This window comes from Microbulbifer variabilis (assembly GCF_056232115.1).
Window position 1 is genome coordinate 4,509,954 of the sequence record NZ_CP174325.1, and the last position, 54,075, is coordinate 4,564,028.

The 54,075-nt window shown below is 47.0% G+C and carries 77 protein-coding genes (2 of these 77 running past the window's edge); all 77 read right to left on the bottom strand.

From position 1 onward, the window contains the following. Window positions 1-307: the 5' portion of a hypothetical protein gene (locus ACJJI7_RS20155; RefSeq protein ID WP_444901374.1), read on the bottom strand. Its footprint begins 38 nt before the window's first position; 307 of the gene's 345 nt are visible here — the first part of the coding sequence; its start codon is at window positions 305-307; its stop codon lies off the left edge, out of view. A gap of 66 nt (window positions 308-373) precedes the next feature. Further along, complete coding sequence (locus ACJJI7_RS20160; RefSeq protein WP_444901373.1) at window positions 374-754, bottom strand: DUF7674 family protein; 381 nt, start codon at window positions 752-754, stop codon at window positions 374-376. A gap of 190 nt (window positions 755-944) precedes the next feature. Continuing rightward, on the bottom strand, window positions 945-1,343 hold the full coding sequence (locus ACJJI7_RS20165; RefSeq protein ID WP_444901372.1) for a hypothetical protein: 399 nt from the start codon (window positions 1,341-1,343) through the stop codon (window positions 945-947). Between the two features lie 118 nt (window positions 1,344-1,461). Continuing rightward, complete coding sequence (locus tag ACJJI7_RS20170; protein ID WP_444901371.1) at window positions 1,462-1,890, bottom strand: hypothetical protein; 429 nt, start codon at window positions 1,888-1,890, stop codon at window positions 1,462-1,464. A gap of 76 nt (window positions 1,891-1,966) precedes the next feature. After that, window positions 1,967-2,710, bottom strand: coding sequence for a lysozyme inhibitor LprI family protein (locus tag ACJJI7_RS20175; protein ID WP_444901370.1), 744 nt, complete (start codon window positions 2,708-2,710; stop codon window positions 1,967-1,969). A gap of 93 nt (window positions 2,711-2,803) precedes the next feature. Continuing rightward, window positions 2,804-3,661 carry a hypothetical protein gene (locus tag ACJJI7_RS20180; protein WP_444901369.1) on the bottom strand — a complete coding sequence of 286 codons (858 nt, stop codon included), beginning with the start codon at window positions 3,659-3,661 and terminating at the stop codon, window positions 2,804-2,806. A 6-nt stretch (window positions 3,662-3,667) separates the two neighbouring features. Beyond that, complete coding sequence (locus ACJJI7_RS20185) at window positions 3,668-3,835, bottom strand: hypothetical protein (protein ID WP_282953174.1); 168 nt, start codon at window positions 3,833-3,835, stop codon at window positions 3,668-3,670. Between the two features lie 117 nt (window positions 3,836-3,952). Next, window positions 3,953-4,318, bottom strand: coding sequence for a hypothetical protein (locus ACJJI7_RS20190; RefSeq protein WP_444901368.1), 366 nt, complete (start codon window positions 4,316-4,318; stop codon window positions 3,953-3,955). 99 nt (window positions 4,319-4,417) lie between these two features. Next, window positions 4,418-4,687, bottom strand: a complete 270-nt coding sequence (locus ACJJI7_RS20195; RefSeq protein ID WP_444901367.1) for a hypothetical protein — start codon at window positions 4,685-4,687, stop codon at window positions 4,418-4,420. Window positions 4,688-4,794: 107 nt separating this feature from the next. Then, window positions 4,795-5,124 (bottom strand): hypothetical protein, encoded by a 330-nt coding sequence (locus ACJJI7_RS20200; RefSeq protein ID WP_444901366.1) that lies wholly within the window; start codon window positions 5,122-5,124, stop codon window positions 4,795-4,797. A gap of 102 nt (window positions 5,125-5,226) precedes the next feature. After that, entirely contained in the window at window positions 5,227-5,688 is a 462-nt protein-coding gene (locus ACJJI7_RS20205; protein ID WP_444901365.1) for a hypothetical protein, read from the bottom strand. Between the two features lie 95 nt (window positions 5,689-5,783). After that, a complete protein-coding gene (locus tag ACJJI7_RS20210; RefSeq protein ID WP_282953169.1) occupies window positions 5,784-6,083 on the bottom strand; it encodes a hypothetical protein in 300 nt (99 codons plus the stop codon). 81 nt (window positions 6,084-6,164) lie between these two features. Beyond that, the gene (locus tag ACJJI7_RS20215) at window positions 6,165-6,650 is read right to left on the bottom strand and encodes an SF0329 family protein (protein WP_282953168.1); all 486 of its coding nucleotides are present in this window, start codon (window positions 6,648-6,650) and stop codon (window positions 6,165-6,167) included. Window positions 6,651-6,738: 88 nt separating this feature from the next. Continuing rightward, window positions 6,739-7,233 (bottom strand): hypothetical protein, encoded by a 495-nt coding sequence (locus tag ACJJI7_RS20220; RefSeq protein WP_475717102.1) that lies wholly within the window; start codon window positions 7,231-7,233, stop codon window positions 6,739-6,741. 506 nt (window positions 7,234-7,739) lie between these two features. Beyond that, window positions 7,740-8,009, bottom strand: a complete 270-nt coding sequence (locus ACJJI7_RS20225) for a hypothetical protein (RefSeq protein ID WP_282953166.1) — start codon at window positions 8,007-8,009, stop codon at window positions 7,740-7,742. Window positions 8,010-8,114: 105 nt separating this feature from the next. Next, entirely contained in the window at window positions 8,115-8,501 is a 387-nt protein-coding gene (locus ACJJI7_RS20230; protein ID WP_020412076.1) for a DUF2057 domain-containing protein, read from the bottom strand. Window positions 8,502-8,962: 461 nt separating this feature from the next. After that, window positions 8,963-9,832, bottom strand: coding sequence for a hypothetical protein (locus ACJJI7_RS20235; protein WP_282953164.1), 870 nt, complete (start codon window positions 9,830-9,832; stop codon window positions 8,963-8,965). Window positions 9,833-10,192: 360 nt separating this feature from the next. Continuing rightward, complete coding sequence (locus ACJJI7_RS20240; protein ID WP_282953163.1) at window positions 10,193-10,576, bottom strand: hypothetical protein; 384 nt, start codon at window positions 10,574-10,576, stop codon at window positions 10,193-10,195. Window positions 10,577-10,591: 15 nt separating this feature from the next. Then, window positions 10,592-11,320: a hypothetical protein gene (locus ACJJI7_RS20245; protein ID WP_282953162.1), complete on the bottom strand. Its 729-nt coding sequence runs from the start codon at window positions 11,318-11,320 to the stop codon at window positions 10,592-10,594. A gap of 636 nt (window positions 11,321-11,956) precedes the next feature. Continuing rightward, window positions 11,957-12,253, bottom strand: a complete 297-nt coding sequence (locus ACJJI7_RS20250) for a hypothetical protein (RefSeq protein WP_282953161.1) — start codon at window positions 12,251-12,253, stop codon at window positions 11,957-11,959. A 107-nt stretch (window positions 12,254-12,360) separates the two neighbouring features. Then, entirely contained in the window at window positions 12,361-12,840 is a 480-nt protein-coding gene (locus ACJJI7_RS20255) for a hypothetical protein (protein ID WP_282953160.1), read from the bottom strand. Between the two features lie 337 nt (window positions 12,841-13,177). Further along, window positions 13,178-13,447 carry a hypothetical protein gene (locus ACJJI7_RS20260; protein WP_282953159.1) on the bottom strand — a complete coding sequence of 90 codons (270 nt, stop codon included), beginning with the start codon at window positions 13,445-13,447 and terminating at the stop codon, window positions 13,178-13,180. 106 nt (window positions 13,448-13,553) lie between these two features. Beyond that, window positions 13,554-13,928 (bottom strand): hypothetical protein, encoded by a 375-nt coding sequence (locus ACJJI7_RS20265; protein ID WP_282953158.1) that lies wholly within the window; start codon window positions 13,926-13,928, stop codon window positions 13,554-13,556. An 88-nt stretch (window positions 13,929-14,016) separates the two neighbouring features. Then, entirely contained in the window at window positions 14,017-14,424 is a 408-nt protein-coding gene (locus ACJJI7_RS20270; protein ID WP_282953157.1) for a hypothetical protein, read from the bottom strand. A 128-nt stretch (window positions 14,425-14,552) separates the two neighbouring features. Further along, on the bottom strand, window positions 14,553-14,990 hold the full coding sequence (locus ACJJI7_RS20275) for a DUF695 domain-containing protein (RefSeq protein WP_444901364.1): 438 nt from the start codon (window positions 14,988-14,990) through the stop codon (window positions 14,553-14,555). A gap of 137 nt (window positions 14,991-15,127) precedes the next feature. Continuing rightward, window positions 15,128-15,727 carry a DUF6630 family protein gene (locus tag ACJJI7_RS20280; RefSeq protein ID WP_169337086.1) on the bottom strand — a complete coding sequence of 200 codons (600 nt, stop codon included), beginning with the start codon at window positions 15,725-15,727 and terminating at the stop codon, window positions 15,128-15,130. A gap of 96 nt (window positions 15,728-15,823) precedes the next feature. Next, on the bottom strand, window positions 15,824-16,294 hold the full coding sequence (locus ACJJI7_RS20285; protein WP_020411197.1) for an SMI1/KNR4 family protein: 471 nt from the start codon (window positions 16,292-16,294) through the stop codon (window positions 15,824-15,826). A gap of 79 nt (window positions 16,295-16,373) precedes the next feature. Beyond that, window positions 16,374-16,931 (bottom strand): alpha-ketoglutarate-dependent dioxygenase AlkB, encoded by a 558-nt coding sequence (locus tag ACJJI7_RS20290; RefSeq protein ID WP_282953155.1) that lies wholly within the window; start codon window positions 16,929-16,931, stop codon window positions 16,374-16,376. A gap of 94 nt (window positions 16,932-17,025) precedes the next feature. After that, on the bottom strand, window positions 17,026-17,388 hold the full coding sequence (locus ACJJI7_RS20295) for a hypothetical protein (RefSeq protein ID WP_020411195.1): 363 nt from the start codon (window positions 17,386-17,388) through the stop codon (window positions 17,026-17,028). A 106-nt stretch (window positions 17,389-17,494) separates the two neighbouring features. Beyond that, a complete protein-coding gene (locus ACJJI7_RS20300; RefSeq protein ID WP_020411194.1) occupies window positions 17,495-17,761 on the bottom strand; it encodes a hypothetical protein in 267 nt (88 codons plus the stop codon). Window positions 17,762-17,822: 61 nt separating this feature from the next. Beyond that, entirely contained in the window at window positions 17,823-18,302 is a 480-nt protein-coding gene (locus ACJJI7_RS20305; protein WP_444901363.1) for a hypothetical protein, read from the bottom strand. Between the two features lie 156 nt (window positions 18,303-18,458). Next, window positions 18,459-18,887, bottom strand: coding sequence for a hypothetical protein (locus ACJJI7_RS20310; protein WP_282953153.1), 429 nt, complete (start codon window positions 18,885-18,887; stop codon window positions 18,459-18,461). A gap of 99 nt (window positions 18,888-18,986) precedes the next feature. After that, window positions 18,987-19,217 (bottom strand): hypothetical protein, encoded by a 231-nt coding sequence (locus ACJJI7_RS20315; protein WP_020411191.1) that lies wholly within the window; start codon window positions 19,215-19,217, stop codon window positions 18,987-18,989. Between the two features lie 20 nt (window positions 19,218-19,237). Further along, the gene (locus ACJJI7_RS20320; protein WP_282953152.1) at window positions 19,238-19,684 is read right to left on the bottom strand and encodes a hypothetical protein; all 447 of its coding nucleotides are present in this window, start codon (window positions 19,682-19,684) and stop codon (window positions 19,238-19,240) included. A gap of 94 nt (window positions 19,685-19,778) precedes the next feature. After that, on the bottom strand, window positions 19,779-20,084 hold the full coding sequence (locus ACJJI7_RS20325) for a hypothetical protein (RefSeq protein ID WP_020411189.1): 306 nt from the start codon (window positions 20,082-20,084) through the stop codon (window positions 19,779-19,781). Window positions 20,085-20,545: 461 nt separating this feature from the next. Beyond that, window positions 20,546-20,734, bottom strand: a complete 189-nt coding sequence (locus ACJJI7_RS20330) for a hypothetical protein (RefSeq protein WP_444901362.1) — start codon at window positions 20,732-20,734, stop codon at window positions 20,546-20,548. Window positions 20,735-20,870: 136 nt separating this feature from the next. Then, entirely contained in the window at window positions 20,871-21,371 is a 501-nt protein-coding gene (locus ACJJI7_RS20335) for a hypothetical protein (RefSeq protein ID WP_353376749.1), read from the bottom strand. A gap of 1,132 nt (window positions 21,372-22,503) precedes the next feature. Then, window positions 22,504-23,061 (bottom strand): hypothetical protein, encoded by a 558-nt coding sequence (locus ACJJI7_RS20340; protein WP_444901361.1) that lies wholly within the window; start codon window positions 23,059-23,061, stop codon window positions 22,504-22,506. Window positions 23,062-23,093: 32 nt separating this feature from the next. After that, on the bottom strand, window positions 23,094-23,378 hold the full coding sequence (locus tag ACJJI7_RS20345) for a hypothetical protein (protein WP_444901360.1): 285 nt from the start codon (window positions 23,376-23,378) through the stop codon (window positions 23,094-23,096). Between the two features lie 105 nt (window positions 23,379-23,483). Further along, window positions 23,484-23,933 (bottom strand): hypothetical protein, encoded by a 450-nt coding sequence (locus ACJJI7_RS20350; protein WP_444901359.1) that lies wholly within the window; start codon window positions 23,931-23,933, stop codon window positions 23,484-23,486. Window positions 23,934-24,024: 91 nt separating this feature from the next. Further along, window positions 24,025-24,324, bottom strand: a complete 300-nt coding sequence (locus ACJJI7_RS20355; protein WP_444901358.1) for a hypothetical protein — start codon at window positions 24,322-24,324, stop codon at window positions 24,025-24,027. Window positions 24,325-24,479: 155 nt separating this feature from the next. Continuing rightward, a complete protein-coding gene (locus tag ACJJI7_RS20360) occupies window positions 24,480-24,662 on the bottom strand; it encodes a hypothetical protein (protein WP_444901357.1) in 183 nt (60 codons plus the stop codon). Window positions 24,663-24,744: 82 nt separating this feature from the next. Further along, the gene (locus tag ACJJI7_RS20365; protein ID WP_444901356.1) at window positions 24,745-25,338 is read right to left on the bottom strand and encodes a Rap1a/Tai family immunity protein; all 594 of its coding nucleotides are present in this window, start codon (window positions 25,336-25,338) and stop codon (window positions 24,745-24,747) included. Next, window positions 25,298-25,663 carry a hypothetical protein gene (locus ACJJI7_RS20370; RefSeq protein WP_282953173.1) on the bottom strand — a complete coding sequence of 122 codons (366 nt, stop codon included), beginning with the start codon at window positions 25,661-25,663 and terminating at the stop codon, window positions 25,298-25,300. The genes ACJJI7_RS20365 and ACJJI7_RS20370 overlap by 41 nt, the downstream gene beginning before the upstream one ends. A gap of 115 nt (window positions 25,664-25,778) precedes the next feature. Further along, window positions 25,779-26,069 carry a hypothetical protein gene (locus ACJJI7_RS20375; RefSeq protein ID WP_444901355.1) on the bottom strand — a complete coding sequence of 97 codons (291 nt, stop codon included), beginning with the start codon at window positions 26,067-26,069 and terminating at the stop codon, window positions 25,779-25,781. A gap of 165 nt (window positions 26,070-26,234) precedes the next feature. Beyond that, window positions 26,235-26,618 (bottom strand): hypothetical protein, encoded by a 384-nt coding sequence (locus ACJJI7_RS20380; RefSeq protein WP_444901354.1) that lies wholly within the window; start codon window positions 26,616-26,618, stop codon window positions 26,235-26,237. A 92-nt stretch (window positions 26,619-26,710) separates the two neighbouring features. Next, entirely contained in the window at window positions 26,711-26,980 is a 270-nt protein-coding gene (locus ACJJI7_RS20385; protein WP_444901353.1) for a hypothetical protein, read from the bottom strand. A 74-nt stretch (window positions 26,981-27,054) separates the two neighbouring features. Beyond that, window positions 27,055-27,726 (bottom strand): DUF6368 family protein, encoded by a 672-nt coding sequence (locus ACJJI7_RS20390; protein WP_444901352.1) that lies wholly within the window; start codon window positions 27,724-27,726, stop codon window positions 27,055-27,057. An 896-nt stretch (window positions 27,727-28,622) separates the two neighbouring features. Further along, window positions 28,623-29,006, bottom strand: a complete 384-nt coding sequence (locus tag ACJJI7_RS20395; protein ID WP_353377257.1) for a hypothetical protein — start codon at window positions 29,004-29,006, stop codon at window positions 28,623-28,625. Window positions 29,007-29,021: 15 nt separating this feature from the next. Next, the gene (locus tag ACJJI7_RS20400; protein ID WP_444901351.1) at window positions 29,022-34,553 is read right to left on the bottom strand and encodes a hypothetical protein; all 5,532 of its coding nucleotides are present in this window, start codon (window positions 34,551-34,553) and stop codon (window positions 29,022-29,024) included. A gap of 2 nt (window positions 34,554-34,555) precedes the next feature. After that, window positions 34,556-34,951 (bottom strand): hypothetical protein, encoded by a 396-nt coding sequence (locus ACJJI7_RS20405; protein ID WP_444901350.1) that lies wholly within the window; start codon window positions 34,949-34,951, stop codon window positions 34,556-34,558. A gap of 4 nt (window positions 34,952-34,955) precedes the next feature. Next, window positions 34,956-37,163, bottom strand: coding sequence for a phage tail length tape measure family protein (locus tag ACJJI7_RS20410; RefSeq protein WP_444901349.1), 2,208 nt, complete (start codon window positions 37,161-37,163; stop codon window positions 34,956-34,958). Between the two features lie 3 nt (window positions 37,164-37,166). Next, complete coding sequence (locus tag ACJJI7_RS20415; protein WP_444901348.1) at window positions 37,167-37,433, bottom strand: hypothetical protein; 267 nt, start codon at window positions 37,431-37,433, stop codon at window positions 37,167-37,169. Then, window positions 37,433-37,858, bottom strand: a complete 426-nt coding sequence (locus ACJJI7_RS20420) for a phage minor tail protein domain-containing protein (RefSeq protein ID WP_444901347.1) — start codon at window positions 37,856-37,858, stop codon at window positions 37,433-37,435. The genes ACJJI7_RS20415 and ACJJI7_RS20420 overlap by 1 nt, the downstream gene beginning before the upstream one ends. Then, entirely contained in the window at window positions 37,855-38,274 is a 420-nt protein-coding gene (locus ACJJI7_RS20425) for a phage tail tube protein (protein WP_444901346.1), read from the bottom strand. The genes ACJJI7_RS20420 and ACJJI7_RS20425 overlap by 4 nt, the downstream gene beginning before the upstream one ends. Before the next feature lie 26 nt (window positions 38,275-38,300). After that, entirely contained in the window at window positions 38,301-38,708 is a 408-nt protein-coding gene (locus ACJJI7_RS20430; RefSeq protein WP_444901345.1) for a hypothetical protein, read from the bottom strand. Between the two features lie 171 nt (window positions 38,709-38,879). After that, a complete protein-coding gene (locus ACJJI7_RS20435) occupies window positions 38,880-39,557 on the bottom strand; it encodes a hypothetical protein (RefSeq protein ID WP_444901344.1) in 678 nt (225 codons plus the stop codon). 344 nt (window positions 39,558-39,901) lie between these two features. Then, entirely contained in the window at window positions 39,902-40,732 is an 831-nt protein-coding gene (locus tag ACJJI7_RS20440) for a BRO-N domain-containing protein (RefSeq protein ID WP_444901343.1), read from the bottom strand. A 16-nt stretch (window positions 40,733-40,748) separates the two neighbouring features. Next, on the bottom strand, window positions 40,749-40,991 hold the full coding sequence (locus tag ACJJI7_RS20445; RefSeq protein WP_444901342.1) for a hypothetical protein: 243 nt from the start codon (window positions 40,989-40,991) through the stop codon (window positions 40,749-40,751). Between the two features lie 442 nt (window positions 40,992-41,433). Next, on the bottom strand, window positions 41,434-42,051 hold the full coding sequence (locus tag ACJJI7_RS20450; protein WP_444901341.1) for a hypothetical protein: 618 nt from the start codon (window positions 42,049-42,051) through the stop codon (window positions 41,434-41,436). 101 nt (window positions 42,052-42,152) lie between these two features. Next, complete coding sequence (locus tag ACJJI7_RS20455) at window positions 42,153-42,440, bottom strand: hypothetical protein (protein ID WP_444901340.1); 288 nt, start codon at window positions 42,438-42,440, stop codon at window positions 42,153-42,155. A gap of 212 nt (window positions 42,441-42,652) precedes the next feature. Next, entirely contained in the window at window positions 42,653-42,781 is a 129-nt protein-coding gene (locus tag ACJJI7_RS20460) for a hypothetical protein (RefSeq protein ID WP_444901339.1), read from the bottom strand. Between the two features lie 155 nt (window positions 42,782-42,936). Then, on the bottom strand, window positions 42,937-43,368 hold the full coding sequence (locus tag ACJJI7_RS20465) for a hypothetical protein (protein WP_444901338.1): 432 nt from the start codon (window positions 43,366-43,368) through the stop codon (window positions 42,937-42,939). A gap of 113 nt (window positions 43,369-43,481) precedes the next feature. Continuing rightward, a complete protein-coding gene (locus ACJJI7_RS20470; RefSeq protein ID WP_444901337.1) occupies window positions 43,482-43,973 on the bottom strand; it encodes a hypothetical protein in 492 nt (163 codons plus the stop codon). Window positions 43,974-44,122: 149 nt separating this feature from the next. Then, window positions 44,123-44,419 (bottom strand): head-tail joining protein, encoded by a 297-nt coding sequence (locus ACJJI7_RS20475; RefSeq protein ID WP_444901336.1) that lies wholly within the window; start codon window positions 44,417-44,419, stop codon window positions 44,123-44,125. Window positions 44,420-44,426: 7 nt separating this feature from the next. Continuing rightward, window positions 44,427-44,798 (bottom strand): capsid cement protein, encoded by a 372-nt coding sequence (locus ACJJI7_RS20480; protein ID WP_444901335.1) that lies wholly within the window; start codon window positions 44,796-44,798, stop codon window positions 44,427-44,429. Between the two features lie 100 nt (window positions 44,799-44,898). After that, window positions 44,899-46,941, bottom strand: a complete 2,043-nt coding sequence (locus ACJJI7_RS20485; RefSeq protein ID WP_444901334.1) for a ClpP-like prohead protease/major capsid protein fusion protein — start codon at window positions 46,939-46,941, stop codon at window positions 44,899-44,901. A gap of 9 nt (window positions 46,942-46,950) precedes the next feature. Next, a complete protein-coding gene (locus tag ACJJI7_RS20490) occupies window positions 46,951-48,432 on the bottom strand; it encodes a phage portal protein (RefSeq protein ID WP_444901333.1) in 1,482 nt (493 codons plus the stop codon). Beyond that, window positions 48,432-48,647 carry a DUF6148 family protein gene (locus ACJJI7_RS20495; protein WP_444901332.1) on the bottom strand — a complete coding sequence of 72 codons (216 nt, stop codon included), beginning with the start codon at window positions 48,645-48,647 and terminating at the stop codon, window positions 48,432-48,434. The genes ACJJI7_RS20490 and ACJJI7_RS20495 overlap by 1 nt, the downstream gene beginning before the upstream one ends. Further along, the gene (locus ACJJI7_RS20500; protein ID WP_444901331.1) at window positions 48,648-50,651 is read right to left on the bottom strand and encodes a terminase gpA endonuclease subunit; all 2,004 of its coding nucleotides are present in this window, start codon (window positions 50,649-50,651) and stop codon (window positions 48,648-48,650) included. Continuing rightward, window positions 50,614-51,135, bottom strand: coding sequence for a hypothetical protein (locus tag ACJJI7_RS20505; protein WP_444901330.1), 522 nt, complete (start codon window positions 51,133-51,135; stop codon window positions 50,614-50,616). The genes ACJJI7_RS20500 and ACJJI7_RS20505 overlap by 38 nt, the downstream gene beginning before the upstream one ends. Window positions 51,136-51,221: 86 nt before the next feature. Then, on the bottom strand, window positions 51,222-51,923 hold the full coding sequence (locus tag ACJJI7_RS20510) for a hypothetical protein (protein ID WP_444901329.1): 702 nt from the start codon (window positions 51,921-51,923) through the stop codon (window positions 51,222-51,224). Next, complete coding sequence (locus ACJJI7_RS20515) at window positions 51,913-52,122, bottom strand: holin (RefSeq protein ID WP_444901328.1); 210 nt, start codon at window positions 52,120-52,122, stop codon at window positions 51,913-51,915. Before ACJJI7_RS20515 ends, ACJJI7_RS20510 begins: the two co-directional genes overlap by 11 nt. After that, window positions 52,119-52,487, bottom strand: coding sequence for a 3TM-type holin (locus ACJJI7_RS20520; RefSeq protein ID WP_444901327.1), 369 nt, complete (start codon window positions 52,485-52,487; stop codon window positions 52,119-52,121). Before ACJJI7_RS20520 ends, ACJJI7_RS20515 begins: the two co-directional genes overlap by 4 nt. Window positions 52,488-52,796: 309 nt before the next feature. Then, window positions 52,797-53,006 (bottom strand): D-Ala-D-Ala carboxypeptidase family metallohydrolase, encoded by a 210-nt coding sequence (locus tag ACJJI7_RS20525; RefSeq protein ID WP_425411207.1) that lies wholly within the window; start codon window positions 53,004-53,006, stop codon window positions 52,797-52,799. A 148-nt stretch (window positions 53,007-53,154) separates the two neighbouring features. Next, window positions 53,155-53,487 (bottom strand): response regulator receiver protein, encoded by a 333-nt coding sequence (locus ACJJI7_RS20530; RefSeq protein ID WP_444901326.1) that lies wholly within the window; start codon window positions 53,485-53,487, stop codon window positions 53,155-53,157. Between the two features lie 578 nt (window positions 53,488-54,065). After that, a protein-coding gene (locus ACJJI7_RS20535) for a D-Ala-D-Ala carboxypeptidase family metallohydrolase (RefSeq protein WP_444901325.1) crosses the window boundary here: on the bottom strand, window positions 54,066-54,075 show its 3' end. It continues 368 nt past the right edge of the window; only the last 10 of its 378 coding nucleotides appear in the window; the start codon falls outside the window, past its right edge — the gene reads right to left on this strand; the stop codon is at window positions 54,066-54,068.

A 54,075-nucleotide genomic window follows, 5' to 3' on the forward strand; every position in this document is an offset into this window, starting at 1 on the left:
GCATAAATACAGTGAGTGCTCGCCTGGAACTCTGAGAAAGCGCGGCCCATTGTTCAGATCTTATGCCAGAGTTTAAATCTACATGCTCCCAAGCAGCATCTATCTTTCTAATTTCTTCTACTTCTTCAGGACTAAAAACAGGTGGGCCAAAATTTGAGATGCTATGAGAGCCCACCCAGTCTGCCCAAAATTCTAAATTACTTATTGCCATATCGTATACTTTTTCATCAGAGAAAAGCTCTAAAACTTCGATAATCCTATTTCGAATTCTTTGTAGAATTACCTTTTCTGATGGAGAATCATTCATACTCGTTTTTTGCATAACGCCCACAGCACGGGCGGCCGGAGGGCCGTAGCAACGTTCCTGTGATTGTTAGAGCGGTGCTTGCCCGTGAAACCCGACATAGAACCCCTTTAGATTCTTAGGCATTACTTCCCAGTACGGTCGAGCATTATCGCTATTTACTTGCCAAAACAGATTCTCTACGAATGCGACGTCAATTGCTTTCATTATTCCACTTTCACCGTGCTCGTACACTGAACTAATAGTTTTAAGGAGTGCTTGATAATTATCAGCTGTCACTTTCTTTTTCATTTCACTGTTCAGGGCATTCGCTAGTGATTCAAACCAAGAATATGAAGAGAATTCCGTTTGGACCAACCTGTTCCAATAGTCATCATATAACTTGTCAGCATGTGCTGATATTTCAGGATAGGCTTCCCTAATTCGCCTACAAAAGGTATCTAAATCCATCTCGTTTCTCAGTCTAAAGCTCTAACGCCGTGCGCAGCGGCGGCTTACTTTGTGCATTTTTTGCGCGAAAATAGGAGCGTAGCGACTGGGCAAAAAATACACAAAGTAAGACGTCGGTCTGCCGCACCTTGTTAAGGCGACAAGGACCCTGGCCCCGGCTTCAGTATCCCTTATACTTTGCCATAAGAAACTAGGCATCTGGCGCTTCATCATAAGTAGTAATTATCGTTGCTTCAGAAGCAATACTACACTTTGGGGAGTCGTGTTTTTCAGTTTTTATAATTTTAGTAATACGGAGATTTATGTCTCTCGGCGGTGAGGATAGTCCAAAAGTATAGATCCCAATATTCGTGACTTCTGCTATTAGCTCGACATATAGAAGCTTCCTAAAACCTGACTTCTCTTTTTGGTACATAGAGTAAATATCGAGATCGCTACTGTCATCTAAGCCGTATACATCACTTCCACAGTGATAAAACCCGACCCACTCTTCATCGTAAACTAAATAGCCTTTGAAACTACTCTGATCTGTTGCCTTTGCAATTATAGACCAACTAAGTATCAGCATACATAGGAAGACTTTATTCATTATTTGCCTTAATGCTCACAACAGGAGCGGACAATGCAATGCATTTTTTGTACAAAACTGGGAGCATAGCGACCGTACAAAATGTGCATAGTGTTGACCATCCCTTTGCTTGTGTTTGTTATGAGCATACCTGCTCACCGGTAATCATATGTGACGTATACCCCGTACTGCTAATTGAGATACTTCCACGACGAACGCAATCTGGGTAACCATAATTGAACCTTGCAGTGAAAATGACATCAGTAACGGTAAAACCCTCATCAATATGACTAGTTGACAGTGAAAAGCTAGAGGGATTGATACCTTTGAAGCTCTCTAAAACGTTGGATGGTACCTGAATTTTCTCACTATTAAGGACGAATACCATCTCTTGAATATTGTCTTCACCCTCCGAAAATTCAGACTTTAGATGAATGTCAAGCTTTAGTATACCAAGATTCATCGGAAGTGATTTTTCATAACTCATTTTACCCCACCACCAATAATCATCTTGCGTAGCAAATACTGATGTCGAGATAAAAAGAAAAATTAAAGTAAGTGCTTTCATTGGTAATTTCAGCTCATAACGCCCGTGTCATTTGCCGCAGCGAAGTGGAGGTCAAATGCACGTGCTTGTTACGTTTTTATTCAGAACTAGCATAGATTTTTTCTAGTTCGATCACTCTCATTTCACTTAATCGGCGTTTACAGAATGCCATATGTAATCGGTAACTACTGAAGTTTTCAAGTCCGTCCATTTCATTTATAAGTGCGCAGTGTGAATCCCTATATGAGCGCCACACAGCTGAGGTTGATTTAAAGCGTTCTATTAATTCGTTTCCATCGGCAGCTTTACTTAGTTTCTCAATAATCTCTGCGTCTAGAGCATCGATTCTTCTTTCAGCTATAATATTATGAGCCCAACCACATTGTGCCGCCCCCCATTTACCACCAGCATCGTCGCATGGATCGTAAATATTCAACTTAATGCACTTTATTAGAATCTCCTGATCTTTAGTTGCCCTACATGACTGCCGATCAATCGAAAACGATTCTAAGTCACTCCCGCTCCATAAAAGTTTTCTGAGCTCTGCTGTGCGTTGCTTGTATGCCGAGATGCAACTCTTTTCATCTTTACATGCATCATCCCGCTTTTTAATCCAGCGAATCTGCTCTTTCTTAATCTCCAACGACTTTTGCCCTGAAAATGTCGACATGACAGACTTATAGACAGCTGATAGATTTTCATCATAAGATCCAAGTCGCCTATTAGAACAGATCAATAATTCAGAACTGGTAGAAGCCTTCTCACAATCAAAGCTTGTGGCAAAAATATCAGGTGAGCTAACAATCAAAAAAGCAATTAATGTAAAGAAACTAATTTTCATTAAATATCCTTATCGCACGTAACGCCAAGCTCAGCGGCGTGTGTTGCACGTCCGGTGGAGGGCTGAAAGCCCGTAACGAACTACAGCGCCATGTTAAATGTTTTCGTGAACCTTATTTTTAGCTAGACTACTTTTGTAAATAGCAAACATTTCTTCTGGACTTTTACCGTAAACTGACTTGAATGCATCGTTGAATGTCTCCCCATTTTCCAGTGCACGAATAAGCTCAATCCCGCCATTTGGATGCAAAAACTCATAGAATAGGGAAGCCTGCCGGTAGTTCATATGTTGCTGGTACCAAGGTTTAGGCCAATCATCATTTGCCACAACATAGTTTAAAGGCCAAGGGTCGCTGAAAAGAGAGCTTTCGTCCACCACGACTATGTGCTTGCCGTTATGAATGTACTCTAAGGCTTTTTTTCGGCTAACCTTATTAGCTCCACCGCCATTCGATGCAAACGTAGCCAAACCTTCCTGATACCACTGAGGTATAAAACTGGCTCTGAAGGTCGATATTTGTTGACGAAGGTGCAAATGTGATAACTCATGTGCCAGCCATCGTGAATAATCTTCATGAGTAACTACATAAGACTTTAAAAATAAGCCATTCGAACTCACCGCAGCTAAAATACCACTATCAATTCCTGTATATTTAGCAAAGCACTCCCTTGTATCGCAAAGATGAACGACTGGCGGATTGATGAATGGTTTTCCATGTACTATTTCGATATCTTTGACTTTTTCATCTAGCACATTCCGAATCAGTAAAGCTTGGTCTTTCATCCCTTCCTTGTACAGAATCCGATCATCTTCGGTCAAAGTTAAAAAGTCTTCTTTTGCTGGAGATTGTCTCTCCACAGGGAAAAAGTCTGAGCAGCCAACTAAAGCTGAAAAAGCGATAGCAAGGGCACCATAAATAGACCGTGACGACCGACTTCTAGAAAAAAGCATCCTTACCTAAACTCCATCATTTTTTTGTTTTGCGACCAAGGCAAATGGAATGGCGATTGGCCCTAGAAGTCCCCCCATAAAAGCCCAGAATACTCCATTTAAATGACGTTTTCGCGCGATCGAAGCACAAATAACCATGCTGGTAAGGACCAAAATAAATATAAGACTCATCATGTCATATTTCCTCTATAAGTAACGGTTCCCCGCTCGGACATTTAACGCCTGGCGCACAGGCAAAGCTCTCAGTGCTTTGTCCAGCCACACGAAGTGTGGAGATTGTGCCGCCACTTGTTAAGTGTTGATGTACTGCCTGTACTCTTCATGGACATCATTGTCTATTTCCACACCACTGTTACCGCCATACAGATGGTCATTTTTATCTTTACGGGGCCCGGATATCCAATAGTGGTCACCAGACTCGACCTCGAAGTAATTTGCTTTAAAGCCACTACCTTTAAGGCTTTGAAATTTCATTCCTCGATAGTAAAGCGTTTTTCCTGACTTTGATAAGTAAACACGACCAATACGAGCCTCACCTTCTAGGCCGCCCGACTTATCTTCGATATACATTATTTTAGAGCGAGACAGCTTGAATTCTGAGGGAAGTTTCTCTCCCTCAAATTCTCGCTCTTCTTGCTTTCCTTGATGTCTACTCATGGATTTTACACTTAACGCCTCGGTAATGGGCAACTGGAACAGAGCGAAGCGGCGTGTAAGCTGTCCCAGTGAGCGGAGCGAACGAAATTAACCGCCTTGTTAGGTTTTTGGTAGTTCATTTATGGCTACTTCCAGCTCTTCGTCGTATAGCTCTGTGCCATCTACATAACCACGTCTAAGACGGTCTTCTGCCTCCGGAAGCACAATGGCTAGTGCAAATTTTTGGCGGATGAATGTTGCAAGAACATGATTCGAAACTTGAGAAACTGGCTTCGACCAATTATCTCTACATCGCTGGATTAACCCAGAGTTTAACTCTGGCTCTACCCACGACCCTTCTATATCAGCAACACTTTTAACATTCATCATCTAAACCTAACGCCTTACTCAGCCGCCACCGGAATGGAGCCGCTTTGTGCTAGCGTAGCGTACAGTACAAGGCGAGCGGAGTGTAGGTTGTCGGATGCAGTAACTTGTTAACCGTGTTGCTTGATAATGGCTATACAAGTCTCAAGTATACGCGGACGAAATTTAAATTCTATTTTGGCTAAAACTGGGTCTAGCTCAAGAAGAAGGTCCGGGTTCCACTCAAGACGCTCTACACCCACTGGAATATCTAGTGGCAAAGCTGAATGAAACTCCTTAAATATTGGATATCTTTCTTCCCATTCCGGTCCTAGCCAGTAAAGTTTGTTCGACACTGATTTAGAACCGATAGTAATTCCTACCTGCCCAGACACTACTGACTTCGCGGCAGATACCAACTTTTTCGTTCGTGCTATTTCTTGATCAATGGTAAGGCTCATATACGGTTAACGCTTTGCTAAGGGGCGTTTTTAGTTGTTTTGATTTGTGCTATTTAAGCACAAATTGAAGCAACTAAAAATACATCCCACTTGCGCAACTTGTTATGCGTTCGGACATTTAACACCGCTACAAAACTCTTGCACACCGGATGCAAGACTGCTTACGCCACATTGTTCTTGAAGCCGATTTTCCATTTCAATAATAAATGGATAAATTGTGTCTATTGCTTCCTGCGGTGGGTAGCAGTTTAAACAACCGTATCCATGCCTGAATTCCACCTCACCGTTGTACGATTCGACGAAATAAAAGTCATTTTCAATGCCTTTGTAAGTGTACCAGTAGCGATGAATTACATTCGTCTTCTCAATGCCATGGAGAGTCAATGGTCTTCCTCCGCTCTCTGTGACGTACTCTATTTCTGTGAGGCCTTCAATGGACTTGGCTGAAGTGATGACGCACTCATTGGCAGGCACAGGTTCGAAGTAGGCGACCCTGGTGACACCTCGTATAGTCTCACATCCTATGGCAAAGACAGCCAAAATTAAGATCACTACAAGCTTCATTGCAATAGCTCGCATAACGCCGCGCACAGGAGCAGACAAATAAGCGCAGCGTTTTGGCTGTCCCAGCGACCAACGGGAGCGATTGCTGCGGCTTGTTAACTGCGATCATCCTCAGATGCAACCGCATTGAATATTTTGGCTAGCTCAGAACAGACGGACATAGGTACTCCCGTAGTTAGCAATGCTCCTTCTTGGAAACAGATATTGCCAACGTTCTCACCACCCTCGCAGTAGAATGCCACCCCTACACCAGAAAATATTACTTCTTCATGAGTAAATGGATTGACTCCCTTTCTATCTGGGGCTTGCTCAAGAAGTTCATGTTTAGAAATAACCTCGCTCCACAGATCAAGATCGATTCCTTCAGTACCTTTGACAATCTTGCCGAAGTCCATCAACTCTCCTTAGCAGTTAACGCCTCAATAACCGGCGCGCGCTTTTTGCGCGTCCGGCGCCGAAGGCGCGAAGTTGATTGACTAGTTAGCTGCCTCTGCCTGCATGCGAAATTTAGCAAAATAGGCAACCATTGGGTGAGAGTCTTTTTGCATTTCCTTAACTTTGGCTTTTCCTAGCTTTCTATGGAGAACGCCAATGACCCTTAGCAAAGGATGCTCTGACTTGATGCAATCTTGCGCTGAGATGTTTAATGACTCAAAGCACATAATTTTAAAATCATAACTGCTGAATTCACCCGCTTCATATAGATTACCTTCAGTTCTTTCGGAGTCGTTTACAGCTTTATGAGTTAGGCAATCAGTAGGCGTGAGTTCATGAAAATATGCTCCTTGCTCCCACCAAGAATTACAATCAGTAAGACTTACTTCTTGCTTTCCATCAATTACAACCCAACTTCTAGCCGTCTCATCTTGTCGCCTGTATGCGGTTGTAAAAACCTCGATTCTACCTTTGATTGAGTCAGCGAAATTTTCTTCTATTCGTTTCTTCAATTTTGACCATTGCATGAGATTTACTCTTTGCAGCTAACGCCCGGTACACGAGGCGCTTTGGAGCAGCGCAGCTGCGGAAAAGCGCTCGCCGTGCTGCCGTTTGTTAGGAGCCAACGCGGATCCCGACAAATCTACCGAGCTTTTCTCCACCAAACATGTGTACCGTCTGGCGAGTACCAGATATACCAAGCTCCGTGATTTCCCCTCGTAATTCATTGCCTGCATCACATATGTTTGCGTTTAAATCGATTACCAAGTAGCTACCCGTCAATGTATACGCCGGCTCAGGGATGAAGCCAGAATTAGCTATTGCTTGAACCTCAGAGTTTGCCTCTATGACACGTAGCCGTCTCCAGTCGCCGGAGGTACAAGTTTTCGCAGCCAATGAAGTAAATTCAACTTGCATCGTCTCAACTATCTTGGACGATTCATCCAGCAGTACAAGCGACCAAGGTGTGTCAAGCTTCCAAGTGCTTGGAGCTGGATTAGCGATTATACGGTTATACTCGCGAATATAAGCTTGATATTCCCTCTCTTCATGCGATAGGCATCCTGAAATAACAAACAAAAAAAGCAATCCTATGAAGCTTCGGTACATAATGCTCCTAACGCCCATAGCAGGGGCGGCCGAAGCCTAGCGTAGGCCGTCCCGCGCAGGCCTGAAGGGCCGGAGCAACCTGCCTGTGATTGTTATGCGGTTTCACACAAACCCCCAATACACGCCCCATGCTAACCCAAGGGCTGCAACAAGCTGGAACCAAGCGCTATACCTTTTATACAGAGCTACTCCACCAACTAGAAGCCCGAAGCTTGTTGGACCTAGTACATAGCCACCCCAAATAGCCCATCCCTCACAATCCGGTGTGCCCTCTGGGCAAGTATATATACCCGCTAAAGACCACAAGGCGCCACCCAATAATATTGATCCAGAGACAACAAGAACTAACGCAACAAAATTTCTAATATTCATTTCCGCTTTGATCTGATAGCCACATAACGCCGTGATAAGCGGCTTATTTTTTGTTGGTTTGAATGTGTGCTATTAAAGCACACATTTGAAGCGACGAAAAATAGGTCCGTCTTGATCGCCTTGTTATGTGTGCGTTAAATAGGTAGTAGATCGTTCAATTGCTCCCGCAACTTATTAGTAATAGCAAGGGCTTCGTTGCGTTTAGCTTCTTCAGACTCCTCACTTTTTATTAGCTTGTTTAGCTTTTCTAAGTATGGATTTAAGTCTATAGGTGGGTTCAGCCCTAATCTTGATTGTGTGGCCTGTAATTCTGACGTCAAGTCAAAGACCGTACACTTTCTATCGAACAGCTTGTCTAAAGAATCAAATAAATTCTCTAATAGCTCTATTTCTATCTCAGTCATATATTCCGAGGTGAGTTCACATGATGGCTACAACAGGGGCGGCTGGAGCGCAGCGTAGGCCGTCCCGCGAAGGGCCAAAGGCCCGTAGCAACCTGATTGTAATTGTTATGTACGTTGCTCAATATCAACTTCACATTCTGCGCCCTTACCGAGCTTACCCGCAAAAACGTACACTATGCCTTTCTTGAAAGTTTGGATGAACTCGTGCTCCGCTTTTTGATGAAGTCCTCCCCTTCGTAGATAGCAAGAAACCACTACCTTATGTTCTCCAGGATCAATGGAAATATTTTTTGTACTATTGAAGAAATCCGATACCTTCTCACCATCAATTGCTTCAATCCGTGTATTGGCTTGGGTTTCTAGTGGAATAAATGACTTTCCCCACGCATCATTTTGGGCAACCAAGACCGCTTTATTTAAATTCGGTTGATACATCTCTGGAGTCGTAGCACATGCCGCTAGAAATACTGTTAACAATATTACTCTTCTCATTACTAGGGCCTCACCACCTTATCGATTACACATAACAGTTTATTAAAGAGCCAGTGGCTCACTATCCATTTGGCCACTATTTCTGGGAGGGAGCCTCCAAGCTCCGCAAAAAAGCCTTTATTTACAGCAGGTTGTAAACCATTGTCTAAATAACAACCAGAAATAGTGAGCCATCGGCTCAAGTCGCCTGGCTCGACCTCCCACTCTTGAACACATTTTACCCATAATTAAATCAATAAGTTAGGGGGGGGAATTTCTGTAGATGTCAGCCATGGCTCTATAATTCGGGCTTTCGCACCGGCGATACGTCCACTCCACTACTGAAAACCACAGCCAGTATCACCCACTCGGTATCGCCATCGCCGCAATAGAGCTATGCACAGCTAGGCAATTCTCTACTTATACAACCTAAATAGGGCAACTGGGACACAAGAGCATCCCAGCCTGTAAAAATCTATACTTTAGTCAGCACTTTTTGTGAAAGACAGGCTGTCTTTCACCCGAACCCCGGTATTTGGGTCAGTCACATACCAAGTCAGCTCGTAATCTCCAGCCTCAAACCAAGCAGGTATGTTTAGATAATTTCGAGTGTAATCCTTCGCTTCAGAATAATTTAATACCACATCCCTTGATTTATGGATGGGATAGTTATCACCGTTGGGAAATTTAAGTACACTCCATTGTTCGAGTGTCACCAAAGATTGTGTAGAGTCTAAATTACGAATACTTGCGTCATAATTGACTCTTCCCCCATAGGTAGGAACTGAGAACTCGGCAGGTTCGTCAATCTCAATCGCCAACCGAATGTCGGAAACATCACCCTCAACAACCAGCTCAATGTCCCAGAAGTCTATATAACCACCGGACACATTGTATGTAAATCCACCTTCTCCATCGAGAAAGCTCTTTGCCAAGATACTATCTTCTCCCTGACAAATATTGATGCTTTTTTGCAACTGTGGAACAGGGTTAGGATTTTCAGATGTTGGAAGTTCGAAGGTCTTATACAACCCCAACAATTGCGGAGTAATAACCAAAAATGGATCTGCAGATTCATCTTTCGCTAAATAAGATAGTGCGGTAGCAGTTCCATTATCAACCTCGGCATTGATACAAATTTTACTAATGGTATCAAATTGATAGCCAACATCTACATTTATCTTATATTCAACCTCATTTTCCATCCTAAAGGGGAACGGCTCACCCAGGTCTATTTTTTTACTGATCGTATCAGCCTGAGCTAATGTCGATGTGCAGATTAGAGTGAAGCCAGCGATAGAATTTTTCAACACAGCCCTTTGCAGAGAACTGTTTTTATTTAGTTTTTTCAAAATTACAATCCATTACATATAGTATGAGATACGACAATATTTCAGACAGTTTTTTAGGACCAAATGCTGATAAAGCGAGACCTGTTCCTTGACAACCTATATTTTCCATATGTCTTGATAGCTCCAATCCACGAAAATACCTTTATAGATTTACTGGGCTAAAACTGTCGGAAGCATTGTATTTCACCCTGTCATACCTATCCAAAATTTTTTCCTCTTTAACCGTACCAGATAAAAAACTAAAGACAACACTGCTAATTAATCTGGTTATCCCAATAAAAATTTTTTAACGCGAGTTAAAATTGCGTAACCACCTCGGCCAAATTGCTACCCGTATCCCTAGTAAAACAATACTTTTAATCATCCGCTCGGAATCGCCATCGCCGCAATAGAGCTATGCACAGCCAGACGGTTGGCCACTTCGACAATACAACTCGCTACTAAATCAGCAGCGTGATCAGCAACGTTTACCGGCTGACCTGCATCGGTCTGCAGTGTCTTGGTGGTGACATAAACACTGGACATTAGATCGCCGGCACCATCTGTTTGTACTGTGTTTTGGTTGTCGATTACGGCAATAGAGCATTTAAGTACTGCAGCAGCCTGAGCTTCGTTGTTGGTAGGCTCCGTGGTCTGGGTTACCGTTGCGCGTACAATAGTTCCGGCACTGTGGCCGTCGTCGATGGTGTAGGCGAACTGCCAGGCCTCCAGGCCTGGCACTGTTATCGGGGAAAAGCTGGGCATTATCTACTCCTTTGCTTAATCAGATTTATGTACGCCGTTATGGGTGATGATGCGGTGCTGGGGATCGATACCGGCAGCATAGCTCTTGCCACCAACAGAGACCTTGTACACGGTACGCAGGCCGGCGCATTCGACCCGCTCGACACGCTCCCAGGTGAGCGGCTCTTCTTCATGCAGTACACCCAGCTCAACGTCCTGACAGTGCTGCGCCTCGTATACTTGGCCTGCACTGTCGGTGACAGGGGTTTCACGGCTGCAAATTACTTGGGCACCGCTTGTTGTGGTGAGCAATACACAGGGTATTTCTGACTCTGTATCTACTGCGCCAGTAATGAGGCTTAGATGGGTTTCCTCGTCGCCGGTATCCCAGCAGTCGATCAGGTCTCCGCTTTCGCAGTTGTCCGCTAGCAAACCTTCGCGCAGCCAACTGCCTGCGGCAACGCACCAGGGATCTCTAGGGACTGTGGTTCCACCTCCATTGCTCGGGGTTGTAATGGTGCCTATACCTCGGCGCCAGGTGCTGGCAGCCAGCTGGTAAATGTTCGTGGTCGCGTAATAGGTAACAGCGCCGCCCTGAGTGCCTGGATCATCACAGTACACATAATATTTAGTGCTGAAGGACAAACCAGTGATACTGCCACTGTTGTAATTAACAATGCCGAAACCAAACTGCACCGAATGCGCGGCAATTGTGATTTTTGCGGTACTGCCATCATCTAAAGAATTATTTAAAAGCCAGCACACCCTGATTCCAAGGCTCGTCGTCTTCGCTCAACAACAAAGCTGGTGATGCTCCGGAGGGGGCCGGCGCACCACCCAGCAAAGCGACCTGCGTAAAACGTGCATAAGGTAAGCCGTCCCGCGGAGGCCTGAAGGGCCGGAGCATCACTGCCCGTGATTGTTATGTGCGCCCAACGCTCGAAAGAGGACCAAGAGCTGAAGGACTGCAATTCCCACAAACACGAAACTCCAGAAATAGTAACTTGACTGAATCAACTCAGCTCCAATTGATATTTTCTTCTCAGCTTCTGCAAGCGATTTAAATTTCTCTGCAATCTGCACGTTTGTGTATTTCCCCGACTGAATTTCGGATGCCCAAGTAACGTACGAGTTCTGAATCTCACCATTAGCTGAAAATGTATTTCAATTTTCAAAGCTTTTGATACATAGAAAAAGAACTAAGATTAGCGGTAGAAGTACCACTGCTACAATTATCGATTTTTCTCTCTTCATGGCTCTATCACATAACGCCGCCAGCAGGGGCAGCTTACCTTGTGCGCGGTTTGCGCGAAAATAGGAGCGAAGCGACCCGCGCAAAACGTGCACAAGGTAAGATGTCCCGCGGAGGGCCGAAGGCCCGGAGTAAATTGCCCGGCCTTGTTATGTTTCAACCTCGCGCTCGCCTATACATTTTTGAATAGCGACCTCTTCAATGTATTTTTCAACCCTCTCTTGATCTATAAGCTCTCTAGGTGAATGGTTATCAATCAAATCATCTGCTAGACATGAGCATACTCGTCCCTTTTCGTCGGTATTTTCAGGCTTTACACAAGCCTCAACAAAAGACTCCTTGTAAGATGCATTGAACGTATCTGAGCTCTTGTCCAAGAATTTGTCGATAGCACCGTCGCATCCTGACAAGAATACTATGCAAACAAATAGTGGTTTATATTTCATAGCTTAATTATTACCAATTTAGAACATAACGCCCCAAGCAGAGGCTTATTTTGCGATTTGGAGCGAAGCGACAGCAAAATAAGTCCTGCTGGCTTGGCTTGTTATATTTAACTTTCAGGGTAGCCAATTTCCGCTAACTCCTCTGCAATATCTTGGATGGTAATATCAGGGTTTAAATATTCAAGGGTTTTGGCAGTAATGGGTGCATGTGCGTAGATATCGCGGATAGGTGCCAAAGGAATATCTTCTTCATAGTACTTTTCAGCGAAGTCTTGGTAAGTTCTAGGCTTTCTATCAAGTATTTCCAATAAGTATTCGGAACCATCAGGATCTTCGGATTTGGGTAGATCGAAATCCCCTCGACTCCAGCTCGGATCACTATTCAAGCGCCAAAAAGCAAATGAGACATTTTCAGTTGAAAAAGCGGGCTCTTTTAGCGCAGCGCTTAACTGACTTGGAACTCCCTTATATATATTCGGCCATGGTGATTGATCTTCTGTAGACCATGAAGACATTTCACTTTCATGATCGAACCCTTTAATGAAGCATCCAGCCTTGTTGAACCAAACAAAAAATTCGTCACCCATCCCATTTCTCATGGAACCCATTTGCTCGTGTTCATCCCATTTGGAGTTAAACGAGTAATATCTAGATTCCCATTCAGGAGACATAATTAGATCTAGCGTCGCTAGCGATTTTAGTAACCTTCTTAAATCATCTATATCACTTAATCTACTTAAATCTTTACTCGATATCATGATGGTTCACTTTAAATATAACGCCGCCGGCAGGGGCAGCTTACTCTGCGTACGATTTGTGCAAAAATGAGAGTGAGGCGACCTGCGCAAAACGTGCACAGGATAAGCTGTCCCACGGAGGGCCGAAGGCCCGGAGTAAATTGCCCGGCATTGTTATGCATGGCCGCTACACCACCAGCTTCCGTCCCGCCAAAATTATGGCAACAAAAAGCCCAAGGTAGTACGCACTCCACAAATTGAACTGCCTATCGCGTAACTTCTGGATAATACCAAACAATAGGAAAATGGAAGGTATAAGAGTGAAGTTCATTACAAGGCCAAATATTGCAGGTAAAACTGCTTGCTCATTTTGAACAATGGCAATTGGTGTAAGTGAAACTAGTACACCGACTATAGCCAACGCAATTGCGATTTCCTTAGGAAATTTCTTCTTCACTTGTATCTCTGATGTATTCACTTGAATTCTCTAAGATGCACAACGCTTCAAGCTGGGGCGCGCGGTAGCGCGTCCCGGCGCGAAGCGCCCTTGCAGCCTTGACTTGTTAACTGCCTGACCATTGCTTAATGGCACGGCCTATTTGCTCCTTGTCCTCTAGTGGTAAATTGGCAAGACTCCATTTGAGAAAGCCAATCACGGTCTGTTTTTGCTCGTGACTGCAACGAAACTTGAAAGCTAAATGTGGCAATTCAGGGCTCTTGCAGCGCCCGAACTCCGCGAGCGCATTGATGGTGTACATACATATGAGGTTACCATCTATGTCTCTATTCTGGACACACCAGGCCATGTAAGAGGGCATGTATTGGAGCGGCTCTAAGTCTGATATATCACTCATCGGGTCGGGGTGGGAGCAGATATAGTCTTCCGAGATGGCGCTGTTCTCAGATAACTGAAATGCTTCTGCGATTTCCGAGTACATGGGCAGTTAACGCCCCGCACAGGGGCAGACAAATAAGCGCAGCACTTTGGCTGTCCCAGCGACCAGCGGGAGCGATTGCTGCGGCTTGTTACACACGCCTTAGCTCTCTTAGTGAAAATCCCAAACCAAATATTGCTAGCGTATAAATAGCTAAAAGTGAAAGCCCTAACTTTAGATTGGTTTCTTCCACAGATTCTGTCCATTCACCTTCATATGACCTGCGAATTGTAACAATTTTACTGGCGCTAGAAACACTTATAAATTGTTTCTGATCATAGGTATTACTGTAATCACATTCTCCATTGATACAGGAGTAGCTGCCAGAACCAAATCCGATCTGAAACAGTTTAGAGTTTGGAAGGTAATTTCTTGCTCTCTCTACGTGCTCTAAACTTGGATTCAAGTACCCACTCACAACAGAGTATATCGGCAAAAAAACAAGCACTAGGCATGGCATTAATACAAAAAATACTACAACTAACTTTCGATTAAGCACTAATTCTCCTTACCGTGTAACGCTTTGCTCACCGGCACATACTGCTGGGAACGTTTTTGTGTAAAAATGGAGCGCAGCGACAGACACAAAAACGAACGTAGCAGTATGTGTCCGCGTACAGCAACTTGTTATTTTACTTTAACGTCAGAAACAAAGTTATGGTAGGTAGACCATTCAGGATCATTTTCTATTTCAATTTGTATCGGATATACGTCGTGTCCCACTAAAAGTTCGTTAAGTTTTTCCATCCATTCATCGGAGTCTCTAACGTACCAAATCCATTCTTTGCGTCCATTGCCAGTAACAACCATCATTAAATGTGACACACCATTTACGTCTAAGGGTGCTATTGCATCTTCAAAGACGATTTGTTTTTTGTTCGTATTTCGATCAGGCATGCCATTATTTTCTTTCTTTTCAAATGGCCAATATATGTTTATCAAAGTAGGGAAATCTGTTTCCTTTTCCCCCTTAGGGACACTTTGCATATTCCTGTAAATAACAGGCTTCCCTTCTTGCTCACCGGTTGCAGTGAAATATATATTTTCAGCAACTGCACTAGACATAAATATCAACCATATTAAAAATGTGCTAAAGATTTTCAACTTCTGCGACCCTCTCTAGGGAATATAACACCGCCAGCAGCGGCCGAGCGTAGCGAGGTCCAGCCCCGGAGGGGCGATGCTGCTTGGCCTTGTTACATTTATTTACTTGAAAAATAGGTTTTAAGCTTTGCCTCTTTAAACACATTCAGAAGTTCTTCGGATTTCTCAATTGGCACAAGGATTAATGGCAAGGAATCAGAATCTTCATCAATAGCAAGAAGCTTAAAACCTGCTTCGTTAGCACATTTAAACAAAGAGGGCCATTCACCATCCTGTAAGAAAGTTGCAATACCATAGTTACTTGATCTATAGAAATCCATGATTTCATTGTATGAGTCTGCTGTCTGTAGCTTTTCCTTAGAAAGGGTGTTTAATTGTAACAATGCATCATCTGGTTCATGAGCGCCATCTACGTATATAAGAAATTTATTTTTCATTAAAATTTCTACCACAATGACGGAATCAGACATGTCATCTACTGATTCGATGTCTCTTTCTCTGAGTTCGAACTCATATTCCTCAAGGAAAGATTCAGGTGAATTTAAATACAGATTTATATCGTTACTTGCCTTCTCACTAGACTTAGAAACTAATGATACCAACCTACTTAATGGGTGTGTTGGTTTGTCAGTCTTCTTCATGCTGGCATAGACAGCAAAAGATGCTAAGCATAAGCAAATGATTAGGAGTAGTTTCAAGGTTGTACCTCTTTGTAAATGTAACGTTCGTTTTTGCGGCGGCTGGAGCGTAGCGTAAGCCGTCCGGCCGCGATAGCGGCGTACAACATGCGCTTGTTATGATCTTGATGCCTCTAATGCTGCTGTGAGCCATTCTTGAAGCCCACGATACTCTATTTTACGACTGTCATCGTCGTGCCAGTAAGCAATTACCATTCCGGCATTTTCGCCTTCTGATTCATAGACCAAGTAGTCTCCACCACCATTGTAAGCAATTGGAATCCAGGATTTTGACATTGGCCCCTGTATATCTGTCATAGAACCATTTAAAAATTCCCATGCATCAATAACTTCGTCAATCGGTAGAAATGTCCGATTATCATTTTGATTCAGTGAGCCATATCCAGTTTGGCCATTGTGCCATTTGTAAAGAAGTTCCAAATCAGGTGGCAAATCTTTACCTTTGAAGCATTTCTCTTGAAGCTCTTTTAGATCTTCTTCGGATGCTCCCGGCTGAAGAGAATCAAAAACATCCTTGAAATTTTCTTTAAAGGAAGAATCTAGTTGCTCGAAAATTTTCTTAATCATTGTTCATTTCTTTTAAAATCATAACGCCGCACTAAGTTGTGCTAAAAGCGGATCTTTTGGCATCAACTTGAGTGCCTTGTTATACATTTTTTTTGATTACTTGTCTAAACGTCAAAGAAACTCTGCGCGACCTTTGAACTCTCTGCCCGTTTATTAAGTCACTTTTTCTATTTGGAATACTGTGCGTCCATTTATACCGAGCATCTTTTTGGAGTATTACTACCGATCTTGGATTTAACAAAATGGTTTGCTTCTCGACCTGTTTATTGCCAAATACCATTTCTGCTTGTGATCCAATACTTAGAGAAACAATTGTTTCCTTGAAACATGGCACACAATCAATATGTGCTGATATTCCTTGACCTGGCTCGTATTCATTGACGATAAGCTGGTCAAAGGTTTCTGAAATAAACTCTTTGGCATGTAAGCGAGATAGAATTTTGGCAGACCACTCAGGGAGTGCCCCGAGATAAAGAGAGCTATCAACGAACCTAGCCTTATAGTCGTATCGATATCCATAGTGCTGCACTCGTCGCTTTAAACTCGTAAGCCATACTTCATTATCCAAAGAATCTAGTAGAAATTGCTCTTCTTCTTTGGAGATAAACTCTTCTATGTGTGTTAAACCGTGAATCATATTATTTTCGTAAAATGTATAACGCTTAGCACACAGGCAGACAAACCGTAGGCTTGACTGTCCAGCCACGAAGTGGCGATTGTGCTGCGATTTGTTATGTTTTTGACCACTTTACTGCTTGACCCGAACAAAGCTTTGCAGCCCAGCAGTTATTAACGAATGGGGCCGCAGAACAACTTGTGTTTATGATCGCATCAGCATCTAACGATGCAGCTTTTGCCTTTAGAGTTTCAATTGCTTTTTCTGCGTCACCCCAAACTCGACCTCCATAAGGAGCACCTGAACAGTCAGCAGCGCTAATATCATCTATGGTGGTATATTCTTTATCAGGAACTTGGCCTTCCTTAAGAATCTCTATTTGATCCACTCTTGCTGCTTGATCTGGAGTCAGCTTGGGTGCCCCCATTACACAACCTGTAAGAGCAAAAACAATAGAGACAATAATCAATAACTTCATTAGTACTCCTTAAACATAACGCTTTGCTAAGGGGCAGACAAACCAAAGGTTTGGCTGTCTCGCGGAAGCCGCGCCTTTTGCGGCTGGAGTGCACTTCAGCAACTTGTTAAGTGTTGCTTTCAAGCCAATAAACCCCGTCATGTTGCCCAACTAAAATTTTATTGATTGATGGAATAAATATTTCAATATCACCACCAGGTTGATGCTCCTCTTCAATAGCCTCAGCGATAAACTCTTTAAGCTCTCTTCTATCCATTGAGGCTGATTTTCTAATTTCACCTTTATTATGTGGACGCACTCTATCAAAGCTAACAACATCACTACTCAAGGAGTCTATTAGTTCGAAAATATCATCTTTATTCAAGTATTCCATATGATTTGACACTTAACGCCGCAATCAGCGAGACTGCGCAGCAGTCCGCTGCATTGCCTTGTTATGAGTACCTCGCTTCATAAGCCTGTAAAAACTCATTGAGCGCTCTCGCTGGATATTGTTCGTTTCGATCTATTTTGTAAGTCTTCATTTTCATGAGTTCACGAAGCTTAATAGCCTCTCCGTAGATGCAGGCCATAAGCTGTTGCTGCTTCACGGTAAACTCGATTTCAGATATTACCCTATCTGATTCCTTCCATTCGCTCATCGATGCTGTTTCGGTGATGCTAATATCAAGGATGTGATGCTGTTCTTCGTCACGAGTTATTTCCCAGCGATAGGCACCTGGCTCATCGAGCCACATTATATATGTAGATTTAATACCCTTAAGTAGTTCTGTAAAAGCAGAGAACATTTCTTCGAGAGGATTGTTAAAGATGTGCGTCATTCCAATCTCTATATGTTCTTCTTTGGTCCAGATACGGAAATCGCTCCATCCATACTCACCTAAACTAAATGTAAGTTCAATTTCTTGTATCATTACTTTCCAGTGGAAAACTCATAACGCCCACAGCAAGGGCGGCTTACTTTATACACGTTTTACGCGAAACTGGGAGCGAAGCGACCGCGCAAAACGTGTATAAAGTAAGACGTCCCGCGTAGGCCCGAAGGGCCGGAGCTTCACTGCCTGTGATTGTTAAGTGCATTGAATCACCCCACTTTCCGTAAGCCACTTGAACTTCCTCAGATTGAACGAGGCGGCATAAGTGTGGGTGGACTTTGGCACTTCGGTGAGCTCTTTAAGATTTTCTAACTCTGTTTTTTCCCATGTGACATCACCCGAACGAAGGTAAATCCTTAGTGAGGCCACTTGCTTTAGACATTTATTGTATTTTTCAAATCCTATACCCGGAACTCTTCTACCGCCATCGCCAAAGCCATAAGCTTCAGCCAGAAAATCAAACTGCCCTAACTCCATCTCTTTTTGAGCATCCATTTCAGCAGAAGCAGATACTTCCATTAGAATCTGATCAAGATTTCTGCCGCCTTGCTGAATGTTGACAACACTGAATGCCAAAACTAGAAATACCGTCACGGCACCAAGTATTACTATTGATTTGCTCATATCTCTATAGGCACTTAACGCCCGCCGCACAGGTGAGCAACTTGTTGCGAGTCCACAGCGCGAAGCACGCATTTGTGCCGGCGCTTGTTATAAATAATTTCAATCATTCAGACCGGTACCCATATTATCTTCTAGCGCCTCTCCGACTTGGTGGAGTCCAACCACAGTAGTATTCTCGGCCGCCCAATGGAGATTGCCAATTATTTCCCGAATCGCCGTTCGGTCCATATTCAGACTTAACTGTGCATCGATAGACTGCAACTCCCTAGATAGCTGCATGCAAGTCGCTGCAACAACATCTAACCTCCTTTTCAGTTCTTCAGGTTCCATTTTTCTATTACTTATAACGCCTAAAGCACAGGCGCAGTTTTGCTGCGTCCAGTGCCTTTACTTGTTATGAGCCAGTCGCTGGTTGATTGCACGGTGTAACGCACACTCTTTAAAACCTTTTCGCCTTTACAGAGATAGTCGATAAAGACACCCATTGTGTGCTTGCTATCTGTAAAGTAACCAATTGCTTCTGGCTCTGATTTTGATGCAGGTAGCTCTGTTATATGAAGCAGCAACTCCTCACTATTTTTACCAAGTAGAAAGGTGCCACTTCTAGATGCTGGACAACCAGAAGGACTTTCTTTTGGGCCTTTAAGCTCAAACATTATTGCTGGGTCTTCTGGCTTCACGCTTATATGAAAACCTAGTTTCGCGGCTAGCTCTGGTGTCAGAGAAACCTCTTTAGGCCCTCCACTTGCAGCAGCCAAGGATGACATTAAAGCTAGAATTATAAGAATGTGCTTCATAGTTTAAAGCTCATAACGCCCCGCACAGGGGCAGACAAATAAGCACAGCGTTTTAGTTGTCCCAGCGACCAACGGGAGCGATTGCTGCGGCTTGTTATGTGTTTGGGTAGAATACAAGGCAGCTACCATCGTGAAGAGCACTTTCGTAAAAACCCCTAAACCCTCTATGAAGATCAGAATTTAAAGCCTCGACTTTTAGGCTGTTACCTTTTAGATCGCTGACACCCACAAAGCCGAAGTTAGCAATTTCGAGTGTGGCGGCCTCGAAATTAACTGCGTCTTCGGTTTGCCGAAGAAAAAGAAGACAGTCGTGACTATCTCCTTTCTCGGGAGGACTCCAGTTGTATTTCGATTCTCCCGAGTAAGTACCGTTAAAACCGTAGAGATATACTTTCTTCATCGTTTACACATAACAGTTTATTAAAGAGCCTGTGGCTCACTATCCATTTGGCCACTATTACCAGGATGGGACCTCCAAGCTCCGAAAAAAAGCCTTTATTTACAGCGGGTTATAAATTTTTGTTTAAATAGTAACCATAGATAGTGAGCCATTGGCTCATGTCGCCTTGTTCAACCTCCCGCCCTTGAACACATTTTACCTCCAATTAAATCAGTAAGTTAGAGGGGATCTTTCTGCGGATGTAAGCCATGGCTCTATAATTCGGGCCTTCGCACCAGCGATATGCCCTCTCCGCTACTGAAAACACTAGCTAGTAATACCCACTAGGTACGGCCATCGCCGTAATCGAACTTTGCACAGGTAGAAGGTTTACCACTTCAACTATATAGCTTGCCACTAAATCGGCCGCGTGATTGGCGACGCTCACCGACTGGCCTGCATCAGTCCGTACGTTGTTTTGATCATCGATTAAGGCAATCGAGTATTTTAAGTACTGCAGCTGCTTGGGCATTGCTAATGGTGAGCTCGGTGGCCTGCGTTATCGCTGTATGCACAATAGTGTCGGTGCTGTGGCCGTTGTCGATTACCTCATCCGTGGCAGAGCCGGGCAATGCGTCTCCTGCGATGGTTTCAATAGCACTTGGAGTCATGAATAAAAAACCACCGCCACAGCTGACATCCTTTGAACCGATTTCGATTTCACGATTTAAAGATAAAACGCATCTCAGATTTCGAAGGCGATAAGCAGAAATTCAGCGGATATAAAACTCACTACATGATATGGCGCTACAACCACACCGTAGATAAAGTTATTTCACTCAACAAGGCGATAATTAAGAGTAAAAGGGACACGCCAACGGGTAGCAGATAAAAAATCTTACTGGGAGCGGATAATTTCCAATGACACTTTTGGTGAATTCTTGAAGCCCTATCGAGCCTTCTTGCATAGTCCGAGAAATCTATCTCATCATTCTCCAGCTCTTTGCAGTAGTCAAATTCAAGATCATATTTGCCTGAAGAAGGTATCAAAACATAATGCATAACGTTCCAATCCCCCATTTCATTTTCCAGGTAGAACGCCTTTAAATCTTTTACAAGCCCGGCGAGTTTCAAAGGCGTGCCGGGAGAAAATGTGAAGCCTTTCCCCTTTCTAAACCTTCCGGTCCATGCAGAAATCAAAAAAGTATCTACAAATCTCCCAAACAGAACATGAACCTCCCCGAAAACATCAGGAGCCTCATTAAATAGTAACTGCCCTATTTCAGCATATATTTCTTTGTCTTTCATTCAGAAACCCATCGCAGAAAATTTGAACAGCGGCCTAGGCTTCCACATCAAACATTGGCGGCATTTTTCTCTCTACAGAAAACTCATCGTAACTAAGAATATTGACGCCTGAAAGAACCACTTCTGAGTACCAAAAGCACTGGATAAATATCCAATCCGGGAAGCGGGAAAAATCGATTGTGGTAAAAATTACCCCCTCGAATTACCCCTCAAAGGCCCAAAACGAAAAAACCCCGCACTAGGCGAGGTTTTAAGTCCTTGATAAACAAGGAAAAATCTGGGGTGGCCGACGGGGATCGAACCCGCGACCTCAGGAGCCACAATCACATCAAAAAACTTAATAAAATTATACAGTTATCGAATTTCTTGTGTAAATCGCTATCTATATTAACAGTAAGTTTTTCCCCTATAATTGATAGACCAGTCAGATTTTCGCACATGAAGAAACTGTATATTTGACCAGGCACCCACTGCGGCCGCCAGATCAATCCACAAAAGCGAGGGCAATTGATGAAAGTGCCCCATATCCGCGAACTGCTGAGTATGCTAGAAAGCTTTGCCTCTATCTAAATCGCAACTTTGAAAGTCGATTTAAAAGCTTGGTGGGATCCGCAGAAGCTGTGCGGAAAGCCTGCTCTCAGCTCGATAAACGCTGGGTACACGGCATAAGCGACTGCCGGCTCTACCTTCCTGCAACACCCTGCTAATTCAGCACCCTCGCTACCATCATTCCTCCCAGTTTGTACCTAAAGCCACAGTTTTCAAATCCTAGGCTGAATTCTTAATGCTTTTATTCCGCCTCAGTATCGAGTCAAGAAAAATAGCCGACAGTGAGAACACCTGTATTACCGCTAGCACTTCTTTATAATCTTTAGGTGTCCTAGATTTTCTTTTACGTTTCCCGGACCCTTTCTTACAATTACGGAAGAACAGCCCAAATTCCGAACAGCAAAAAACCAACCTGAATAAAAATAATAACCCAGTACGCTACAGGATCACCTTTCCTGCTTGGGCTAAACGCATCGCCGTAGTAAGACTCCACCTTTCCAAGCGAAAATTGCCTATAAATAGCGCATGCAAAAAGCACTAGGAAAAATGCAAAAAAAACTCTCAATGCATCCATAAGATCACTTCAATTCGAATTCATTTTTTCATTAATTAAAGCGGTAGCTGTTCCGCCTGCGGAATCTTGTAAAATTTGCTGAGCGCCAGGACTTGGAACATCGATTGCAGGGGCCGCTCCCGTTTGAAAGGTTTTCCCCGATAAACTGTTAACCGAGAAACCCTCTTTAGCAGGGAGCGTTACCGTAGTTGTCGCTTTCGCAAATGGCTGTACAACTTGCCCCCCTACCATACCGGCTGCATTTGCAACCCCAGCTAGTAAAGCTTTGCCACTATCAATCTCGCCCCCCGCCATATACTGGTTGGCAGCATCGCCAGCCGCACCAGCGGCTGTGGCAGTCCCAACGCTTGCACTAAAGTTTCCAACCCGTCCTCCAAAACTCAGAGCATTGGTAGCAATATAACCCGGCACTGCTGCGGTCAATCCGCCAACTACTGCGCCGGTTGCAACATTACCGGCTAACTCTCCCCAGGAAAAGTTATCAGAAGTAGCCGCATAGGCTATCCCACCAATTAAACCTCCGACCGCAGCACGAGTCGGAGCTGCAAAGCGGCGGAGGTCCAGCAAATACGCAGTATTTGCGATCGTGCCCGCACTTATTATGTGTGATTACGATTAGCCTTAACTTTATACATGACAACATGAGTTAAGCTACGTACGAATACTACGATAGCAAAGACCAAGATTGAAATACCTAACGCAGCACTATCACCTACTATACCTGAATCATAAGCCGGATTACTTTCGCGCTCCGCTTGCAAGAAAAACATAAGCCACAATAAAAACCATACGGCAGCTGAATAAATCAGTAGTTTTTTACCCCAAGGCAATACTAACGGGGAAAATACTATCACCGATAGAATGCCCAATACGAAAAGTGCCATAAAATCCTCTTACACATAACGTCGTGCCAACCGGCGAATTGTAGTTGCTTTTGATTTTTACCATTTAAGTACAAATTAAAAGCAACGGAAATGGAGCAACCATAGTCACTTGTTAGATGACGCTTTCTGGAGAAGAACTTCATTGACTTTACACTCAGTTGCTGGCTGTATTTTGTTACAAGTTATTTGATATTTTTGCATAGGACCACTATCAACAAGTGCGTATGACTCCCCTTTTGCTAAAAGAAACCATGTATCATCCTTTTTTGCACAAACAGACCATGGAAAGAAACTATGAGCCATAATCACAGAAGTGAAATTAAATTGCTGAAGCGGCGCTAGGTAAAATTCTCCTTGAGCATTTGTAGTTGTTTCGGCACTTTTACCCTCACAGTGATCCGAATCATTCCCTGATATGACATGAATTGGCAGATTATTTGCTGGTACTCCATTCTCCTTTACCTCTCCTGTCATTTCAGGGGTCAGATTACTGTAATGGGGCATTGTTACACATCCAGTCATGATTAATGCTAGAACTATGATTACATTCCGCACTTTAGTCACCTAACGCCCCGCGTAGGGGCAGACAAATAAGCACAGCGTTTTGGCTGTCCCAGCGACCAACGGGAGCGATTGCTGCGGCTTGTTAACTGCGATCATCCTCAGATGCAACCGCATTGAATATTTTGGCTAGCTCAGAACAGACGGACATAGGTACTCCCGTAGTTAGCAATGCTCCTTCTTGAAAACAGATATTGCCAACTTTCTCACCACCCTCGCAGTAGAATGCCACCCCTACACCAGAAAATATTACTTCTTCATGAGTAAATGGATTGACTCCCTTTCTATCCGGGGCTTGCTCAAGAAGTTCATGTTTAGAAATAACCTCGCTCCACAGATCAAGATCGATTCCTTCAGTATCTTTGACGATCTTGCCGAAGTCCATCAACTCTCCTTAGCAGTTAACGCTGCCCACAAAGGCGGGCGCTTTTCAGCGCGTCCTTTTGCTGGGCCTGGTTATGTGCTTGGCTTTCCATTGGAGCTACCTATTTTCAGTTTATAGTGTTGACGCTAAAGATCTTTGCATCGGTCTGGCGTTATCTATTTTGATTCCGGGTTTGATACTTTCTTCTTTTTTCCAAATATTCCTGCCCAGAATAGGCCCTCGAAAGTTACCCCGAGAATGACAAAGAATATGCCTCCTACGGGAACACCGAAGACATAGCAAGCTATTGCTGCAAAGAAGCAAGCGACAATGAGTACTACCCTAAATATCACGTTCATTGAATATTTCCCTCTCTAATTTTTTAGGAGCACATAACGCTCGCAATAACCGGCCGGAGCTGCACAGCAGCGGAGGTCTGAGTTAATTGCCTTGTTCTGTGCTACTTGCACATGGGTACTTAGTGTAAAAAGCTTTTCGGACTAAATCAGCAACACCTGCGACACCACTTTCACGATACCTAGTAACAGTTTCAGGATTATTGTTGATGTATTCGACAACCACACTAACCATCTCTTTATTTGAAATATCTTGCTCAGGAAGACAGGTCAGAGGATTGTCAGAGTTACCATCAAAAAAATCTACTCCTTCCACGATGCCTGAGATAAAGCCGAAACAAAATCCTACACCAATCAAATCTGCCTCATTTGGAACCCTAGACTTCAATAAATAAATCGAGCTGTAAGCCTTACATCCGTTGACTAAAGTATCGAAGTTACCAGCAGCAATTGAGCTATGAGACGTTAAAACAAGTACCAAAGCTAAAAATACATTCTTAAATCTCATATCAGAACTCTCAATCGCACAGAACGCCGTGCGCAGCGGCGGCTTACTTTGTGCATTTTTTGCGCGAAAATAGGAGCGTAGCGACTGGGCAAAAAATACACAAAGTAAGACGCCGGTCTGCCGCACCTTGTTAAGTGTTGATGTACTGCCTGTACTCTTCATGGACATCATTGTCTATTTCCACACCACTGTTACCGCCATACAGACGGTCATTTTTATCTTTACGGGGCCCGGATATCCAATAGTGGTCACCAGACTCGACCTCGAAGTAATTTGCTTTAAAGCCACTACCTTTAAGGCTTTGAAATTTCATTCCTCGATAGTAAAGCGTTTTTCCTGACTTTGATAAGTAAACACGACCAATACGAGCCTCACCTTCTAGGCCGCCCGACTTATCTTCGATATACATTATTTTAGAGCGAGACAGCTTGAATTCTGAGGGAAGTTTCTCTCCCTCAAATTCTCGCTCTTCTTGCTTTCCTTGATGTCTACTCATGGATTTTACACTTAACGCCCACAGCAGGGGCGGCCGAAGCGTAGCGTAGACCGTCCCGCGGAGGCCCCGTCAGGGGCCGGCGCAAACTGCCTGTGATTGTTAGAAGTTGGGTACACTACCACCCCTCCAAATATGTACCCAGCTCTTGGCCGCGTTCTTTATCTCCTTTTGAAAGAAAAGAATCTTTGAACGCCGAATCTCGCATTCTACGGCGATGAAATAGTATGCATGCACCAAAGAACAATAACCAAGCTAATACTTGAAATCCGAGCAGGAAGACTGATTTTTCAAATAGTGACATTTCACTCACAGCAAAGAGCGAGAGCACACCAATCACCACAACCGGCCACGCGATGCTTAAAAACGCAGCTTTTGCCGCTAATAGAATCACTTTTTTCGAATACATTTTTAGCTCTACGTGTTTAAGACTTCTAACGCCGCCAGCAGGGGCAGCTTACCTTGTGCGAATTTTGCGCAAAAATGGGAGCGTAGCGACCTGCGTAAAAGGTAAGCTGTCCCGCGGAGGGCCGCTGGCCCGGAGCTTCATTGCCTGGCTTTGTTAGGAGCCTGCTCAATCTTGGCAAAATGCCTCGCTAACAACACCGTTTTCGATGGTGCTGATACAACCAAAGGAATCATGCTCACTCGACTGACACAACCCCAGAATCGCAGTTCCGATTTCATGGGTGTTGGGTGTGAAACATAGCCCTTGGCATTGAGAATTATCCGTGCAGCTTTTACCACCATCGATGTAATAAGCGACACAAGAAGGTATACCAAAAATTCCTATACCTTCAACTTTTCCACCAGAGGATACGCAAGCTTCGCTATCTATTTTCGCCCTGGCCTCGCTCCTCATTTTTTCTATAGAGCGCTCCATGCGCCAATCATTCCAAGCACTACATGCACTCAATTGAAAAATGATAATTAAATAAAGTGCTATTCGGATGATCAAGCTCCTAACGCCTCGGTAATGGGCAACTGGAACAGAGCGAAGCGGCGTGTAAGCTGTCCCAGTGAGCGGAGCGAACGAAATTAACCGCCTCGTTAGGTTTTTGGTAGTTCATTTATGGCTACTTCCAGCTCTTCGTCGTATAGCTCTGTGCCATCTACATAACCACGTCTAAGACGGTTTTCTGCCTCCGGAAGCACAATAGCTAGTGCAAATTTTTGGCGGATGAATGTTGCAAGAACATGATTCGAAACTTGAGAAACTGGCTTCGACCAATTATCTCTACATCGCTGGATTAACCCAGAGTTTAACTCTGGCTCTACCCACGGCCCTTCTATATCAGCAACACTTTTAACATTCATCATCTAAACCTAACGCCATGCTCTGGGGCAAACCGGAGCGCAGCGTAGGTTTGTCCCTAGCAGCATTTTGTTATGCATTACTTCACCATACGAAAATCTGGATGTTTTAACCATTGTTCAAACAGCTCAGGGCTAATTATTGACTCATGCTCATATTCAACAACCCCAGGATGTTCCAATATTTCTGGATCAGATGTGTATCTGCTAAGTACATGACAGAATGCAATACTACCATTTACAATCTCGGCAAGACCAAGCGTCACCTCTCCGAGAGATTGATGGTCTCTATCTCCATTACACATCGCATATAGACCAATTATATCTTTAGGAAGCCAACCCAATAAATTGCTTACCCCGGCATATTCCTCGATCTCTTCGGGATAATCTGGGCCAAACTCATACCCAAACGAACTGCCATAAACCCAAAAATCGTTTCCTCGAATTTCACTAGAAACAGATTGAATGAAAGCCAAGATCTCTCTCTTGGCGTCATCGCCCAACTTTTCTTTTAATAGTATTCCTACAGTTGGTCCGGCCATAGTCCTTTTTTCATAACGCCCGCCGCACAGGCGATCAACTTGTTGCGAGTCCAGCGCATACAGTGCGCGATTATGCCGGCGCTCGTTAAGCTCGGCGCTAGCCAAGAACACCGGAACTGTATGCCCAATAGTAGATTGGCCCGCATACAATCCAGCCAACGAGAACAAACTTGAAAAAGCTATCCTTTTCTTGGACTCCAATACTTGCAAGCCCAGAGAGTTCCTGCTTAGGGAAAGGTCGAAATACCCTATAGACTTTCACTAGAACCCAGCCCACTAAAATTGGAATGACGGTAAGTAATATTATCGTAGTAATAGCTAATAATGCTTCAGGTGATGACTTTCTCATGCTTTTCTATTTCTTTGCTTAACGACTACAGCAGGGGCGGCTGGAGCGTAGAGTAGGCCGTCCCGCGAAGGGCCAAAGGCCCATAGCAACCTGCTTGTATTTGTTATACGTAGTTACGACCACACTACCCACCCGATTATGAAACCCAAAACTAGGCACGTAAAACCTACTTTTACTACCGTGTTCCTCTCTGCGTTACTTTCCATGATAGAGCCTTGTATATAGAGCTCTAGAGCTGCTTTAGATGCAGAAAGCTTTGGCCTTGAACTAAAACATGCTAATAGAGCCGCTTGAACATTTGGAACCCAGCATGACGGATGATCATCTAAACGTTCGTAATCGAGAGCCTGCTGAACTTCCCTCGCCTCACCAGTGTCGTGCAGCTCGGGACTCTCAGCTATCTCTTTAGCTTTTCGATAATACTCGCTTACTTCCATAACTCGATATGCGTATAACAGTTTATTAATGGGCCAGTGGCTCACTATCCATTTGGCCACTTTTTCTGGGAGGGAGCTTCCAAGCTCCACAGAAAAGCCTTTATTTACAGCAGGTTATAAACTATTGTCTAAATAACAACCAGAGATAGTGAGCCATTGGCTCAAGTCGTCTGGTTCAACTTCCCGCTCTTGAACACATTTTACCCATAATTAAATCAATAAGTTAGGGGGGACTTTTTGTAGATGTCAGCCATGGCTCTATAATTCGAGCTTTCGCACCGGCGGCACGCCCTCTCCACTACTGAAAACCACAGCCAGTATCACCCACTCGGTATCGCCATAGCCGCAATAGAACTATGCACAGCTAAGCGGTTGGCCACCTCAACAATACAATTCGCTACTAAATCAGCAGCGTGATCAGCAACGTTTACCGGCTGGCCTGCATCGGTCTGCAGAGTTTTGGTGGTGACATAAACACTGGACATTAGATCGCCGGCACCATCAGTTTGTACTGTGTTTTGGTTGTCGATTACGGCAATCGTACATTTAAGTACTGCAGCAGCCTGAGCATCGCTATTAGTGGGCTCTGTGGTCTGGGTTACCGTTGCGCGTACAATAGTTCCGGCACTGTGGCCGTCATCGATGGTATAGGCGAACTGCCAGGCTTCCAGGTTCGGTACGGTTATTGGGGAAAAGCTGGGCATTGAGGGTTCCTTTGCTTAATCAGATTTATGTACGCCGTTGTGGGTGATGATGCGGTGTAATGGATTTTCGCCGGCAGCGTAGCTCTTACCACCTGCAGATATTTTGTACACGGTGTGCAAGCCGGCACATTCGACCCGCTCGACAGCTTCCCAGGTGAGCGGCTGTTCTTTATGCAGTACACCCAGCTCAACCCCCTGGCAGTGCTGCGCCTCATAGACACGGCTTACACGGTCGGTTACTGGGGTTTCACGGCTGCAAATTACCTGGGCACCGCTTGTTGTGGTGAGCAATACGCAGGGTATTTCTGGCTCTGCACCTACCCCGCCAATAATGGGGCTTAGATGGGTTTCCTCGTCGCCGGTATCCCAGCAGTCGATCAGGTCTCCGCTTTCGCAGTTTTCCGCAAGTAAACCTTCGCGCAGCCAAGTGCCTGCAGCAACGCACCAGGGATCTCTAGGGAACGTAGTACCGCCGCCATTGCTCGGAGTTGTAATGGTGCCAACACCTCGGCGCCAGGTATTAGCAGCCAGTTGGGAAATGTTCGTGGTTGCGTAATAGGTAACCGCACCGCCCTGAGTGCCGGGATCATCGCAATAGACGTAGTACCTAGTGTTGAAAGACAGCCCAGTAATGCTGCCACTGTTGTAATTAACAATGCCGAAACCAAACTGCACCGAGTGCGCGGCAATTGTGATTTTTGCGGTACTGCCATCATCTGAGCCGGACAGCGCGGAACTGGTAGGCAGGCTGGCAATACCAGATTGAATCATCGGCAGATTGCGCTGGTCCTGCACTTCCACCACATCGATTTTTATATAATCGATTAAGGCATCCCCCGTTTTACCCGGATAATTACAATAAAAAATCGGAGTGATAAAACGGACGTTCGCATGCATTTTGGCCGGGTTGCCAATATGGTTTGCCCCTCTAGCGCCATTGTACTCAGCGTTACCACTAGCATTGCCTTTGACATAGGCCACCAGCGTCTGCCAACTCTGCCCCACTATGTTTAAGCTGGAAGCAAGAATGTAATGCTGACCACTAAAAGTTTCAGCACCGCTAGCATTGCAGAGCTTGCCAGTACCATCATAACCAGCCAAACCCGCAAACATGGCGCGATCCGCATCACCTGCGGTATTCACATAAACCCGCGTCTCTATCCGGTACAGCTTACTGGGATCAAAGGGTATTTTTTCTGCGTGGTACATCGATACATGATTAGTCAGGCGAGCCGCGCCACCACCAACTTTTAGGTAACCGCTGGTATAGAAATTCTGGTATCCGCCGGAAAAGTTGGTCCAGTACTGGGAATAATTACTATCAGAAAAATCCTCCAAAAAGGTATTCCGCATGGAACGGATCTGCGCGCGCTCCTGTACGGTAGCGCCGACTGTGGCGCCGTCCTCAGGTTTATTGGTCCCATAAATTTCTTCCCAGTCTGCGCGGGATCCAGCAATCTGATCAATCTTAATCAGCACTTTTTGTCGTGTGCTGTAGACCGCCTGCCATTTGGCTTTCCAGGTGCTGCGATCGATGCTGGTGACTGTTGAGGTATTGCCCAGACCTGCGCCGTTGAGATAACTGGTGAGTGCTGTTATCGCACCGCTGTAGTTGGTTTTCTCAGTGGTGATCCCGTAGCTATTGGCCTGCCCTTCGATATCGCCCTGCTCTGCCAGGATCTGGTTGTATTCACGTACCGCGGTTAATTTCTCGGTGGGGTGCAGTTTGCCATCTGCGGCTATGTTGCTGAGGTCCAGCAGAGCAGCCGCGGCATCGGCCTGTGCATCTTGAGCGGCATTTGCAGCGGCTTGTGCCTTGGCATCCGCTGCAGAAACACCAAGCAATGCTTCAGGGTCACCACTACCGCCGAGGGTAACCACGACACCGCCGTAACTACCGCCATCTGCGGCGTTGGACCAGATAGAGATTTCATTGGCACCGGCCTGCAGGGTGACCGGGAAGGAATACCATTGGGTCCCCTCATTCGGCCCACTCATAATTCCAACTTGCGCACCATTCAAACCAACGCGCGGACCACCCTCGGCATCGTATGCCAATACATGGATAAAGCCTCGGCCAGCAGTGGCATTAAACGAATACTTAGTACCCCCGGCATAGTTGGTATTGGTGGGCCAGAGCAGCCCGGCGGGGCGGCCATCCCACTGAAACTGCAGCGTGGCCCCGACCATCCCCGCCTCGCGCGCTTGTTGGGCGATAGCGTTAAGTAAAACCTGGCGTGCGCTATACACCGCTTCCCAGTTGGCATTCCAAATAGTGCGGCTTATCGAAGTGCTGGCTGCAGTATCGTTCCAGGTTGGAGACAGCCCACCCAGGTAACTAGTGAGGGCTGCCAGGTTGCCGGAGTAGTTTCCTTTTTCTATTACGAGTCCGGCACCATCAGCCTGCGCTTCGATACCCACCTGTTCTGCCAACAGTTGTGCGTACTCGCGAATCACAATGAGCTTTTCGTTCTGATGTAAAACACCATCTGCGGCGATGTTATCCAGGTCTGTCAGTGCGGCATCAGCATCCGCCTGAGCGGCTTCGGCCTTGTCGATTGCCTCCTGTACTTCTGGATCCAGCGCCGGGTCTTCGTAATCGGTATAGGGTATGCGTGACTTGGGCACAAACATCAGGCGCGCGGCATTGGTGCCCAAACAGGTGTTCCCGTGCCCGGCATTACCGGGGCTATCCGGGCTTTCCCCATAACATGCGATTATTTTGCTGTTACTGAGTATTGGCATGGGGTTCTGTGTACCGTCTATCAACAGCACTATGCCGCCAGGCGCACCACCGCCGCCACTCCCTCCAGGCACCTGAATTACATTGCTATCGCCAGTAGTACCGGGGCTGCCATCTTCGCCAGAGTTTTCTATTTTGCCGCTGACACCAATGGCGATACCCCGCGCGATTACAACAATACCAGCACCACCCTTGCCACCTAAGCCACCGCGCCCGCTGGGTTCATAACTGCCATCAAAGGCATAGAAAGACGAGTGACCACCGCGAGCGCCACCAGAACCGGCTAGATCATCGGGAATCCCTTGTAGATCTCCGCCGTTATTCTCGATATTGAGGGGCGGCATGACTTCATTGCGGCCTTTGACAGTTTTCCCCCAAGCCCCTCGGGCTGTTCCTCGGTTGACAATCTCTTGAGCATTTTTTAACTGGCCAGCACCGCCATAGCAGGAGCCCAGAAAACCAGCTGAGGAATTGCTGGGTACACCGCGCAGACTGCCGTCTATCTGCAGAACTCCACGCACACGCAGTTCAATATTGCCACTCACAGAAAGGGTACGGCCTGCAGGTATCGTAAGATCACCGGGGTAATAATAAATTGCGCGGCTATCGCCATTGCCAGCCAAAGTACCGTCAGCAGTTAAAAAGCCGCTGGCATCGATACTCAAGCCACTGGCCGTCATGGCCGCACCTTCAGCGCTGTACCAGGCATCCGGTAATTCTGCGCTAGTACTATCGGCCTGATCGGCAATCATGCCCGCGGGCTGGTAGCTGCCGAATAGATCTACGGATACTGCACCGCTCACCTGATCGATACTGATGCGCTGTACTTCCATAGCGCGGTCTAGGCTGTACTCATCGAGGCCCAGCGCTGGCAGCAGGCGAATATAGTCCACGTCATAGCTATAATCTGCGCTGTGGTCGTGACCAATATCGAAACGAATTAAAGAAACTTGGTTGCCGGCCCAGTCGCTATTATTCGAGAGGCTCAGAACTAATTCCTGCCACTCTCCTTTGGCCCCATTTAGGCGATCGATCAGGTCCAGCATTTCCGCAGTGCCAGCCGAAAAATAACTGCTGCTTTCGGTATGTTTAAAAAACAACTTGCTACCGCTGCCCGCTGCTATGGGTTCTTCGCTGGTACGGCGCACACGCAATTTAATAAAAGGCAGATCCGCCCCTAAAAAAGTGGGCGCAAAACTGCGAGTGATCCAGGGGTTTTCACCTTTTACTGTTACCGAAAAGACGCCATTGCTCACGCTGGAACTGGTGATGCCATCGCGGGGGATCCAGCCTTCGCTGTCACTACCAAAATTAAAATCATAGGGCCTGTCTCCGCGGATAGAGTGATCGCGCAATTGCGGCAGACTCACCCGTACAATATCCCCCACTTCCAGGTCGTTATTGCTGGGCAGTAATCCCAGGCGCAGACTGAGGGGTGGGCCGGCGAAACGATCGCGCAGGGCATCGAAAGTGTTTTTAATCGTGGTATAGGTGTGACGGGAATTGTGCAGACCGCGAAACTTTAAACTGTGCTGTTTTGCTTCGCCATGCACGGCAACAGAATCCGCATCGATCAAATTATTAGAGCGCAAGAATTTGCCGTCGAATCCGGGCTGCTCAAACCAACTCCACTGCACTGAGAAGATATTGCGCACCCCGGCCAGGTTGTATTTGAGTTCACCCAGGCTCTTTACGTCATCGGGGCCAATGGTGGCCACAGTGCCGGATTCAGCCAGTACCCCAGCCATGCGACGAAAGCCCAGCTGGCCAGCTGCATTAACCGGCATAAAAGCACCGAGCAATAAATTGATCTCGGTCTCGATAAACTTCTTGCCATCGGTTTTCTCCAGGCCATCAAAGCGCAGGATCTTGCCTTTGCTGTTGTCACTGGGCTTGTACCAGTCGGCGCCGATGTTTTGGAATTCATCCAGCACCACAAAGGCAGGATCTATGCCCAAGTGCCAATTACTCGGCAATACGTTATTGGTGCCCAATACAATGCCGGTCAACAGTGCATAGGCCAGCTGCGGGCCTGGGCCTTCTAAGTAGATAAATTCCTCAACTTCTACGCCGCTTTCGTCGTCGCTGTCTTCGGGTAACTCATGGTCGCGAGCAAAGGTGCCGAACAAACCCCTGGCGCAGTTGGTAAAGCTGCTACCGGTTTTGCCACTTGCGCGCACAATTTCAAAGCCATCCTGATATTTAATTTTCAGGTAATACACGTTCTGGCCAGAGGCATCGCCATAGGCGATAGTGTGCGGATTCGCTTCAAAGCTGCTGGTATCGAATACCTGCAGGGTGGTATCCGCTTTGGCAAAATTGGCGGCCAGGCGCGTGCTGTTGGGCACAAAAATATCGCGGCGCATCTCTCGCTGGATATCCCGGCAGCGCACCCGGTAAACGCCCTCAGCGTAGGAAATAGACTCCTCGGCAATCTGGGTTTGCTCCAGGCGAAAATCCGCCCAGTCGAGCCCGGCAAAACCCTGATACAGCCGCACCGTACGGCCTTTGATGCCGTTGCCCTGCTCCAGCTCATCGCGCAGCACATAGGACAGCTGGCCACCGATATCTACCACCTCAAACGAGATAGCGCCGATCTGCGCTAGGCCCTGCTCAGGAATGAGTTTCTGGCTGGTTGCACTGCACTTTTTTAAGGTGCCCAGAATCGCATTTAAAGGCAGGCCGGGAATATCGTTGTGGCTGGTAATGTAAAGCGGCAGGTCGTAGCCGATTTCTATTACCAAACGCAGCTCACGCTGAGCCCCCCGGTTGTACAGGTCAAAAGTTTCTGAGTTGTTGCGCATGATTAAGCTATGACTTGGACGGTAGTGAAAGAGAAAATAAAGCGGCCATCTTTCTGGCGCTGCTCTTTGAAGGATTTATATTTGAGTTGCACTTGTTGCGGAAAATCGGCAGCAGCAGCCGTGCCATAGGCATCGAAGGTGAAAAACTCACCGAAAGCACAGCTTCTTTTAAACTCTCGCCAACGGGCCAAATCTGTATAGGTCAGTATTAGCGGTACCGTCTGACAAAGGTACTCTTCCTCAAGGCGGTAAACTGTGTATTCCGTTTTGCCACTGAGCGCTTTGTGCTCTTTACCTTCGGGGCGGTCACTGCAGTCATAGCGTTTTAGCTTGGCTTCAATCTGAAAATCACTGCCGTCACCGACAATAGAACGTGTTGGAGTGTATTGAATTAACATGGCCCTACCCCCTTAGTTCCTGACCCTGGCGGCTATTCTTATCAAATAGCACCAAATCCCCTTCCTCAATTTGAGTTTTAATATCCTCGATAAACTGATCAGCGCGATCACCAACCGGACCATGGAATTCAAAAATATACTGGCTTGCCGGCTGTTTGGTTTCACCTTCTACAAAACCATCATTACCAGAACTGGCAAAACTCTCTGATGGTGTGGCTGCTACTGCACCCCCGGTACTCATACTGGGTGCGCTGGCATCACCGGAAACCCCGCCGGGTGCTTTCAGCGATGACAACATGCCGGCAATCTGCACCCCTTGAGTGATAGCCCCGGCGATCATTGGAATATTTTGCGGATAACCGATCTCTGATGCCTTGGCAATATTCTTTACCAGCGAAACCCCTGTAGAGAAAACAGCCACAGCCATCTCTGCCTTTGCCGCTTTTTGATTGTAAGCAGCCGCGGCAGACAAGATCTGCCCGGCACCGGCAGTAAACATTTTCAGCTTGCTTTTGTTAGAAGCCTGTTCGAGCTTTTCGCGCTGCTTTCGATGTTTGTTTTCTAAAAGGGTTAGCCTGCGTTCATATTCATCATGGGCAAATAGCTTGCTGGCATAACCCTGATCCAGCAGGGCCATTTCTTCATCTTGCTGTACCTGTAGTTGTTCCATCTCGGTAAGCCAGGAAAGCTGTAATGTTTCCAGGCGGGCCACCATGCGCTGACGTTCTGCATCTGTAAGGCCATCGGCACCGGCTTGGTTACCATCGCCCTCACCACTCTCCGAGCGCGCCTGCTCTTCGGCCAGAGCCATTTGATAGCGTGCTTTCTCGCGCTCGGCATACTCAGCCCGCAACGCCTCGGTGGATTCGAAACCTCGCTTTCTAAGTTCCTGTTCAGAGATTTGTAACGCGGCTATCTGCTGTAGTCGCTGCTCATGGTCGAGTTGAATCTTGCCACTCTGGTCGGCGAGAAATTGATCCAGCTGACTCAACTGCAGAGAGCCCGCATCTTGCTGGCGCTTCAACTCTTCCGCCGCGCGGTCCCGCTCTGCCTGCTCCCTGGCCGCCGCTGCCGCTTCTGCCGCTTTTTTCTGCTCCTCCCGCCGCGCCATTGCCGCTGTTAGATCGGCATCTTTCATTTCCTGCAGCTGTGCTCGGTATTTTTCTACCCAGTAACTTTGCTGCTCAATCTGTACCGTTACACCTTGAGCGGTCGCTTTCTCCAGTAGCTTCTGATGCGCGACATACTTATCTTGCAGCTCGAAATATTTATCTGCGCTCTTTTCGGCTTCCGTTGGCATCAACACAGTGCGCCACCAGCTCACCGCATCGGCGACAAAACCCACACTCTTGGAGGCCTCCTCGGTCCTGCCCATTGCCTCCAGAAACTCTTGCCAGTTCTGGCTTAGAGTATCGACCTGGCCAGCAAGCCCACCCGCCTCACCGGAGCCAGCCCCGCCTACCTGTTGTGCCAGCTTGGCCAGGATGAAGCGCTGCGCTTCGGCGACTTGGCCACTCTCCTGCATGGTCCTGATCTGTTCTTTTTCTGTCTCGGTAAACGAGACACCAGAACGTTTCAGTGCTGTCAGGCCGCTTGCTGGATCTTCCAGCGCCTTACCAAGTTGTAACGCTGCACTTTTGGCATCGCCACCCATTACCGCCGCCAGATCTTGCGACAGCACTATGGCCTGATCGAACACGTCGGTTTGCACTGACTTGAAGGTGAGCAGTACGCCCTGTGCATCGCGCATTCCTGAAACACTGGCCAGGGTATTGCGAGCCACCGAGCGCGCCTGCTCATCCAACTCTTGCGCAGTACGACCGCTGGCATTACCTGTGGCTCTCAACAGTGCCTCAATCTTGAGCTGGCCCCGTTCCATTTCTTCTGCGGCGCGAATGCTTTTGTACATCACCGCAGTGGCACCCGCGATAGCAACACCTAGCCCAGCCCATGCCAAACCGCCTCCAGTCACAAGGCCGTTAACCGCACTGAGACGCCCGGCCACACCACCCAGGGGACCGTCAATCGCAGCAACACCTTGGGCGGCACCGCGCATTGAGCGACCGAACATATCACCAGCGGCGCTGGTGGACTTTATCTCGCGGGTGAGCTGTTTATTGCGTGCGGCAGCCTGGGCCATCTCCCGCTTATATTGAGTGGAGCGCAGCTCCAGGTTTGCCACCATGGTGGCCATGGAAGTTTGTTTTGCCATTGCTCAGCTCATGGAGTTCCAGATTGCGATTTGTTGCTGCACGGTTTTTGGCTTGTGCGGCTGAGGTAGGAAGTTAGAGACTTTGCCACCCAGTGTGCCGGCGGCAATGTGGGCTAGCTGCCACTGCTGGACTTCGGTATTTAGGGGGCGCTCAGAGTGATATTCATACCAGTGATCCAACTCGGTAGAACTCATGGAGCGCAACATATTGAAATAATCGGGACGATTAAAATCCCGCGCGAGCTGCCGGGCAAAGTGAAAACCCGGCACTAGCCTTTTTTTTCGTTGTCCTCGCTTTCTGGTTCGCCGCTCTCTCTTTCAGTGGATGCTTCTACATAGAGACCAGATAACTTGGCCGCAGGCACATAAAGCACATCAATCAACTTAGGAGTCACACTGCGTATTAAGCTCTGATGAATCTGCTCCAGTGATTCCTGACAATCCGGCTTCATCCAGATGGCATAGGCAACCAGTAGCAATTTCTTGCTCACCTCTCCCAGCCGGAAAGCCCAAAGCTGACCGAAGTTTTCCAGTTCAGTTTCGGGTACCTCTTCATTCTGCGGCAGCGGAATATCCTCAGTGGTCTTTTGCAGGTATTCACAGCGGTGGTAGGCACTCAGTTCAAACAGCTCTACTTTCTGCTGGCCAAATAAAACAGTTTCGGATTCTAAAATAGGCGCAGGAATAGAATTCATGATTGACCACCTGCCGTTACCGAAGGCTTTCCGGAAATTTTCAACTTCACGGTACGGGTGATCTTGTCATCCTTGGGCACCGCCTTACCCCAGCCGGTAATATGGGCGATTAATTCCACCGTAGTACCTTCGGGATACTCGATTTTGTAATGTTTATTGGTATCGGAATCGTAATCAGCACGCAGGGCCTGCTGGCCACTGTCGCTCTCATTCCAAATCAAGGTAATGGAGACCTCACCGGCATCACGTAAGCCTGACGGATCGTAATCCATATAGCCGCTGGTGCCATCAATCGGCGTCATCTCAACAGAACCGCGCGACTCCTCACCGGGATCGATATCTAGCATACCCGCCACTGGCGTATAGGAGCTGCCATCATCGCTGCGGGAAAATTTTGTTTTGTAACCTTGTGCCATCGTTGTGCCCTCTGCGGGTTGCTCAATTAAAGTTCTGTGGGTTCAGTGGAATACTGGGCGCTGTAAGTCAGGCGCACCTCGCCCAGCGGGTGATCCTGATCCAAGGCAAACTGGGTTTGGCTGAGTAGGAATAAGTCACAGCTGCCACCCAGAGAGGCATTCTGCAATGTGCTCTCAATATCCGCAGCTGCCTGATCCAGTGCGGCATATATATCGCCATCGCTCTTTACTACCGCAGTAATAGTCAGATCCAGCTGCCGATTGGTGCCGCCATACATTTCGTGGTCAGTATTTTCGGTTGCAAATCCCAGCACAATGGCTGGTAGCTTTTTTGAATCTATTTCTTCTGTGGTGCCAGGAGGTGGAAATGTGTAGCCAGACAGAGTTTTCAGTTTGTTTAAAACGACATCGCGGATGATGATGCGCTGGGTCATTGGGGATCGCTCCAGGAATTTTAGGCATAAAAAAACCCGCGTGAGCGGGTTTGTAAAGCTACAAAATAAAGAGGTTCTACACTAGCTACTAGTTTAGCAAGGCCATCAGGATCTCAAAGTGTCCACAAGTAAAAATTCAACTTTCTAAAAACCAAGGTTTTATTTATGCACTTATATACACTCAAATTTTTCTGCTTTTCTTAGTAAAAACTCAGCGCTCATAAATTGCGTGGAAATATGCATATTATTCTGCGAAACTTTTTTATACCCATTTTTTGATGAAGCCAAATTCCAGTCCGAGATCCATATCCCAAAAATTGACGTCTTGACATAAGGGCAAACCTTCATTTTCTCTGTCCAAAATATATCTCCCTCATCATCAAGACAGTAGTAAGCGTAAACTATATCACTATACTTGGAGTCAGCTTTTAACTTTTTCCTACACTTTAATCCTCTCAGAAACCCTTTATTCCCGCGCCTATTCTCTTCATATTGAAGGCTAACAGTGTATTTAGACAATCTCGACTCGGATGCATGATATGTATAAAAGGAGCCTAACCCCAATATCCCCACATATGAAACAAAGGGTACTACTAATAAATACACAACATGAGCAATATCATAAAGAGTATTTTGATCACCTTTCTTTCGGCTCCGCCTCGAAAAGTCTTTGCCAACTTCCTCATTAATGAAAATTATTCCTGCGACCACTACAAGCACAACAGAAACCGACATCGCGACGCTTATAGCAAGCTCAGATGGTATATACCTTCTATCAAGAGCAGTAGCAAAAACAATGGCCAGTAAAGCAACTATTATAATGTTAAACCATAAAGAAAGTCTTTTCATATCCACACTAAAATCTAAAATCGATTAAATTTACCGTCGACAACAAAACGCGCTAATTTCTATTTACCTACAATTTTAATACCCAACAAACAATTGATCGAAATGTAACGACGCGCAATGTAGGCCATCCTGTCCGAAACTTTCAAGCCACTGCTATTTGTTAGTATTTTTGTGATTTCTACATGTCCAAGGTACACCAACAGTTAAAACTAAAGAGACTTATTTATATCACCTTGGAACGCCTTTCAAAAGGCGGCGGCCACTGAACACCCAAAGGAGAATGAAAAGTGGGCGAGCGCTATTTCCTTGCGGTATTGTATTCACACTCATGGCCGCCGTAAATCTTAAACTACTTTAAGGAAGGAACCCCCTGGCAACTTATCGCGGAGCTGTTCCGCGTACCGGGCAACCTCTTCCAATACCGCTTTACGCCATTTGAGCTGCTGCACTGGGGCGCCGCCGGAGTGATTCTTGCCGGTATCGCAGTAACGGCCAAACTCTTCACCTTTGGGGGTTAGCTCCCAGCGTTTCTTGCGCGGTTTGTATTCCACATGCTTCTGCAGCCCCATCCGCTGTAGGATGGCGTTGAACTCTCGGGCACTCATTTCGTACGCTTTACCCAATTCCGAGGGGGTATAGAGAGGTTCGTTGTTCTCGGCCTCCAGGTGGGTTACCCCCATTAGCTTCATTGGGCTGATGCCGGTGGTTTCTTCCACTACCCGATTGGCCAGTAAGATTGCCTGATTACCCTTCATGCCCATTCGCTTGGCTAAACCGTGGGCTGCTCCAAATGAGCGATTGGCCACTATCAGCAGCTTGTCACCTGATAACTCTTCTTTAGGTTCACCGTATTGACCCGTCTTGCGAATGCTGGGCAGAACCTCATGAGTTACCCAGCGTTTGAACGCTTTGGCTTCAGACTTCTGGCTTGTCAGGATTACCGAGTACAAACCGGATTCGTTAATAACTGTTGTACCGCGTCCCCCTGTAGGAGATCCCAAACCGACAATCTGTCGGTTTGACTTTTCGTCATCATCAAGCTTTCTAGTCATTGCTTGAGCATCAGAGTAACCGAGTACACCGGCCACATCCTTAGCCACAAACCACGGCTCACCATTCTGCTCAACAACACGTACTTGGCGGCTTTTGAAATCAAATGGAATCACGTTACTCATAATCACTCTCCTGTGGTTAATGTTCAGTACTCTGCCTTGCAGCCATACATTCGGCGGCGTAGGCCAATCCAACCAGGACCGCGCCCTCTTCGCCACAGAGGGCATTGAGTGCGACGGTTTTTACTGGGGAGTCGGGCCATTCCAGAATGTACTGGCGGGCCAAGTTTAAATACTGTAATTCGCGCAACTGCTGGACATGAGCCGGCTGTAGCGCTGGCTGGGAGTGATTAACTGTGGAGATTGCGTGGGCACTGGCCATGGCGGCCTCCTATGACTATGTTTTAGAGGTGCCGCTTTGCTGAGGCGGCGGGACTCACTAAGGCTCATAGTCAAGCCTGGGCGCTATTTCCCCAAAGGGGTGTTGTATTCACGCCTATCTCATCCCGCCATTACAAGCATTTCACGCACGGATTTCGGGCGCAAAAAAACCGCTGCTAACGGGTGCGGGGGCCGGACTATGAGTTTTAGGCCTCCAACACTACACGCCAACTGCGGTTTAAACAATACCTTGTCGCCAATCTCCAGTTAATCACTCCAAATATATGGTTTTCTATACAGCCCGCTTCCGCAGGCAATAAAAAACCCCACCAGCGGTGACTGGTAGGGTTTTTTATTGCTACTCAGGGGTTAGTAGCGGTTAACGCTCAGCTAAAGGGCGCAAATGGAGCGTATCGGAATCGGCATCCATCTTGAGCGCCGTGTTATGCGCTTTCATTAATTTCCTGCATTGACGCTTTGTGTCTTGTATTACGTTCTTCTTGTAATTTCTCAATCTTATCGGCCGCTTCCTTCATGAATTGCACTGGGTTCCATTCCTCTGGTGCCAGAGCGACTTGATGAGGTAACTTCCCAATGGAACGTAATTTTGAAGCCAAGTCATGAGCCTTTAATCCCAGCGTGGCGTACTGCATTTTACGCTCTTCAAATCCTTCTTCGTAGTCTGGCGGCGAGGCAGCATACTCAAATGCCCCGAATATTTTATGATTTGCGGCTTCTATTTGATTTGGGAGACTAAGTACCTCATACATTAAGTTCGCTGGGAGAGCCTTCCACTCTACTTCGAAAGAAAGAGGATCGAAGTTTGGTGTTTTTGTCTGTATTGACCGATACCCGTTTTGATCCGGCTGGCCATAACAGAGGCCATCATCCGCTACGACACCAGCACATCCGTTCACGAAGGTGTCGAGAACACAAGAGATGCGAATGGTAAGATATTCAAGATCTTTTTTGCTCTTGCTATTCTGGAACCACCATTCCTTGAAGGCATTTAGTAGAACACCTAAAACCACACCGATTAATACATACGCTGTTTTATCCATACAGACACACTTCTTGTAACGTATAACGCCGTGCTTAGGGGCCGTAGTGAAGCGCAGCGGAACGGAGGTCCCAGCGCAGCGACTACAGTACCTCGTTAGAATTATGGATTTAGTTCAGGGAGCCCAGCCGCTTTATTAGCAGCCCTGATAAACGCAATTAAATGATCTTTCTCGATCCAGGTTTTTTCACTTAGGTGCAAAACCCAACTCAGGACCTGGGTATGTGACTGCAATTCGCTGAGAGGTATTGTGTACTCATAACTAAAATTCAAAACTAGATGATCATCATCGATTTTTATTTTTTCATAGATCTCAGCTTCTTTAGATGAGTCTTCCATCATGGCGTCAAAGAGAGCTTTGCCGCCAAGGATTTTATTTTTCTCTGTCATACTCAAACCTCTAATTCTTGGAAAATTCTAACATTTATATAGTGGTCATCATGACCACTATTTCTGATACAAATTTACGCCAACACGCCATCATTTTCTACTAATTCAATAGATTACTGCGATCATAAACCCTGTTCTGACCCACCCACACAGGCTACCCATCCACCTGCACCCGTCAAACAATCCCATCATCCGCCAGCTGCTTACGCACCTTATAAGGCCACACCACCCAGCGTAACCACCGCCCCTGAGTTGTAAGAACCCACCTCACTCACCAGCAGGCTCAGCACCACTACCATCGGTATAGGTAGCGGGCTTTGCCCCATTTGGGCGGCAGCCATTGAACACCCAAAGGAGAGTGAATATTGGGCGAGCGCTATTTCCTTGCAGTATTGTATTCACGCTCATGGCCGCCGTAAAAAGGAAAACTCAGTCCTCTATACGGGGAGTATACAGCAGGCCGTCCCAGCCGCGTAGCGGCGACAACAGCAACTTGTTATGAGCCATTTGAGCACCAAACTTTAAAAAGAGTAACCAGAGCACCGAGAACTGCTACCCAAATAGGTATCAAAACTGTCCACCTCTGCGACCTCTTTAATTGCCGATCATGTAGTTCTATTGCTGTACTGAGCAAAGACTGTGCTTGCTCTGGAGATAAGGGTGGACGTGTGTTTTTATCAGGGTCTGAAATGTGCCTCAAAACCAAGGAGACTGGAAATTTCTTAGATTTCACGACACGAAAGAATTCTTGATGCTCCTGTGCCAAGGTAAGCCATGTTTCTGCTGATTTGGGCTTATCTGAGAGTTCATCTTTTAGTCCGGATTCACTGCGGTGCGATTTCTGGTCCAAAGCAAGAACTTGTAAAAGGGCCAGAACATCTTCGAGTCGACCATCTTTCAGATATTTAGAGTCTTTGCTAAAACACATTCTCTATCCTTGGCTCATAACGCCCGGCTTGGGGGCTGTTTATGGAGCGCAGCGGAATAAACAGCCCCAGCTGCGCGCCTTTTACGCGGCGATTACAGCCGCTTGTTAGGTGATTAGACATACCCAGCCACGTATTTAACTAATGCAGTCAAAGCTAAAACATTAGGAAGCACAAACTCCCATAAAATTTGCCTCACGCTCCATTTATAAACGATTGCACCAGACTCATTTTTTATAAGCTGCTCCATATCACCAGGCCGGTGCCGGTACTTTTCGGCCTCCCAAGCTGGATCAAAATCTAATAAGGCTTTTCTCGTAGCCCTACTTTCATCTGTGCCACTTTCCAATAGCACCGAAACCCAAAATGCTACCAGCCTATATAGAAGTAGAATCAGAAGAAAAATACCTATATGAATTGTTTGAGGTGGATCAACCGAGATACCTAAGCCAGCGACAGAAGCCTTACCTAAAGTAACTTGCATGGTAGGGTCAACTAAAAACATCAAAACAGACAGCAGCAAAACTGAGCTTCGGTGCTTCAGTGACACATCACCAAGCTTTCCAATGTGTAGATGTAACTTATATTTCAAATCCCTCGGCAGCATAGATTCACCTAACATTTATATAGTGGTCATCGTGACCACTATTTCCGTGACTACTTTTTCTGATACAAATTTACGCCAACACGCCATCATTTTCTACTAACTCAATAGATTAGGTAATCATAAATCCTGTACTAACTTACCCACTCAGGCTACCCATCCACCTGCACCCGCCAAACCACCCCATCATCCGCCAACCGCTTGCGCACCGTATAGGCCACTCCACCCAACGTAATCACCGCATCAGAGTTGTAAGCCCCCACTTCACTCACCAGCAGACTCAGCTCAATACGCGTTACCCGCAGGCGCTCCTCCTCAGCGAACTCGTCAATCTCCTGATCCTTTATCACCCGGCAGTCAATAGGCTCAGCACCGCTACCATCGGTATAGATAGCGGGCTTGCTCCATTTGCGGAACGCGCGTTCTGCGGCTCTCTGGTCCAGGTCCATAGATCACCTAGGCCTTCACCGTGCCTGGTACGCCGGTAAATTTCACCGCGAGGCTGGTGGCACCATTACCGGCTGCCTCTGCAGCGAAGGCGGTTGGACCGGTGATATCGCCGGTTGCGGCTGTAGCAGCGGCATCATCAAAGGCCCCTGCGGAAACATCCCAGGTGAGGGAGTTGCCCTGAGCAATCACTGCACCGGATACCTTGGGCACAGTGAATACGCCTTCAATAGCGATCACACCAGATGCGCCCACGACGATATCATCCATCGCTACACCCAGCACTGCGCCTACTGCTAACACTTGGCCAGAGGTAATAGCGGCGCTGGTGTTGTTGGTGTAATTCAGTAGGCGCCCATCTTGTACAAAATTAGTAGCCATTTCATTTTCTCCGCTTGGGTCAGATCTGTTGCAATAAAAAAGGCCGCGTTATGCGGCCCTTTTCGGATTATTTAAGATTCTGCTTGGTTTGAACTGGGTATTAGGTCTTGGGTGTTTTCACCATGCCTTTAGCATCCCAGGCTTTGGCAGCTGCATCGAGGCGGACTTTGAATTCCACCCCGTCGATATTCCAGCCGTTTTGCTGCTCCAGCACTGGGGCTTGCTGGCCGTCTAGGTAAAGCACTTCGATAGTGTCGTGCGCTACCGGATCGGCATTGAGGTACCAACCATTGTGTCCGCTGAGACGAGCATCGGAGATCACGCTGGCAATATTGCGCACACTGTTGGGTACAGTGTTGGATTTCTCAGAAACACCTACTTCAAATTCAGATTCCAGCGCAACTTTTGCGGCACCCTCGTCGGCGATATCACACAGCAGGAATTTGGGGCGGATATTCAGGAAGGCGGTGCCATCCTTTTGCTTGCCCATCAGTACCCGTGCGGCGTCGATGCTGGCAGTATTGATACCAGACTTGGTGGCGAGGTTGCCATGGTCGGCATGGAACAGGGCTTTGCCATCGGCCATTTCTGGGTTGTTGAGCAGGATACTAAACACCAGGTCTCCAACGGTACGCACGGCGGCGAGGCCCATTTTTTGTGGGATGCGGGTGAAGGCTCCGAGGTCGTCATTAATAATCGCCTGGCGGTTAATAGAGAACATTTCCCCATAGGTGGCCAGGGCAGCGGTTTCGGCGCGCTCTCCAATACTCACGTATTTAAATTCTGCCCCCGGTGCCACTTGGCGCAGTGAGGGGAAGGTGCCTAGATCCGTGCGGGTGGCGATCTTAAAATCGCTCAAGTTACCGGTGGCGGTAAACTGCGGAAATACTTCTGCTGCTTCCGAATAACCTTTCAGCATGGATTTATTCGCAATATTGCCGAGGACCGTGGCGAAGTCCCCGGAGCTGTGGGTAAAGGCGGCGGCGACGATACCCATCTTATCCAAGCCAGCCAAATTCTGGCTGTGGGCCTGCATCAGAATGCGGGCAATCTCCATCATGGTATAGCCGGTGAGGCTGTTACCTTCAGTGCGCTTTTCACCGAGGGCGCGCATGGCGATGGCATTTTCGGCATCGGCTTTCATGCGTTTAATCCCTTCGCCTTCCTGCACCACCAGGCTGTAGCTTTGCACGGGGGTTGGGGTTTGGCTGCCGAGGGCTGTGAGCAGTTGGTCTTTGGCTTTTTCAGCGTCACAGTCCATATCATCCAGACAGGATTGCATTACGGTGCTGTGTGCATCGAAGCCCTTAAAAACCGCTTTAATAGCGTCTTTGCGTTGCTTTTCATCGGCTGCAAATTGCGCTTTGGCATCGGCGGCAATCTGCGCTTTCATTTCTGGTGTAACCCCGTTGTCGGTGGTTGCACCCGGCTGTCCGGGGTTGGATTTAGGCATGGTCTGCGCTTCCTTGGTTTGGGTTGGGTTGCCTGCAACTGCAGACGGGAATCGAACGGGATCTGTCCCTTGCGCAACTATTGCGCTGATGGCTTGCGGGGTATGTTTGAATTGGTTTAAGTGATCAGCACTGAAGCTTGCAGCCATTTCCACTGCTGCTGTGGTATCGGTAGCAAAGCCGGCTTCCACGGCTTCGGCGCCGGTATACCAAGTCTCGTCATCCATCACTTGACTAATTTCCTCATCGGACATTCCGGTGCGGGAGGAATACAGGCTTTTCATGGTGGTTTTGACTTTGGCCAGCAGGCTCTTGGTTTTTTCCAGAGCGCGCTCATCACCGCGAACACCGGCACTGGGGTTGTGCACCATGTAATAGGCATTCTCGGCGATATGAACAGTATCCCCAGCAAGGGCAATCACACTGCCCATACTGGCTGCGATGCCTTCAATCCACGTTTCCACCTCGGCTTTGTGATCTTTCAGCAGGTTGTAAATAGCGGTGCCGTCGAACACATCACCACCGGGGCAGTTAATGTGTAGATTGATCTTGCTGATATCCCCAAGCGCTTTAAGATCTCGAGCAAAGTCCTTTGCAGTTACGCCCCAGTAACCGATGGTGTCGTACAGATAGATATCGGCTTCAGTGCTATTTGCGGCAGCGGTAATGCTGTACCAGGATTTATTGGGCATTGCGGTCTCCTACTCGGGTTCAGTATTTTCTGCGGGGACCGCAGTGCGTTTAGTTGGGGTGGTGATTTTGTTTTTTCGCAGCTTTTGCTGCCAGGCAGCGGTCTGCTTAATCACATCGTCCGGCTTCTTGCCACGGCGGCGGATGGTCTGCTGCGGGCTGGCTAGCACATTTTCCAGCAGCTTCTCATCAGCGCTGGCTTCATGGGCTGGATTAATCCAGGGCATGACCGGGGTAATAAAATCAACATGCATCAGGGTTGCCGGATCCACATCAGCGGGCACTTGAAAAGCTTCAGCCAGTAAACCCATTTGCACCCAGCGACGAGTAACCGGTTCTACGATTTCCTCACAGAATTCCAGGCTGAGGGTTTCGTAGTTTGCCCACTGCTCTACCAGTTCCTGACGCTGCGAACTATAAGTACCGTTGTAGTTTTTGCTGATACTGCTAAAACTGGCCATGGTGCCGGCAGCAGCCATGCGGTGCATGGTTTCTAAAAATGGCGTTAACAGACCACTTGGGCGATTACTTTGGATGGTGCCGACAGATTCCCCAGGACGTAGATCGTCGTAGATAGCACCAGCACGAATATCCAGGGTGCGATTGCCTTCATCATCAACTTCGTTCTGCGAGTAATCGTCGGGACCGCCTTTTTGAATAAAACCCACCATGGCCGAGGCAATCTTGGCGGCAACGCGCTCGTTTTCTTCATAGTCTTTAATATCGTTGAGGCGATTCATGACCGCGGCAAAAATGGAAACCCCACGGGTTTGATGCAGCCTGCGCACAAATTTCAGGTGTTCGATATTTTCGGCAGTGTGAAGCCTGCGTTTCATACGCCAGTTCAATGCGGCACCGGGATGTTCGTCGTATAACCAAAAGCCTGATGGCTCGCCCCAGGCCGTTTTTTGAACCCCTTGAACAATGCGCTTGCTGGGATCGTTGTAATCCACCGGCAGGAAATCCGGTTCCAGGCATTCGATGGTGTAAGGCACCTGGGTGCGATGCTTTAAGCCGGGCACCGAGCCCTGCAGGTGCCTAAGTAGGGTTTCCCCGTCCCTCAGCCAGGTATTACATAAAAGCCGTTGAGATTTGCCCCAGCTGAACTGACGGGTACATTCCGGGCGCCGCGCCCATTCTTTATGGGCATCATTCATTTGGCTGGCTAGAGCGTCATGGATATCGCCATCCCAAGTTTTGGGTTGGAATTCCACATCAATACCGCGCGGGCCGACGATGTTGTTGGTCAGAGTGGTGAGAATGCCAAAGGCAAAATCATGGTTTTGTTCAAGGTGCCTGGCTTGACCTCTTAGGGCTTCCAGACCCCCCTCTACCACTAGATCCCCGCTGCGATTATCACTGGGGTTTTTTCTTGTACGACTGGGCCGCGTGGCCTCGTAGGCTGCAACCACTTCTAATGCCCGGCGCGCCTGCACACGGCGCAAGGCAGCCTCGGGTGCAAAAAACCCGATAACAGAATCCAGTTTGTTCATTAGTAGAAATTCGCGTAGGCAGGCCCGCAGCGTTTACCTGCAGCCTTGAGTTTTTCTTGATATGCGCGGCGCTCCCACTCCTGACGGCCTGCGCGGATTTCCTGCAGGTTCTCTGCAGTAAATTGCCGACCATTGATCACCGTGGTTTTACCGGCGAGCACGTCTATCTCGGCCTCAATATAGAGGTCGATCATCTCTTGCGGGGTTTTAGACATTTAACTATCCAGTAAAGAGCCAACGGGCTGCGCTGGCCGGGGTGGTTTTCTAGCAGATTGCTTGGATGCTGGGGGTTGGTCAGGTTCGCTAAACAAGGTGCGCTGGCCTAGACGTGCCTCAAGAATTGACCATTTTTTCTCAGTCTTTTTTTGCACTTCCATGGCATAGGCCGCGTGTAGGGCATAGACCTCGGTATCTAGCCCTTCATTACTCTTTCCTGGTCTTTTCTGCCAAACTTCCCTTCCTGAATATTTTTTGCTTGGGGCTTTTACTTCAGCGGTGACCTGCTCCCAGTAATCCTGACGCACATGCTTGCAGCTATGCATATAGGCGCTGGTGCCTAACAATCGCCTGGCAATAAGATCCTTGGCCTTGTGGGTGCCCACCATGTACAACTTCACTTGATGGCGATCTGCTTTAGTAGTGCGCGTTGGGTTACTAACCTCTGCTTTCCTTGGATGTGAAAATATTTCTTTGCTGCCAAAGTCTCTACTATCGCCCTTAATTGCCATCACTAGGACGCGGCGATATTTTTTTTCTCTAGTTCTTACCCATTCATACACCGCGCCGCTGGTAGTACCATCAGAGGAATCGATACTGACTGCAGATGCGTAAATCTCACCAAAGCGCTCATGCTTGAAGCCCTGGAAAACTAACTTGTCCAAGGCATCCCAGCAGCTATCGCGCTTATCTACCGTGTCGCCATCGATTTCGCCCCAGTACATTTGCCAGCTTTCTTCATTGCGACCAAATGCGCGGATGGTGATGGCAAGCCGGTCATGCTGAACATCAATACCGACAGTAACCAGCAACCCACCAGCCGGACAAAATAGCTCTGGATAGTCTTCCGCAGTTTCATGTAGTTTTTCATGATCCAGCAACCGGTTGGCCGCATATTTATAGGGCCTGCCTAACTTGTTGTTTTGGAATACGATGCGCGCAGATTCATCGCCGCTTTTGGCTTCGTGTTCGGCTTCCAAGAAATCCCTGACGACCTCCGCCAAGCCAGTACCAGGGATACACACATAAAGCTCTGATAGCTCCATAAAGGTTTCTATCGGTTCGATTTCATCTTCTGCAAAGTCCTCGCCGCATTGGGTTTTGACCCAGCCGGCAAAGTCATCGCCGTTTTCCCGCGCGGTTTTACAGGTCTGCAGAATATTGGCCTGGCGGCGGTAGTCATCCCAGGCACTACCACATTTAGGACAGGTATAAACGGCGGTTTCTGGCTGATTCAGGTCGAATACCGGGTGCGGTGTGCCGCCCTCATTCTCCAACCAACTAACGTTTTCCCAGTCCAGCACATGGGACTCACCGCAGTCGTGACAGGTAACCGGTAGCACTCGCATGGTGCCGAGCTTGGTGTAGTGCTCCACTTGGGAAAGATCAGCAACCGCCGGCGTGCCGCCAATAATCAATTTCTTATTGCGCATCCGTTTTAGACGTTCACGCAGATGGCGAATGGAGTCGCCCTGATCACCCACGTCTTTGTTGGTATCGTCCGGCTCCTCCACATAGCCACGCTTGGCAGTGGTGGATTTAACATTAGAGACGGAATTAGAACCGACAGTCCGCACTTCCCCGCCAGGGAATACTTTTCTGGTAGATCTGTTGCCCAGCTTGCGACTGGTGGAGACATCAATCACACGCGCTACATTTGGCGAGCCCTCAACAATCTTCACGAACTTTTCGTCCATGAAGTTCTGGCCTTTTGAATCCTTTGGAAAGAGCATCAATACCCGCGCGGGATCGGTCACCGCCACCTTACAGATATCTGCCGCTAGCAATACCGTCCAGCCAATCTGTGCCGCTTTTTGCATTACGACCATCCAAGAAGCCTGGCTATCAAGCGCGTGCATTACACCCCAGAAATAGGGCACAAAATCTACCCGGTAGTACCCCGCATTATCGCTATCTTCGGATGGCAACTTGATATTTTCTGGCAGCCACTCAATCAGAGGAATCTTAGGCTGCGGTATCCAGGTCTGGCGTACCTCCTTCACCAGCCTCTGTAAATTCAATCTCGTAACCGCCAATAGTTCTGAGGGCAGCGTCAATGTTTGGCTGTAGGGGTTCTCTGTCGACGGTAATGGCATACTGACTTTCGATAGCAATAATGATGCTCTCTACCGCTCCTATAAATTCATTCTTTCCAACGGTGGACCACTCCACCATCGCCTTGCGTACAGACTCAATATCCAGAATTAATTGATCCTGCTTGTACAGCTCGCGCATTTTTAATTGGGCATTCGCCTCAGATTCAACCGCCTGCGCCATATCGCGACGGTTTCGGGCCTCATTCGCCTGGCGGCCTGCGGCCTCGGTTCGCAGTCGCTCGCAGTATTCATGAAGCCAAACCTTGTAACTGGCACCTACGGTAAAAACCTCTGCCTTGTAGTGTTTGGCAATAGCAGGTTGAGTAGCACCAACCAGGCGAGCAAAACCAGACTGAGTGGCCTGATCATCAAGTGATAGGTTGTCAGCCAAGGTATAACCCCCTAGGAAATTTCAGATAGCTGTTAAAAAAACACGGTTCGAATTACCCGTGTGCTGGCCCCGTCAGGAGGACCCGTTCAAGGTCTTTTTGCAGTCGCAATCGCATGATCCATGGCCTTATTAAGTTCAATCGGCAGGTGGCGCCGCGCTATGCCCTCGGCAATACGGAGAAAGGGAAAGCGCTTTTTATAGTCTGGCTTCCCCTTGAGGAATATCAGAATGGGCTTAACCGTTGGCCGGCGCTTACCCCCTGCCCTATTCCAAACGCCTAAGACACCATTAACTTTGCCAACGAAATACTTACCCTTCTTATCCTGCGTACTACCAGATCCGGCCCGAAGCTCAGCCAGAATTTTTTTATAGGTTGCTGCTGAGATATTCCCGTGCTTGTTTAATCTCGCCGCCTCGCCATGCACCACATACATACCAGCAGGCAGGACACCCATATATCGAAGTGCACGCTCAAAGCGCTTGTCGTTTCGGTTCACATCCATGACCGACGGGGCAAGATATTTACTCGGTGCAGTTCCGTTGGAAACCTGATCACGGATAAAGACTTTGGCAATGCCAGAACGCTTCGTGGCTTTCTTTACCAATACAGAGTTCAGCGTTAATTTTGCTGGGTTTGTAAATACACGCCCCATCGCTGAGCGCTCTTCTCCCCGTATACGAAAGGCTACATTATTTAGGGCAACCGAGCTGGCATAAGGCAACTGCTTTTTTAATTCAGCCGAGGCTTGATCAAACTTTGAAGTATCCAGCTTTACACTAACGTCCATCGTCCCCGCCTTGCTGCTCCTGCAGCTTCAAGCGCTTATGGTTGTAATACCAATTCACCATCAGACCAACCGCGGCGATAAGCACACCCGCAAGGCCAAGCCAGTTGTTAGCAAGCCAACCCGCAAAAGTTCCCGCACCAATAGCAGTCATATAGCCAGCCTTATCCGCTAATTCTCTTAGGGTATCCTGAAGTGTCATGACTGCTTCCAGGCAATGGTTGCCTTCTCAACGCTGCGCCCCACGACATAACCACCGAGGCCGATTTTTACGATTTCCAGAAGGGCGAGAGTCTGGTCCTCGCTGAGGTTTGGTGCCGTCCACCCCAGCCAATGAAAGACAATCAGCCCCACGAACGTAAGCATTGTTACTGGCCGCCAGTTTCTTTGTAGCCATGATTCTCCCCCTGCTTCAGCAGTGATTATCTGGGTTGCCGCTTTCAGCTCCTCCAGGTCCATTGAGATTAACTTTGAATCCACCTGTGCCTTTAAGCGATTAGCTTCTGTCTTATCCGGGAATGCCTTGTCTATGACCTTGCCGATTAATTCGGAAATAGCAGAAATCATTAGTAGCTCCAAAGTGAGATATTTAGTGCGCAAAACACAAGGCTATATAGGAGTATAAAACTCTATGGCAAGTACCCGAACCTCGCTACTGATTAGATTGGACACTGGGGTCCCAGCTAATTGCGCCAGTACAGCTCACAACTTGATGAAAATCAATAAAGAAGATTCAGTAATGATCTCAGTGGCCCTAGCTTCTTGGGCGAGCGGTAAAAGAGAAATAACTGTATACACTGATGCTGACGGGTCATGCACCATCTATCAACTCGATCCACAGTACTGAAGGGCCAAAGCACAACTAGCGCATAGTAGCTAAATAGTGAAGCCGATATAGGCGTATTGGTCCAAACAGCGATAACCGGAATTAATCACAATCGGCCTATTGAACTGCTCCCTGACTTTTATCAAGCTGAGCAGCGTGTCATTCGAAAGTGGATCTTCCTGCAACAACGGCTGGACAACTCCTCCTTTAATTAGTCGCTTTAAAACAAGGGGGTACCAGATACAAAAAAGCCCGCACAAAGCGGGCTCGAAAATGATTAAGGATACAAAAGTTCGTAATCAGAGCGATTTAAACTTTTATTACTCTCCCCAAAACTAGGCTTTTACTATTTACCCAAACCTTCACTGGCAAAAGTCAGACCGAATATAGGGCAGAATCGTTTACTCCTCAGAAATCTATAATTAGGCGATTAATAAAACAGTTTGGCTGGGAACCGTCAAAATTAATCCTGACTTGCTTATTGGCCATAGCAGCAGAAAGCGCAGCGCTATAAATCTTTTCAGACCCTTCTTGTGTGACACCACTCTCACCGACGCTTACATAGTGATATTTTGGCGAAAATTGGCCGGGGCAGTCAGAGCTTTCATTCTCAAACTGCAAAACAAAATTACCATCTGCTAAAGGATAAACTGCCTTTATTTTAGATGTATGCCAGTAAAATTCTGCATTGCAGATGGCGGGCAGCAAAAAACCACACAATAATAGAAGAATTTTTTTCACCTTATATCCTCTTTAGAAATTTATTTACAGCTTAAAAATAAAATTTTTCGCTCTTTAAATTTGATCTGGTAGAACTTACCCTCAAGCCAGCCATCACAAAAAACACCATGGACTCAACCGCTAATCCCACCATCTGTAGTTAGCGTAGATGCTTAGTTGGAAGCTATCTTACATAAAAGCTACTATTCAAATTTCCGTATTGGTTAGAATGCAGCAATACATCAATTTGATTTCCCCAATTGATTGCTCTCTCTAAAATAACCTAGGAAACTACGCAATATCAGATCTGCCTATCCCTTCAAATGAGCAAAAATCCTGCCCTAGCTCTTATCTTACTGGGGCAGTGTCGCAGCGCAGTATACTTCGGCCTTGGCGCAAATCAACATCACTCACCCATATCGCGGACTAGCCCCCTGAGCTCCAGGCTTAGAAATACAGCATGTTATGGTTTCTGTACAATCGTGACACACGAGCTCCAGGATCCTAAGGACTTGCTAGCCACTAGGATTTTGATCAATCGTCCATAGCTAATGAGCTACTGTAAGGCCTACGAGGTAGATTTGAAATGGTTGCAAACATTAGTAGCTC

Coding starts and splice junctions, on each gene's coding strand:
- ACJJI7_RS20255 (WP_282953160.1), bottom strand. CDS start 12,840: ATGGGTGACGAATTTTTTGTTTGGTTCAACAAGGCTGGATGCTTCATT.
- ACJJI7_RS20455 (WP_444901340.1), bottom strand. CDS start 42,440: ATGACAGAGAAAAATAAAATCCTTGGCGGCAAAGCTCTCTTTGACGCC.
- ACJJI7_RS20450 (WP_444901341.1), bottom strand. CDS start 42,051: ATGGATAAAACAGCGTATGTATTAATCGGTGTGGTTTTAGGTGTTCTA.
- ACJJI7_RS20395 (WP_353377257.1), bottom strand. CDS start 29,006: ATGCCCAGCTTTTCCCCAATAACCGTACCGAACCTGGAAGCCTGGCAG.
- ACJJI7_RS20470 (WP_444901337.1), bottom strand. CDS start 43,973: ATGCTGCCGAGGGATTTGAAATATAAGTTACATCTACACATTGGAAAG.
- ACJJI7_RS20240 (WP_282953163.1), bottom strand. CDS start 10,576: ATGCCCAGCTTTTCCCCGATAACAGTGCCAGGCCTGGAGGCCTGGCAG.
- ACJJI7_RS20205 (WP_444901365.1), bottom strand. CDS start 5,688: ATGAAGCTTGTAGTGATCTTAATTTTGGCTGTCTTTGCCATAGGATGT.
- ACJJI7_RS20265 (WP_282953158.1), bottom strand. CDS start 13,928: ATGTACTCGGAAATCGCAGAAGCATTTCAGTTATCTGAGAACAGCGCC.
- ACJJI7_RS20435 (WP_444901344.1), bottom strand. CDS start 39,557: ATGAAAAGACTTTCTTTATGGTTTAACATTATAATAGTTGCTTTACTG.
- ACJJI7_RS20275 (WP_444901364.1), bottom strand. CDS start 14,990: ATGTCTAGTGCAGTTGCTGAAAATATATATTTCACTGCAACCGGTGAG.
- ACJJI7_RS20490 (WP_444901333.1), bottom strand. CDS start 48,432: ATGAACAAACTGGATTCTGTTATCGGGTTTTTTGCACCCGAGGCTGCC.
- ACJJI7_RS20355 (WP_444901358.1), bottom strand. CDS start 24,324: ATGGACTTCGGCAAGATCGTCAAAGATACTGAAGGAATCGATCTTGAT.
- ACJJI7_RS20330 (WP_444901362.1), bottom strand. CDS start 20,734: ATGACTCCAAGTGCTATTGAAACCATCGCAGGAGACGCATTGCCCGGC.
- ACJJI7_RS20510 (WP_444901329.1), bottom strand. CDS start 51,923: ATGGACGTTAGTGTAAAGCTGGATACTTCAAAGTTTGATCAAGCCTCG.
- ACJJI7_RS20305 (WP_444901363.1), bottom strand. CDS start 18,302: ATGATACAAGAAATTGAACTTACATTTAGTTTAGGTGAGTATGGATGG.
- ACJJI7_RS20385 (WP_444901353.1), bottom strand. CDS start 26,980: ATGATGAATGTTAAAAGTGTTGCTGATATAGAAGGGCCGTGGGTAGAG.
- ACJJI7_RS20360 (WP_444901357.1), bottom strand. CDS start 24,662: ATGAACGTGATATTTAGGGTAGTACTCATTGTCGCTTGCTTCTTTGCA.
- ACJJI7_RS20200 (WP_444901366.1), bottom strand. CDS start 5,124: ATGAGCCTTACCATTGATCAAGAAATAGCACGAACGAAAAAGTTGGTA.
- ACJJI7_RS20165 (WP_444901372.1), bottom strand. CDS start 1,343: ATGAATAAAGTCTTCCTATGTATGCTGATACTTAGTTGGTCTATAATT.
- ACJJI7_RS20365 (WP_444901356.1), bottom strand. CDS start 25,338: ATGATGTCCATGAAGAGTACAGGCAGTACATCAACACTTAACAAGGTG.
- ACJJI7_RS20405 (WP_444901350.1), bottom strand. CDS start 34,951: ATGTTAATTCAATACACTCCAACACGTTCTATTGTCGGTGACGGCAGT.
- ACJJI7_RS20315 (WP_020411191.1), bottom strand. CDS start 19,217: ATGGAACCTGAAGAACTGAAAAGGAGGTTAGATGTTGTTGCAGCGACT.
- ACJJI7_RS20400 (WP_444901351.1), bottom strand. CDS start 34,553: ATGCGCAACAACTCAGAAACTTTTGACCTGTACAACCGGGGGGCTCAG.
- ACJJI7_RS20460 (WP_444901339.1), bottom strand. CDS start 42,781: ATGGCTGCCGCCCAAATGGGGCAAAGCCCGCTACCTATACCGATGGTA.
- ACJJI7_RS20295 (WP_020411195.1), bottom strand. CDS start 17,388: ATGAAGTTATTGATTATTGTCTCTATTGTTTTTGCTCTTACAGGTTGT.
- ACJJI7_RS20215 (WP_282953168.1), bottom strand. CDS start 6,650: ATGCAATGGTCAAAATTGAAGAAACGAATAGAAGAAAATTTCGCTGAC.
- ACJJI7_RS20420 (WP_444901347.1), bottom strand. CDS start 37,858: ATGAATTCTATTCCTGCGCCTATTTTAGAATCCGAAACTGTTTTATTT.
- ACJJI7_RS20375 (WP_444901355.1), bottom strand. CDS start 26,069: ATGTATTCGAAAAAAGTGATTCTATTAGCGGCAAAAGCTGCGTTTTTA.
- ACJJI7_RS20180 (WP_444901369.1), bottom strand. CDS start 3,661: ATGCTTTTTTCTAGAAGTCGGTCGTCACGGTCTATTTATGGTGCCCTT.
- ACJJI7_RS20290 (WP_282953155.1), bottom strand. CDS start 16,931: ATGATTCACGGTTTAACACACATAGAAGAGTTTATCTCCAAAGAAGAA.
- ACJJI7_RS20285 (WP_020411197.1), bottom strand. CDS start 16,294: ATGATTAAGAAAATTTTCGAGCAACTAGATTCTTCCTTTAAAGAAAAT.
- ACJJI7_RS20230 (WP_020412076.1), bottom strand. CDS start 8,501: ATGAGAAGAGTAATATTGTTAACAGTATTTCTAGCGGCATGTGCTACG.
- ACJJI7_RS20195 (WP_444901367.1), bottom strand. CDS start 4,687: ATGATGAATGTTAAAAGTGTTGCTGATATAGAAGGGTCGTGGGTAGAG.
- ACJJI7_RS20190 (WP_444901368.1), bottom strand. CDS start 4,318: ATGAGTAGACATCAAGGAAAGCAAGAAGAGCGAGAATTTGAGGGAGAG.
- ACJJI7_RS20515 (WP_444901328.1), bottom strand. CDS start 52,122: ATGACACTTCAGGATACCCTAAGAGAATTAGCGGATAAGGCTGGCTAT.
- ACJJI7_RS20485 (WP_444901334.1), bottom strand. CDS start 46,941: ATGCCCAATAAATCCTGGTACAGCATTACCGCTGCCGCAAATAGCACT.
- ACJJI7_RS20475 (WP_444901336.1), bottom strand. CDS start 44,419: ATGGACCTGGACCAGAGAGCCGCAGAACGCGCGTTCCGCAAATGGAGC.
- ACJJI7_RS20495 (WP_444901332.1), bottom strand. CDS start 48,647: ATGTCTAAAACCCCGCAAGAGATGATCGACCTCTATATTGAGGCCGAG.
- ACJJI7_RS20425 (WP_444901346.1), bottom strand. CDS start 38,274: ATGGCACAAGGTTACAAAACAAAATTTTCCCGCAGCGATGATGGCAGC.
- ACJJI7_RS20170 (WP_444901371.1), bottom strand. CDS start 1,890: ATGAAAGCACTTACTTTAATTTTTCTTTTTATCTCGACATCAGTATTT.
- ACJJI7_RS20250 (WP_282953161.1), bottom strand. CDS start 12,253: ATGAAATATAAACCACTATTTGTTTGCATAGTATTCTTGTCAGGATGC.
- ACJJI7_RS20300 (WP_020411194.1), bottom strand. CDS start 17,761: ATGGAATACTTGAATAAAGATGATATTTTCGAACTAATAGACTCCTTG.
- ACJJI7_RS20210 (WP_282953169.1), bottom strand. CDS start 6,083: ATGGACTTCGGCAAGATTGTCAAAGGTACTGAAGGAATCGATCTTGAT.
- ACJJI7_RS20175 (WP_444901370.1), bottom strand. CDS start 2,710: ATGAAAATTAGTTTCTTTACATTAATTGCTTTTTTGATTGTTAGCTCA.
- ACJJI7_RS20185 (WP_282953174.1), bottom strand. CDS start 3,835: ATGATGAGTCTTATATTTATTTTGGTCCTTACCAGCATGGTTATTTGT.
- ACJJI7_RS20520 (WP_444901327.1), bottom strand. CDS start 52,487: ATGATTTCTGCTATTTCCGAATTAATCGGCAAGGTCATAGACAAGGCA.
- ACJJI7_RS20345 (WP_444901360.1), bottom strand. CDS start 23,378: ATGGCACTTTTCGTATTGGGCATTCTATCGGTGATAGTATTTTCCCCG.
- ACJJI7_RS20445 (WP_444901342.1), bottom strand. CDS start 40,991: ATGGCCAGTGCCCACGCAATCTCCACAGTTAATCACTCCCAGCCAGCG.
- ACJJI7_RS20465 (WP_444901338.1), bottom strand. CDS start 43,368: ATGTGTTTTAGCAAAGACTCTAAATATCTGAAAGATGGTCGACTCGAA.
- ACJJI7_RS20370 (WP_282953173.1), bottom strand. CDS start 25,663: ATGAGTAGACATCAAGGAAAGCAAGAAGAGCGAGAATTTGAGGGAGAG.
- ACJJI7_RS20430 (WP_444901345.1), bottom strand. CDS start 38,708: ATGACCCAGCGCATCATCATCCGCGATGTCGTTTTAAACAAACTGAAA.
- ACJJI7_RS20335 (WP_353376749.1), bottom strand. CDS start 21,371: ATGAAAGACAAAGAAATATATGCTGAAATAGGGCAGTTACTATTTAAT.
- ACJJI7_RS20310 (WP_282953153.1), bottom strand. CDS start 18,887: ATGAGCAAATCAATAGTAATACTTGGTGCCGTGACGGTATTTCTAGTT.
- ACJJI7_RS20160 (WP_444901373.1), bottom strand. CDS start 754: ATGGATTTAGATACCTTTTGTAGGCGAATTAGGGAAGCCTATCCTGAA.
- ACJJI7_RS20440 (WP_444901343.1), bottom strand. CDS start 40,732: ATGAGTAACGTGATTCCATTTGATTTCAAAAGCCGCCAAGTACGTGTT.
- ACJJI7_RS20410 (WP_444901349.1), bottom strand. CDS start 37,163: ATGGCAAAACAAACTTCCATGGCCACCATGGTGGCAAACCTGGAGCTG.
- ACJJI7_RS20225 (WP_282953166.1), bottom strand. CDS start 8,009: ATGACTGAGATAGAAATAGAGCTATTAGAGAATTTATTTGATTCTTTA.
- ACJJI7_RS20220 (WP_475717102.1), bottom strand. CDS start 7,233: ATGTACCGAAGCTTCATAGGATTGCTTTTTTTGTTTGTTATTTCAGGA.
- ACJJI7_RS20320 (WP_282953152.1), bottom strand. CDS start 19,684: ATGAAGCACATTCTTATAATTCTAGCTTTAATGTCATCCTTGGCTGCT.
- ACJJI7_RS20480 (WP_444901335.1), bottom strand. CDS start 44,798: ATGGCTACTAATTTTGTACAAGATGGGCGCCTACTGAATTACACCAAC.
- ACJJI7_RS20325 (WP_020411189.1), bottom strand. CDS start 20,084: ATGAAGAAAGTATATCTCTACGGTTTTAACGGTACTTACTCGGGAGAA.